Raw genomic sequence first — 50,863 nt, forward strand, 5'->3', positions numbered from 1 at the left:
AAAAGAACCAAACAGCCTTTTAATGGTTGCTTGATTCTATTCATTTACTCATTATCAACAGGATTTGACAAAGAGCCTAGAATACAAAAAGAAAGACTTCTATAGTCCATTATTTAAATAAGTGGTTTAATTCAAAATACAAGATGCTAAAATTCAAAAGTGAAATTTTAAAAATTAATATCTGTAGGCTAAATATTTAAGTTACTGATCTGACTTTGCTATATTTAAGTTAAAAGATAATAAAAGGAGGAATTTCATGAAAGTTACTTTTAAAGGAAAAGAAGTTGAATTAATTGGTACGCCACCTAAGGTTGGCGATAAAATGCCTAATTTTACAGTTTTAGCCAAAAATAAGCAAGAAGTTACTAAAGATAATTTGTTAGGTAAAAATACTTTAATCAGCGTTGTGCCAGACATCAACACTCCAGTTTGCAGTATTCAGACTAAGACTTTTAACAAAACAATGGATCAGTTTCCTGACGTTAACTTTTTAACTATTTCAACCAATACTAGCAAAGACCAACAAGCCTGGTGCGCAGCTGAAGGTGTTAAAAATATGCAGTTAGTGTCTGATGAAAAATTATCTTTTGGTAAAGCTACTGGCTTACTAATACCAGCATCTGGAATATTAGCACGCAGTGTTTGGATTCTTGATCCTAATGGTAAAATTATTTATCGTGAAGTTGTTGATGAGATTACACATGAGCCTGATTATAATACTGCTGTAAATGAGTTGAGAAAGTTGCTGTAAAATTAAAAAAGATTGCCTCAGTACATACACATATGCTAAGGTAACCTTTTTTCTTTAGTTCTTGTATTGTTCCATTCGTTGATTAAGCTCTTCCTTATCAAAATTATCTAAATTAATTGCTTCTCCACCCATTAACCAATCAATCATTTCAGGATCTACTTTATCTTTAGGCGTATCGTAATAATCTTGCAAAGACCATACGCCACCAATGTCATCAATTATTCCATAACCTTTTCCAGAAAGTATTTTTTGGATACTTAAGAGCTGTTTGATCAGTAGTGATATTCTTAATATCTACTTCAAATTCCCAGCTATCGCCATAATCATAGGTTAATAATAACTTATCACCTTTTTCAAAATATGAGACCTTAGCTTTTTCATAATCTATGCCTGTAGCCGAATTCCAATCTTCCGCTTCAGCGATACTTTTTGCATTTTCAAAGCGTTCCTGCGTCTTTTTATTCAGCAAATCAAACATATGCCCAAAATCAGCATTAAACATATCTAGCATGGCAACTTCTAATGTTTTTACGGATGTATTGCCACTAATAATAAATCTACGCCAAGTAGATGGTTTTAAAGACTTTAATTTTACTCTAATCTCATAGGTAGCTCGATTGCGAGTTTGATTTTCAAAAATTGTCTTTTTTCGTGTTTTCTGCTTTTTGTCATGATTCTCAAGATTTATTCGCAAGCCTTCTAAGACTCTAGACAAATCCTGAGGAGACAGGTCTAACTCTTCAAGTTCCAAAATCTTTTTCGGATTTGCTTCAATCGCCTCTATCATATCGTTTATCAAATCCTCATCTAGGCCTTGATTGGAGTATGAATTAATTTCTTCAACTACCCCGTCAATATTCACCTTATTTCTTTACTATCAGTTTTACGAATAAGACCTACTCCACTCAAAAATACATAGAAATTTTTCAAAGTATTTGTAATCCGCTCTATTCTTGCTGGCACATATTTAGCATATTGATCAATGAGTTTTTAACTATTTTCTTTAATTTCTGGTGTTAAGTTAGTACCATATCATATTTGAAGCATGTGGTTTTTCTTTATTAAAATAATTTCAGTTTAATTTTATCATGTCTATTCACAATTATTCATCCCAGAAGCAAAAAGATGAAGGCAATCATTGCCTTCATCTAAAATACACAAATTTTAGTCTTCTTTTAAAACCGGTACTGTCTTTTTATTTCTAACATGATATACAACTAAACCAATTGCTAGGCCTACTAGTGCTGGCACTAACCATGATAAGCCCATGCTAGCAAGTGGTAAATGACTTCTAAGTGAAGCCACTGCTAAACCAAATGAACTTTGACTAACCACACTTGGGAAAGCAACCACCATATCGCCTAAGGCTGGTACAATAGTAAACAAGATTACAAAGAAGTAAACTACGCCTGATTTATTAAATAATGGTGAACAAACTGATAACAAGATCAAAACCATTGATAAAGGATATAAGAACATTAACATCGGTGTTGACCACGAAATGATTTGATCCAAACCAAAATTAGCAGCTAAGAATGATGCCAAGCAGCTAAGCGCTAGCCAAACGTGGTAGCTTACCTTTGGAAAATGCTTATGAAAGTCTTGCGCAAAAGCAGCAACTAAACCAACAGCGGTAGTTAAACAAGTGACTGTCAATAAGAATGCAAGTAAAGCTTGACCAAAGACACCGCCATAAACATTAACGATTTGGTTAAAAGCTACTCCACCGTTATCAGAAACTGCGAAGCGTCCGAGTGACATTGCACCCATTAAGATCAATAACAAGTAGATAAAACCGATTGCTAAAACAGCCAAGACACCTGACTTGGCAACAACTTTTGAGACACTTTTAGCATCTTTTTGTCCCATGCCACGAACAGCTGTAACAACCGTGACCCCAAAGGCCAAACCTGCCAAAGCATCCATTGTGTTATAACCTTCTAAGAAGCCATTTACTAATGCTCCATGCTTATAAGCAGCAGTTACTGCCGCAGTTTGCGGATTACCCAAAGGACGAGCAAATGCTACAAGGAACACCAAAAATAATAGTGCTAAGAATAGTGGATTTAATACCTTACCAACGTTAGACAAGATATTGTTTTGATGATAAGAAAAAGCAAAAGCAGCTAAAAAGAATAAAGCTGAGAAAATAAGTAAAGCAGAACTTTGCATATTCTTAGGCATAAATGGCGCAATACCAACTGTGAAAGAAACAGTTGCGGTTCTTGGGGTACCAAACAATGGTCCGATTGTAGCATGGATTAAAACCATAAATACTACTGCAAATCCGGCACCCAGCGGCTTACCAATATCATATACTCCGTCTGCATGAGTAATTGCTACTGCTAATACAGATAATAACGGTAGTAAAACCCCAGTGATCAAAAAGCCAACTGCGGCTGTTCCCCAATTTGCTCCGGCTAGTTGTCCTAAATGTAATGGAAAGATTAAGTTACCGGCCCCAAAAAATAATCCAAACAGCAAGGAAGCAACAACGAGGTAATTTTTCCATGTAAGTTTTTTCGATGTATGATCTGTCATTTTTTCTCCTCCAAAACATCCCTGATAAACAAAAAAAGCCCCTCAGCTACAAATTGCAACTGAGGGACGCTTTGAGCGTGGTACCACCCTTTATTTATATCACTATTGCTAGCAATACCTTTCACGTACAGTCAATTACTTGACGATACGTAGGCACTATAATGGGTGCTCCCACTCCTTCTTACTTTAAGTTAAGAATTAGAACTCGAAAGTGATTTTCACTTAAACTTAGAATTTATCTCCTCACACCCAACGAGACTCGCTGCAAATTAAGTTTAAATTACTCTTCTTTCTCTTTGTTTTCAGATTTATTAAATTTACTAATAACTATTTTAATCAAAATATAATTATTGTCAACAATTTTTTTATTTATTTTTTAAATTTGTCTCTTTTCTTGCTTGTTCAATATTATGTTCGTTTAACTGCAAGATTTTTATTCGTTTTGTTAATGCTGCTTCTGTATATTCAGCAATCAAATCTTCAAAGATTTTAGCATTATTATCTCTTCTTGCTTTTGCTAAAACATCCATGTAACGATTGCGTAATTTTTCATCAGGAAAAACATTAACTACTGGATAGCCTACCTCAGTTAAAGCCAGATTCATTAATAATCTAGCTGTTCTGCCATTGCCATCTCTAAAAGGATGAATTGAAACAAACTTTAAATGTAAATCTGCCGCGTATTGAACTGGATGAAGCTTATCCTTGTTTTCGTTTGCCCAATCTACTAAGTCTCCCATCGCTGCTTCAATTTCAAATGGAGCTAAATACGGTTCAGTTTCTAAGCCATTTGGCCAAGCTTCTACTACCCGATAAACACCTGCCCAATCAGGATGTGTTTTAGCAATTGAAAGACGATTTAAATCACGAATAATACCTTGAGTCAGCGACTGATCTCTACCAGCGAGATCTATCATATAGTCATATGCTTCATTTAGATCAATCGCTGCTAGCACATCTTTGACTGCCTCACCATGCACTGTCATGCCCTTATTTAAAATAGAAGCAGTTTCATATTTATTTAGGGTACTTCCTTCAATAGCATTAGAGGACCAAACATGGTCAATTCGGATATCTTGTTCAAGTGCTTTAACTTGATCCTTATCTAAAGGACGGTACTCATTCATTTTATTAAGTAAGTCAGTTAATTTTTTACTCTCCATGTTTTCACCTCAAATCTGCTAAATTTTTTGTTAACATTTTACTTCATAATTAAAAAAAACGCCATTTTTTAAATTATAACGTTTGATTTATATTTCTATTTTAAAAAATCTCCTATTCAAACTGAGTCTGCCAATTAGGATCATTATTTGCCGCAAAGCACATAGCAATTTGTTTCTCAGTATTTCGACCAAGCGAAAGCTTCGGTAAATTATCTAATGCAAAATAATCACAGGCGTCAGTTTCATCGTTCGGCTTAAATTCTCCACTAATTTCTTTGCATAAGTAAAATATCTTCGTAATGCTAGTGGCCAAAATCGGTTTATTATGATGATTGCGATCTTGAACTGCAATAATTTTGACTGGTTTTACTACTCTACCTGCCTCTTCATATGCCTCTTTCACACAATTTTGTGCTGTAGTTTGGTCATAATCATTCCAGCCACCTGGCAAGGACCATTCCCGCGTCATTTTTTCACGAACAAGTAAAATCTTATTATCCTTAAAAATAGCTGCCCGCGTATCAAGCTTGGGTGTCTGATAGCCTTCATCGCCTAAAAAAAGTGTTTTAATTTGTTCTTTAGGCAATCCTGTCTTAGCTACCATCATTTCACCTGCGATTTTACGGATTGCTTCATAGCGTTCACGATCAAATATATCATGCCCATAATGCAGCCCTGCTTGAGCTAAACTTTGTAAATCTGTTGCCCATTTAGTAAATTGATCATCTAAACTCATGTTTATTACCTCTAATATAAAATTCTAAGAAAAATACTAAATTCCAAATTAAAAGGCAAATCGAAGTACCTATTTCAGATTTTATCACAAACCACGAATAACTTACTCCTAGTGCAAAAATTAGTAGCAAAGTTAACAAATCACGAATACTAAATCGACATTCACCCTTGTTATATACCTGATTTATAGCTAAAGAGAAATAATATAAGGCCATGAAAAAAATAATCAGGAAGAATAAAAAAGTCTTATTTATACCCTGCACCTGTAAATAGAGTATTGCTACTGTTGACAAAAGTATTGCTACTACAATTGCAACATGACTATACATTAAAATAAAGCCATTACTTATCTGATGATGATCAATTAATTTACCTGATAAGACTACATAGCTTGCAAACATTAAGACTAGAGATAAAAACAATGAAGCAGCATAAACTAACGGTGTCTTACTATTGAAATAACTTGTCAAATTAACAATAGCCTCACCAAAGGCAATAATTACGATTAAGCTTACTCTCTACCAAATGTGGGAAATTTACTCGTTCAGCTTTAAACATCCTTTTTAAAAACAACGGCAAAATAAAGCCAACTATATAACCACTTATACAAAAATAAATCCCAACAGGACAGCCGATGATTAATTCTACAATAATTAAGATAAATTCCAATCCTAAAATAATTAAAAAGGCTTGTTTATCATTACTATCTGCTTTTACAAATAGATACTGGCAAAATAAAATTAGGATCATAACAGCCATTGCAATATTAAAATAGTGAAAAGTAATTCGCCATTCAGTATTAATATTGTTAGCCAGATAAACTGCTACAAACATATTTAAAACTAAACCGCCAATATCTAAAAATTTATTTTTGCTATATCGGTTAAAATAGATAACTTGATAAAGCCAAACTTGCATTACTACGATTACAACCAACAAAAATTGAAGAAAAGTAACTAAAGAAATACTACCATTAACAGGATGATGAATCATTGTGGTAATTCGAGAAATTGCATATACAAAAATCAAGTCATAGAATAATTCAAACATTCCCACAGGCTTAGCGATTATTTTTTTCAAACTAGTCCCTCCTAATATTCGATTACTGTCTATCATGCTTTATATTTGTCTAAAAAACAAATTATGATATTAATCTGTAAGTATCAATTTTTAGCTTGATCGTAAAAAAATTATGCTAAAGTTACTATTGATTATTAAATTAATTTGATTCGGAGGAATAACTATGCCAAGAAATCTCAGAAAGCACAATTTTAATCAGTTCTCAGACCAAGAGAAAGATAAATTAAAAAATGTCAAGAAAGAATTAGCTGAGGCCCAAAAGAAAGAACCTGAAAGTCTACGTGAACACTTGCAAGCTTTTAATGATGGTGTAATGGCCATTATCATTACAATTATCGTCTTAGAAATTCAGCCTGCATTTCATGAAATTCATTATCAACAGTTCATTAGCAATATTGCTGTCTTTTTAATCACCTTTTTTATTGTGGCAGACTTCTGGTATGATCTACATTTATCTTTTTCATATTATATTTTCAAACCTTCAAAAGCGATTGCAATTCTTGATTTCTTTTTCCTAGCGGATTTATCGCTTTTACCAGTCATGACGAAATGGATCATGGCTGAAAATTCATCTTTTGCCGTTGCCAACTTTGGAATTGTCTTTTTGATTGCTAAAATCTTAGAATATCTAATTCAATATTTCGGTGCTAAAAACACTGCTCGCTATTCTCAAATCATGCGGATTATTATTAGTCGTTCCTTTATTAGAAAAATGACAGTTACTTTGTTTTTAAATGTAGTATTGATCATTCTGTCATTATTCAATGCCAAACTAGCAATGATTCTTTATCTAATAGTTCCAGTTATCTCATTCTTTTTTCCAGTTAAACGTAACAAAATTATGTAATTACTATTTAAAAGAAGCGGCAGTAGACTTTGCCGCTTCTTTTATTACTTTTCTTGTCCCTTACAGTGACTCTTGCAAACACATTCTTTACTATTTATCATTTTGCAGTGGCAAATGCCATCTTTATCTGCACAAGGACAATTTTTTTGACATTTCATTTTATCGTGACAAAATTCATTCTTCATGTTTATCACCTCTACAGCTCATTATGCCCATGATAATTGTACTTTCCAACCAATATATCTTACAATTTTACTTTTCCTAATAAAATTATTTTATAGAAACATCCAGCTAATTTGTTAATTTAATCTGCTGATCAGCTACCGATTTAATAAAGTAAGGATCATGCTCAATTAATAGCATTGCTGGTTTCACACTCTTAAGAAGCGTAATTAATTGATCCTGATTGAATACATCTAAATAATTTGCTGGCTCGTCCCATAAATATAAATTGGCAGGTTCTGTCAATGACTTGGCCAAAGCTACTCGTTTCTGTTGTCCCATACTCATTTTTTCAATTCTAGTTGCAAAATCAGCACGCGCAAATCCCATTTTTTTAAGATTACTCAATAAATCTTCATAAAACAAATGATATTTTCTAGCAAAATCTTTTAATAATCCGCTATACATTACAAATTCTTGTGGTAAATACGAGATTTTCAAATTTTCTATTAACTTATAATTACCTTCTGCAATTAGATTTTGAGAGATACCCAGCAAATACTTAATCAGTGTTGATTTTCCAGAACCATTTTTGCCTTCAATAGCAATAATTTCATGATTATTCAGAGACAAAGTCAAATTTTTAAATAGTTCTCTACTAGCTTTTAATTTCAAGCCGAGATCATTAAGCTGCAGAATCTCATGATGATAATCTGCTTGAAAATTCATAGTAAGAGACGGTACATCTTCAATATTCTTTAACATCCCTTCTTTTTCTGCAATTTTCTTATCCATACGATTACGCGCATTAATTGATTTCTTCATCATCTTTGCAGCCTGATGCCCAATCGCTCCTTTATTTAATCTAGTCCGACGATTGATGATATGTTGTGTTTTCATCCCTAATTTCTTACGTGCTTCTATTTTAGCCGCCCAATTATGAAATTGTACTTTTTCCTGATTCAATTTTTTTACTTGCCCTTCAAGCTTTTTATTTTTCTCACGATTAAAATCATCTCGCCTTTTTTTAGTTACCTCATAAGTCGAATAATTTCCTTGATACAAATGAATTACTGTGTTTTCAACCGCTAATATATGATCAGTTACCTGATCCAAAAAATCTCGATCATGACTGACCACAATATAGCCTTGATCATGCTTATTTAAGTACTCTGCCACTTGTTTACGACTTGCTTCATCTAAATGATTAGTTGGTTCATCAATTAAAGGAAAAGAATCTTGATCTATGAATGATAAAGCCAACAAAACTTTGGTTTGTTCACCACCACTCAAAGTGTTGAAAGGCTGCCATAATAAATTAGGATCTAAATTCATTCGAGTTAACTCTCGTTCCAATTTCCATTGTTCAAAGGTAACCTGATCTTGTAACTCATAAAAAGTAATGCTTTTAGCATTTTGAATTTTTACAGGATAATATGAAAATCTAACATTGGCTTGAATTTGACCAGCTCCACGATACTTACCTTGAAGTAGGTTTAAGAAAGTAGTTTTGCCTCTTCCATTTCGACCAATCAATCCTAATTTCCAATCAGTATCAAGATCTAAGTTCAGATTTTCAAAAATATATCTATTGCTGTCTTCATATTCAAAAGATAGCCTGCTAATCTTAAGATTACTCATTCAACCACCTCGCACAAAAAGAGCCTATACTTCTAGCAAGTATAGACTCTCTCCTTACGAAAACGAATTGTAATCATCGAAGGCCTGAGCTTTAATCTTGCTAAAAGTACATAGTCTCTCCATAACATAAATTACTATTTGGACTATGATGCTAATTACAAGATTAAAAGCGCAACCTAAACCCTTCTTCCATTGAATATATTATGCTGTAATAATAGCATTTGCTCTATTCTTTTACAATAGATATATTAAGTAACTCTATTTATTCCACAAAAAGTTAATTAACGCTTGATCAACTTGAGCATTTTCATGCAGTTTTGAATGTTGTGCATTTTTGCCATTAATCTTTTCAACTTTATAAGTACTGTTACCATCACCAATTAAATATTGCAGAGACAATGAAGAAATATTCTCTACGCGACCATCACTGCGATTTCCAATATCGCCAATAATATTTAGGACTTGAACATGCTTTTTCATATAAAGTTCTCTTACACCTGTCATCTGCTGATAAGTTGAGTTCATCTTATTAGGCTTTCCCTTGCTATTCAATTTCATCCCGCTAGGCTGCTTAATTGAATTAGGAATTCCATCAAAAGTTAAACCGCCAAAATGTCCTGCAATATCAACTTGCTTTTGGATTTGCGGCATTTTTTTATTATTTCCATTTCGCAGCATGTAATAAATAATTGAAATATTGCCTAAAGAATGACCAACCATATTGATCTTCTTAAACTTATACTTCTTTTGCAATGCCTGGATAACGTTTGTCGCATACGCAGCGTGTTTATTAAAATCGAGCTGACGATTATCTTCATAATTGACTTCACAGATTGGGTTCTTAGCATCTTTAGGCCACATGCCAACTAATGTAACCTTGCCCGTTTTCGATACTTCTGCACGAAGAACTGACTTAGTTACACCAACCTTCTTTGCAGCATCAACTATATGCTCTTCAGCTCTATAAGAGGAGCCACCACCATGGAAGAACAAAGTTGGCGTAGAATCAATTCTAACTTTTTTACTACTATTATTAGTTTTATTTTCGCATCCCGGTAAAATCAACATGATGCTTGCGATTATCAAGATAAATAAATTTTTCCTTTTCATATTATTAATCACTAACCTTGATGTATGACTTAATTACCTTGCGATCAACCATATCTTGATAAGCTTCATTAATTTGAGCTAAATCATATGTTTTAGTAAAGACTTTACCTGGATTAATCTCACCATCTAAAACAGCTTTAAGTAGAACTTCCTTATCATACGTAGTTACAGAAGCTGGCCCACCAGCAACACTTATATTCTCGTAAAAGATCAATCCAGGATTTAATTCTGCTCCATGAGGAAGTCTAACACGGCCAACGATCGCCCCAGGACGACCTACTTGGATAGCTTCTTCATTTGATAATTTACTCTAAGACTGCATCAGCTCCGCCGCGGGTAATATTAGTTAGATTTTGAATACCTCCTTCGTCACGTTCAACCACATTATCAGTTGCACCAAATTCACGCGCTAACTTTTCACGGTTTGAGTGGCGACTTGTAGAAACAATTTGCTTAGCTCCGCACAATTTAGCAGCAATAATTACCGATAATCCCACAGCACCATCACCTAAAACAATTACTGAATCGCCGGGCTTTACATTAGCTACACGAGCCGCATGATATCCGGTTGCCATCACATCAGCTAATGCCAAAAATGATTTAAGCATTTCTTCGCTGTAATCTTCAGGTTTTTCAGGAATTTTAATTAATGACCATTGTGCATGCTGAAAGCGAACATATTCAGCTTGATAGCCGACTGAAAAATTATCACCTAAATCATGACTCATGCATACACCATCAAATCCAGCTAAGCATGCACGGCAATGACCACAACCATGAGTAAATGGTGCAATGACGAAATCACCTTTCTTTACAGAAGTAATATCTTTTCCAGTTTCTTCAATAATTCCGATAATTTCGTGACCATCATTTTCATGACCTGTTCTTCTAAACCACGGTATGCCCCTAAATCTGAACCACAAACGCGAGTCCGAAGCACTTTGATGATGACATCGTCAGCTGTTTCAATTTTTGGTATTGGTTTATTAACAAGCTTCATTTCTCCAGCTTTAACAAATTCTGCATATTTCATAAATACAATCTCCTTACTTAATACTCTTACCTAATTTATAAGCCTTTTGGGCAAATTTTGCTAATTTTTGATCATTCCAAGAATCATCGGCATAAATTTCATCAATCATTTGTCAGCGCATATAGTCGCTCAATTTATGCATAAAGTAATAAAGCGATGATACTAAAACAACAATATCTGCATCTAATAATTTAGGCATTACTTCTTTTTCTACTAAATCATTATCTGTAATTCCAACTTCCATCCCTGGTACGTGTTCAAGTTGTAAAAAATGTGGCTGACTTTCACCTTGCTGCCCTGCATCATAACGGTAAACTTGGTTTCCAGCTTCCTTAATTCCTTTTTCAAAATTGTCTACTAATTTTTGAGAGGCGCCATTATAGTGAGGACTTCCTGTTAAAATTACTACTCGTACCATAAGTCATTCTTCTTTCACATTTTTAACTTCAATTTTCATAAATGATTATACGAAGAATAAATCCTCTTGGAAATTCACATTTTTTCATGCTAGGATAAATTAGATTTACTGTCACGAGGTATAAGAATGATTGAAAATTACTTACTGGAAGAATTAGTCACATTTGCTAAATATAGTACCAGCGCTAAAACCGCAGAAGTTCTTGGCTTGACTCAGCCTGCTGTGACACATTCTATGAAAAAATTAGAAGATGAACTTGGCGTAAAACTTTTTATTCGTAAACCTAACAAATTGTACTTGAGTGAAACGGGAAAATATACCGCTCGCGAAGCAAAGAAACTAATTAATAATAATTTAGACTTCACTAAAAAAGTTAAACAGTTTGACAAAGATCAGACTACCCTAGTCGTTGGTTTTAATGCTCCAGAACCAGGAATTGTCCTCCGATCTCTACATGATAAAAATATCCAGATTAAGAATAATTTGAAAACAACTTTGAAAAGTTACTAAGTGAACATCAACTAACTTGCGTTTTAATTAATTTTCCAATTGAAGACCGTGATATTACCTCAACTTATCTAGGCACAGAATCAATGTCGGTTAATCTTCAATCTGAATGCAAATTAAATAAAAATAAGGAACTATCCTTCAAGAAGCTTAAAGGCAAAACTATTTTAAGTCCTTCTCCAATTGGCTTTTGGACTAAGATCTATCATGATGAAATCCCAGATAGCAAGATCATTTTTCAAAATGAATCTACTGAATATAGTGAAATCCTACAATATTCAGTGTTTCCTTTCTTCACCACTAACTTAACCAGCTTAGATTCTCAATGGGGCTACAATTTACCTAATAATCGAACTGTTCGTCCTTTATCAGATAAAGTAGCTCATCAAAAGTTCTATGCAACTTATTTAAAGCAAAATAAAGATCGTGTTATGACTTTAATTGAAAAATCGCAAGATCAATGGAGCAAATAGGATCAGAATTAAAAAATTGTTGGCACCAATCCACCATCAAGCCTAAGCGCTTCACCTAAAAATGATGACGCATATGGACTAGCTACAAAGGTTACAAAGCGGCCAATTTCTTCTGGACGAATTAGTCTTTGAATTTGTGAAAGTGGACGGTGATTCTTCATAAAGTCACTTTCCCATTCTTCTTTTGGCAGATCAGAATCTTTGTACATGTCATTGATCATTGCTTCAACACTTTCAGTAAGAGTAGAGCCAGGTATAATTGTATTTACAGTCACGTGCGTACCCTTAGTAAGTTTTGACAAACTTTTAGCAATTGATAAATTCATTGTCTTAGTCAAACTGTATTGCGGCATTTTGCCTGATGGCATAATTGCTTCTTCACTAGCAATGAAATGATTCGCCCAAAGTCTTGATCAAACATCTTAGGTAAGTAGAACTTAGCTAAAGCGTTGCCAGAGTATACATTCACATATTATTGACCAAAATATCAATCTCTGGAAACTTTTCAAATAGCCCCTTACGCCGTTTGGCATCTTCAAGATCATATGGCGCACCTTGAGGAATAGTGTCGGGATAATTTTCTTTAATTTCAGCTACTACTTCATCAACAGTTTCTTTTTGACGACCATTAATGATTATTTGTTCCTTCTTTAGCTAGTTCAATTGCAATAGCTTTCCCAATTCCTTTAGTAGAACCAGTAACTAAAGCAAGTTTTCCTTCAAGATTCATTTTCATAATTCGTTACCTCGATACAATTAATTGTTTTTCTTGATAGCTATTATATATGCTTTTAAAAAGTAAGCAAGTTGCGATAGCTAAATAATTTTAATTAGCTAACTCACGATAACTACAGGCTTTTCAGCCACTTTTCACTTGGAACCGCTTAAATTAATTGTTGACAATTATCTAATTCAGCCTTATGATGAAATTGAATTAAATAAATGTTCTTCGAGGCAAGGTGAAATTCCTGACCGGCGGTAAAGTCCGCAAACCGTGCAAACGGTGGAACCCGATAATCGGTACCGATAGTATAGTCTAGATGATAGAAGAATGATAACCGGTAAGCAACGCTTGTTTGCGTTTGCCTTGATTATTTGACTTTGAATATCATTGTCGAACCTCGAGAAATACTCGAGGTTCTTTTTTTGTTCTACGAGGAAGTGATTTTAATGGAAAAAGACAATTTTTATATGAATTTAGCTTTAAAAGAAGCCAAAAAAGGTCGCTATCAAACATGGAAAAATCCTATGGTTGGTGCAGTTATTGTTAAAAACAATCATATTTTAGCCACTGGTTACCATCACCACTACGGACAAAATCATGCAGAACGCGATGCCATTTCAAAATTAACCCCAGAACAATTATTTAATTCAACTCTCTATGTTACCCTTGAACCTTGTAACCATTATGGTAAACAACCACCCTGCTCAGACCTAATTATCAAAAGTAGAATTAAGCGAGTAGTAATTGCTCAAGTGGATCCCCATAAATTAGTTACTGGGAAAGGAATTGCCAAATTAAAAAATGCTGGAATTCAAGTAACTACAGGTGTTTTAGCCGATGAAGCAAGTGAACTTAATAAGTTCTATAGCTATTTTTACCAGCATGATTTTCCTTGGGTCGCAGTTAAAGAAGCAACTAGTTTAGATAATAAAGTTGCAATCCATGGTCAACGAACTCCGATCACTAATCAAGCTGTGTATCAGCAAGTACATTCTGAACGCGCAGATTATCAAGCAGTTATGATTGGTTCTACAACTGCGATCATCGATAACCCGATTTTAGGAACTAATATCAAAAGTGACTACCCGCCAATTCGCATTATCATTGACCGTCGCGGACGGCTGTTAAATCATTTACACCTTAACTTATTAAGTGACACTAATTCCACCTGGATTTTTACTCAAAATGAACAAATGGCAGAAAATTGCTTTAATAATCCTAAAATTGAAGTTATTCATTTAGAAACAGAAAAGATCCAAGAAGTATTTAATTATTTGAGTAAAAAAGGAATCCAGTCAGTTTATGTAGAAGGTGGCCCTACTTTGGAAAAAGCAATTATGAATGAAATTTTTGTTAATGAAGTAATTAAATATACAGCGCCGATCTTTCTTGGAGATGAAGGCGTAACAGGTTTAGTACCAAACGAAACGGTTCATTTAACAAATATTAAACGAACAATCTTAGGAGATAACGAACGAATTGCAGGTGAATTAAAACATGTTTAGTGGTTTGGTTCGTGGGGATGCCCATATTAAAAAAATTGACAAACACAAGCGGACAATTAAGTTAACCGTTTCTTGCCCTGCAGATTTCACTAATGAACTAGTAATCGGTGACTCAATTGCAATTAATGGAACTTGTTTGACGGTTGAAAGTTTTACTGAGACTAGCTTTGTCGTAACCATGATGCCTCAGACTTATAAGAAAACTATTTTTAAGAGTTTACATAATGGTGATCAACTTAATATTGAGCGGTCATTAGAAGTCGGTCAGCGTCTAGAAGGTCATCTTGTTACAGGTCATATCGATGACTTGGCAACGGTTACTAAAAAAGTACGGAACGAAAATGCAATTGAAATTTGGTTTAAGTTTCCTGCTCGATTATCAACACAGATCGTACCTCAAGGTAGTATCGCTTTAAACGGCGTTTCATTAACAGTGATGGACGTTAAAGACAACAGTTTTTCGGTAGGTCTAATTCCACATACTCAAGCTGAAACTAATTTAGCAAACTTACAGATAAATGATGAAGTAAATTTGGAAACCGACATTATTGGAAAATACGTCGCTCAAAATTTAGAAAAGAGAAATTAAAATGGATGTTAAAAAAATTCAAGATGCAATTCAATGGATGAAAAATGGTGGTTTAGTGATTGTTGCTGATGATGAAGATCGTGAATCTGAAGGTGACATGATCGGCTTAGGGTCTAAAGTTACTCCTGAAAATGTTAACTTTATGACCAAACATGCTCGCGGCTTACTTTGCACCCCTGTAAGTAAAACAATTGCTAAACGTTTAAATTTCTACCAAATGGAAGAAAATAATACTGATCCATACGGTACTGCTTTTACAATCAGTGTTGATTACAAAACTACCACTACAGGTATTTCTGCTTATGATCGTGCAGCAACTATCAAGGCAATTGCTGATCCTAATTCCAAACCAGAAGATTTCTTTAGACCAGGCCACTGTTTTCCATTAGTTGCTAAAGATGATCAAATCAAGAATCGTAATGGTCACACAGAAGCTTCTATTGCTTTAGCTCATCTTGCTGGTGAACCAGAAGTTGCATATATTTGTGAAGTTATGAAAGCTGATGGACATATGGCTCGTCGTCCTCAACTGAAAGAAATTGCTAAAGAATATCACTTACCATTTTTAACAATTGCAGAACTACAAGAATACATTAATAGTCCTGTGAGTAAACGCTCAGAATTTGTAAATCTTCCTACTAAATATGGTAATTTTAAAATTAAGGCTTACGCTAATGAAAATTTGGTTCTTATCAAAGGAGAGATTGATCCCCAAAAGCCAGTTCTAGTACGTCTTCACTCCGAATGTCTCACTGGTGACACATTCGGCTCACTGCGTTGCGATTGTGGCGATCAACTGCACATGGCAATGAAGCAAATTGCTAAAAATGGTAACGGCTTAATTCTTTACTTACGCCAAGAAGGACGTGGAATTGGACTAATCAATAAATTAAAAGCTTATGGTTTACAAGATCATGGCTACGACACTTACGAAGCAAATGAGATGCTGGGCTTTAAGCCAGATGAACGAGACTACGCAACTGCGGTCAAGATTTTAAAAGATTTAGGAATTAATCATATTAATTTACTTACTAATAATCCTGATAAAATTGATCAATTAAAAAATAACGGCATCACTATTGAACAAAGAATTCCTTTAGAAATTCCTGCTAATAAGATAAATCATGATTATTTAGAAACTAAACGAGACAAGTTCCATCATTTTTTAGAAGCACTATAATTAGGAGCATATAAATGAATATTTACGAAGGAAATTTTAAAAACAATAATTATCGCATCGCAATTGTGGCATCTAAGTTTAACGAAATCGTTACCCATCATTTAGTTGACGGCGCTGTTGCCACCTTAAAGCAATTTGGAGTGCTTGAGGATCAGATTGATATTTATTGGGTCCCAGGTGCTTTTGAAATTGGTTTTACCGCTAAAAAGCTTGTTATTCAAAATAACTATGATGGTATCATGACCTTAGGGGCTGTTATTAAAGGTGAAACTGACCATTACAGTATGATTATTCAAAATGTTACCAATGCAATTATGCAAATGAATCTTGAAGCAAAAGTCCCTGTCACTTTTGGTATTTTGACTACTGAAAATATCGAACAAGCCTTACAAAGAGCTGGCTTGAAAGCAGGCAACGAGGGGGCTTTAACTGCTCAAAGCTTACTTGAAATGATTTCACTTAACAAACAGATAAAATAGATAGCTAGAAAGAAATCAGAAATTAAGAAATTCTACTAAATCTTGGTATTTAACAAACCTTGATTTAATAGGATTTTTCTTTTAAGTAAAAACTTTGTTATTAGCCCCAAATAAACTTTTTTCAAATATTTTCAATAAGTGTATTACTTACCAAAATACGCAGCTAAAACTTCCTTACTTTCACCTTGCAAAATATCAGTAACTAAAACTGCACCAAAAGGATCATTTCTATGTCTGACAGCTAATCTAGATAATTCAATAGCTCGCTTCATAAATTTTTCGTCGTTATTCATAATTTTCCTCCGCCAATTTTTGATATAATTTCGTATTAAAAATTGGTGTTAGTCCTTTAACTACCGGTAATTACACCAGCAATCTTTGGAAGGATATTTCAGTTAAATATCCTAATTTAGTTTTTCAATTTATTGCTCTCCCTGCAGCAGGCGGATTTAAATGCTTTGACCAAGCACGCGCTATTTTAAATAAAAAAATCCTAAAATCATAATTGAGAATATATCTGGCTTTGATATTACTACTCTAAATGAATGTGTAAAAAATAATTGGCTACTTTGCAGTGCAGAAGATTGACAAACCGCCCATCCCATGTTAAAGTCAAAATCAGTCAACTGGGATTGCACGATTTCCTTTGGCATTGTGTATGGAAAACAACATTCCAAACAAGTTGATAACATTATCGACTTCATCAAAAGACAGACCGACTAAATTAGTCGATCTGTCTTTTTGATTATCTCAAGTTCACTTTAATTCCGGTCATCGTTAAAGCCAAAAATAGTTAAAAATTGCAAAAATAGGTTAACGAAATCTAGATATAACTGCAATGCACCAAGGACGGCTAAGCCATTAGTGGAAACTTGATCACCAAATTGCAAATAAATATTTTTCATTCTTTGGGCATCCCAAGCAGTTAAAACTATAAAAATAATCACTGCAATAAATGAGAAAATGTAACTAACCATTGGGTTCTTTAGGAACAAATTAACTAGCATCGCCACAATCAAACCGATTAATGCAGCTGAAGCATACGAACCCCATCTGCTTAAATCCTTTTTGGTTACCGTCCCGATAATTGCCATTACCACAAATACGCTAGCTGAAGCAATGAAGGCGGAAGCGATATCTTGTCCTGTATAAGCTCCTGCAATGAAGGCAAAAGTAATTCCATAAATAATTGCCGTAATTATCAGTAAAATAAAGCTAGCTACTGGATTTCGAGTAGCTCTAAAGTTAATAACAAAAGTTAATGCAATTGGCAATAATAATAGCAGCCACATCGTCCATGGGTGACTAACCATTAAGGCAACCATTTGCTTAGCAAAAACGGTCATCGTAAGATAGGCACTCAAGGCTGAAACAAAGACAGCCAATGCCATATAGCCATAAATTTTACTTAAAAAGACATTTAACCCAGATGCATCAACTATATGACGGCGACCTAGATTTTGATCAAACTCATCCATTTGTATTTCCTCCAATCTGTTAATTTTCTTTGGTTACCTTTAATGTAACACTTACCGAGATTAAAGAGAAATATGACGGTTCGAGATTTTTTGTTACTGCTCTTTTTTTCTTTATCCATCCAAAAAATTTCTGATATTCCACAACCCTAACATTATGTTCTTTAGCATACTTCTTAAAATTATCAGTCGGCTCTTTCACGAAAAAGTACAAATACGTCTTTCTCACTTTAGGCAATAACGCAGCTCTAATAATTAATGTATCAATCATTTCATGATTCAGCTTATCTGCATTTCTCCACTTGCATTCCCCGACTATCGCCTCAGAATCATCATGATTGCTAGCTATCACGTCAATTTCTTCTTGGCGATGCTTAATCGGATTATTGCTCCACCAGCTAGAAATCCTCTTAGGATAAAATGGAAGATCGTCTTGCTGCCATAACCAATCTCTTGAAGTCTGTTCAAATACAGGACCAAGAAAGCGGGGTAACTCATCCATAATACCAAGCAAAACTCCCTTAGTTCTTTCAAGTGCAATCTGATCCTGTGCTTCCGCAATAAATTTGAACCAGAACTTGAACATATTATCCTTGAAAACATAAATAGCTTTCCTAGCATTATTTTCAAAAATCGGCTGTTTGCGCTCAATGATCTCTAGATCAATCAAGTTGTTAAGATATGCACTAATACTGCTACCATTACTCATTCCAATTGCTTGACTAATCTGCGAGCTTCTATTTTTACCATGAGCCAAAGCATTTAAAATCGAAAAATAAGTTACTGGCTTACGCAATTCCTCTTGCAAAAGCACATTAGGCTCATCTTGCAACGGTGCATTTTGATTCAAGAACATTTGTTGAATATTATCTGCTACACTCAAATTTTGATCAACGAAGCTCAAATACTGCAGAATACCATCAGTAATCCCATAATAAGCTAACAAATCATCGCTATTAACTTTAGATAACATCTTTTTAGTATTAAAGATATCAAATGGACGAATTCTGAATTGCCCAGTCTTTCTACCATAAAGTGGACTCTTATATCCTAAAACCTGATGCTCCATAAATGACATGGAAGAGCCGCAGAGAATGAACATAATATTGTTTTTTTTAAAAAAGATGATCAATCGCATATTGCAAGACTGAGCTGATCTCACTGGCTGACTCTGCAAAATAAGGATACTCATCCATCACGAAGATCATTTTGTATTTTGCTTGTCAACTAAAATAATTAAAAAATAAATAGAGCTTCAAAATTGAGGCTCTATTCTAACTTATTAAATATTTAATTACTTAGCTTTTCTTTCTAAAAGCGGCCAAACCAAATATTCCAGCAATTGCTGCAAGTACTGCGCCAAGAGTTGCTAACCCCGCTTGCTTTTCGCCAGTTTGTGGCAAAGTATTCTTTTGTGCCGTTGCCTTTTGAGTTTCAACTTTTTTGGTAGTTCTCACAGTTGCTTTTGGACTAACTAATCTAGTTGGCAGTTCTTTCTTAACGAAATGATGAGCAACAGCTTTTTCACCCTTTGGGGTAATAGTTTCACTTTTCACTTCATTATTTACCCCTCTGTGTGATTTATTGGTTTCTTTTGGATTATTTGTCTTTTCACCTTTTGGCATAACATTATTCGTCTTATCTGTATTTTCCGGCTGCGGAGTAATGTTATTATTTTCTGTCGGCGTAGTTGGTTGAGTTGGTTGAACTGGAGTTGATGGCGTCACTGGTTGACTCGGAGTTGGTGGAGTAGCCGGTACATCTGGGCTACCGGGTTGTGGTTGCTGAACTGGAAGAATATTTACAAGATAACTATTTTCGATATTCATATCCTTTTCATGCGAACCGTTTAATCTATAAGAAACCGTTACAATATATTTGCCAGCTGGAGTTTGACCATTAATTCCCTTGATCACATTTCCATTCTCATTGGTAATCTTTACTAATTGAACATCTTGCACATTAGCTGGCACATTCTCTAATAGATAGCCATTATAAACGCTCTTGGGATTTTGAACATTAAAGACGTCTGTGACACCTTGATGATAATTCCAATCTTGGGCTTCCTGTGACCCTTGATCAAAAGTTTCATCTTTAGTAGCAATAATTTGGTGTACTTCAACGTAAAAGATCCGTTTATTTTGCTCTTCTTTGCTCAGTCCATGAATCACTAATAAATTATTATCACTAATTGTGTTGTAGCTATAAACCGGCATCAGGGTAGTTAAATCTTTCGCTTGCGGATCTACTGAATAGCCATATTTATCAATCACCGCTTGAATCTTTGATAATTTAATATCATAATCGCCACCTACATAAAGCGTTTGGTCACTAGGATCAAGAATATTGCCAGAATTAGTAATCTCAACTACTTCGCCTATTTTTGGCAACTGACCATCAAGTTGAGGTAAATCAATAGTATTATAACTGCCATCTTGATTTCTAGTTACTAAACGAATTGGATCATTTTTCACCTCATCTACAGTCCAAAGTTTCTTCGGCTCCGCGTAGGTCCTGACATAAATGCTTTGATCATTGTAAGACTTTAAATCAATTTCATTAAATTGATCTCCAGTTGGATCAATTACCAACGGAACATTCATCTGAGCAGTAGTCTGAGCCGGAAGAATTCCTCTAAAGCCAATCTGCCTTACGTTGTTAATTGCACTAGCACCAAAATCCTTCATCATTTCTTCATATGTGTACCAAGTGCCATTTTGCGCTAAGTAATAAACTGGCAAAGCATTATTTTCTATTACTTGACCATTTTGAATAAAAACTACGTTAGCTGCTTTAGCACTACTAATTTGTAAACCCATTTTTTGCGAAGATTCATACCACGCATTGATCATTAAGTCTGCTTCATCGTTAGGATGCGGATTAGTGTCATTGGCACTATTACCAATCATTTGATCATTTGAAGTAGTATTCTTAAGGGTTAAATGTGCTTCGACATCCTGGGCATTTTTATCAACTAAAATAGCATTATTATTTTTGCCCGCATCTGCAGCGGAAACTGCTTGAGTTTGACCGTTATTTTTATTCTTAGCTGTAATGGAATAATCGTATTCAACTGAACCATTATTTGGCACATTGGTTATTATAGCGTTTTTACCCTGACCATTTACTTTTGGTCCACTGGTTGTATTATTCTTTCCCGGAACAATTGCCTGATTAGTTTCATTTTCAGTCTTTAATTGCGAATATACAGTTTTCATTTCTGCTTTAATTACCTGTTGATGCTCATCTTTAGATTGTTCAACAAACGAAGCTTTTTGATCAGGTTGCTGTTGGTGATTAATATTTTCAACTTGCTCTGATTTCACTGCTTGACTGTTAGTCGTAGCAGCATCAACCCGAGCGCCACTAAAGCCAAAAAAGGTTAATCCTATTAACACCGACACAGCTCCAACAGTTATTTTTCTAATTGAATATGTTTGCCTCTCATTGAGTTTATTTTTGTCCAACACCTTTATCGCCTCTGTGCATAAAATGTTACTTCTTTGTTCAGCTTCATAATAACATCCGCTGCATGTGACTTCAAACGTTACGAACTGTATAATATCAATGATTTAAATGGCTATTTCATTATAGTTCAATAATAAAAAGCACTTAGTAATAATGACTATTCGTCATTACTAAGTGCACCCTAATTTATATAAAACATTAATTATAACTAATCAATATTTTATACACTATTTTTTGCTTTCAATTGCTTTCTTTACAGCTTCGCTAATTGCTCGACTAGTAGCAGAAGCCCCAGTTCCTGCATCAACATCGGCAGAATTTTTAACTACAATCCTTTCTGGTATTTCTTTCAAAGCTTTTTTACCAACATCTTCTCTTTCATGGCTTTGAACTACTTCGATATTTTTAATCTTATTATCATCAGTCACCTTTGCTGCTTGTTCGCCGGCAATTTTACCAAAGATTAAACACTCAGCTAAATTGCCACCGCTTTGATATTGGTTGGCATTAATGCCACCTAGTTCACCAGAACCATATAAATGTGGAATCGGCTCAGATCCAATCTTTTCATATTGCTTTTGGTCGAAAATAATATACGGCTTTTCATGAGTACGTGGCACACGCCAAATACCATGATCGAAAATATGACCATGACGATTTGGACCAGCTTCATTAAAGTATCTTTTACCATCATCTACAACCATAAAAACACTACCATGGTTTAAACTTGGCCAACCTAGAATTAACTTGGATCTTTCGCCTTCTGGTGTATCGAATGACAAACCGTACAGCAATCCTAAAGATTCATAATTATCCATATGCCACATTTGGGCACCAACTTCTTGAGCCATGGAAATACCATTCCTTATTGTAAATAGTGCCTGATGGTGTTAACTTGGGCGCAGCTAGATAGTTTGGGATCATTTCTTTGTTATTTTCAAAACCATCTGTAGTTAAAATGACGCCCTTTCTAGCTAAGACATTAATTTTTTGTCCTAGCTTTTCAATTTGTGCGCCTTTTATTACCTTCGATACCGGGCCTTGAATTAAATGAATCGCACGGGCCTCATGTCCTGCTAGTTCAGGATATTCTTGACAAACACAGCCCGATAGACCTAGGAATTTTAGTAAAGTTGTTAATAAAACTAACTGGCTTAACGCCTAAATATTTTTCGACATAATGCCGCATATTGCACATTCCATGTACATATGTATCAACCATATCTTCAGGTAAATTCATAGGATGTGTCAAGCCAAGATAATATTTTTTAAGCTTATCGTAATCAATTCCTGTACTAAGTAATTGTGCAGAATACCTAGTATTATTGCCTTCATGACCATAAGGAGCCACGTCTACAACTAATACTTTTGCATCATTATCAGCGGCAAATCTAGCAGCTGTTGCTCCTGCACCACCAAAGCCTAATACAATAACATCATAATTAGCTTGCCAGTCAATTTTAGGCACTTTGACATGAGTGTATTTTGATTCGTCCATAATACTCTCCTTAGATCAAATTTTTACCAAACAAAAAGCATGGCTCAAGCCATGCTTTTACTTATTTAATTGTATCTACTTATTTTTGAACTTTTTCAATGATCATTCTGATGATATTCAATACAAACATCCAAGCAATGTTATAAATCCAAATCTCACAGATCATCCACAATGAAATTCTTGGCACGAACCAGCCAAAGTAACAAGCACATGCCGCAAAAATTTGAGTAATTACAATTGCCCAGAATAGAATTGGAGCTGGGAATGGTCTCTCAAAGAACCACTTAGTTTGACGAGTAACAAACAATAGTAAGTGCCCACCAGCAACTAATTGCAAGAACATAATCGTCTGCAATTGTGAAAAGCCGCCAACTTGGAAAATACTAATTGAACCAGGATTCTTAACTGACATATATCCTACAACTAACAGCAACATTGATTGAATTACTGCGAATACGCCTAAAATTGATGAAGTTGTCAAAATCTTCTTCATCTGCCATCTAATTGGCTTCTTAGAAACATAAGTATGGTCATATGCAATAGTCATAATTGGCAAATCATCAAGTAGTGACATAACCACGATCATAATTGCTGTTAATGGTTGGAAGTTCAATAAAATTGATGACAAAACAACCAAGAACATGATATTCATGGTCAAAGCAACACGATAAATTGTGTAACTAGTAATTCTCGCAAAGATCTTTCTTGCTTCGGTAATCGCAGTTTGAATAACTGATAAACCTGGTGAAGTCAAAATCAAAGCAGCCGCACTTCTGGCAGCATCAGTAGCACCCGCAACCGCTGTACCACAGTCAGCTTGCTTTAGAGCAGGGGCATCGTTAACACCATCACCAGTCATCGCTACAATATGACCTTGCTTTTGTAAAGTTTTAACAATTGCATATTTATGTTCTGGGAATACTCTAGCAAAGCCATCAGCTTGCGCAATCAACTTTTCCAAATCGGCGGGAACATGATCAGGATCAAGATTCTTTGGAAAGACTTTAGTAGCATTATAAATATTAGTACCCATGCCTAACTTTTTGGCAGTTTCAATCGCAATTGCGGTATCATCACCAGTAATCATCTTGACACTGATACCTTCACGCTTACAGTCATCAATTGTCTTCTTGGAATCGTCTCGTGGTGGATCGAACATCGACAATACACCGAGAATTGTCCAAGTTTTGCCTTGATCTTTACTTTCAGCTACACCTAAGGCACGATACCCTCTTTTTGCTAAAGCATCAGTAGTATCGAGAACTTTCTTTTGGACGTCTGGATCACTGCTTAATTTAGCTACAACTTGTGGAGCACCCTTAATAGCCCATAATTCTTCTTTAGTATTCTTATTAATTAGATGAGCTTCGATTCGCTTAGATACTGGATCAAATGGAATAAACTTTTCCATTGTCCAGTCAGCTAAAACACTCTGATCTTTCAAAGCTTTAATAACTGCGTTGTCAATCGGGTCATTGTCTTCTTTTCTTGAAGCTAAAGCACCAATTTTAATTACATCTTGGGCATCTTTAGCATTAATTAAAGTTGTATCACCCAAGGTTAATTGATTCTTGGTTAAAGTACCAGTCTTATCACTACATAAGATATCTACCCCAGCCATTTCTTCAATTGAAGCTAGTCTAGAAACAATCGCCTTTTTCTTAGATAGATTTAACGCACCAAGTGCCAACGTAATTGAAAAGACGGTTGGCATGGCCACAGGAATAGAAGCAACCAGCAAAACCAGGACGAACTGCAAAATGTTTAAAGCAGTCTTGATGCCGAAAGTATGAGCTACCAAGTCATTGTATACTCTGAAGGCAACCATAATTACCGCTAAAATTACGGCAACGATAATCAAGAAATTACCAATCTTAAACATTGCCTCTTGAGCATGACTTTTACCACCAGCTGAAGCAACCAACTTAGCAGTTTTACCAAAGAAGGTATTAGAGCCAGTGGCAATAACAACACCTGTCATCTCACCTTTTTTAACAATACTGCCGGAGTATGCTTCATCACCAATTTTTTTAGTTACTGGCAAACTTTCACCAGTTAAGGCAGCTTGATCAATTGAAGCATAGTCCCCACTAACAAAGCGTAAATCTGCCGGTACAATTTGACCAAGACGGATTTTAACAATGTCACCTGGAACCAATTTACTTGCATCAATCGTTTCAAATTTGCCATCACGTAAAACTGTAGCAGTTGGAGCCAAGCCCTTCTTCAAAGCTGCTAACGCATTTGACGCCTTACGAGATTGCCAAAATTCAATACAAGCATTGAACAACAGCAAAACAATAATAATGAAAAAATCATCCCAGTGACCAATAATCGCAGAAATAATTGCGGCCGCTTCAATCATATAAGCAATTGGACCAGTAAAGTCCTTCAAAAACTTTAACCACATTGGTTCCTGCTTAGCCGTGATGGCATTCGGTCCGTACTTTTGCAAACGAGCTTGAGCCTCTTGGGAAGTCAATCCTTTTTGCGGGTCAACTTTTAGTTTTTTTACCACATCTTGAATATCATCTTTTTCAAGATCCGTCTTCTCTTGTTTACTCATTATCCTGACCTCTCTACTTTTTAAATACTTTAATCTAGTCTTAGTATAAAGCAATTTCAGTATAATGTTCAAGCAAACGCCTTATGAGTTTGGCATTATACAATAGAAAAATAATTACCAAAATATAGTTATTTTATTTTTAAGCGATTAACAATATTGTAAAAGCGACTTTGATTCCTTCTCTCTTCATCAAAAAACATCCCTCAAAGTGAAGGATGTTTTTTAAATGCTTTACTTGTTATCTATATTTAACATCGTTCTAGTAGTAAATCCTACAAAGTCATGTCCAAATACAGTTCCACTATCACCATATTCACCTGCATCAGTTACATACAAGTAATAGTTAGTGCCTTTAACATGGAAGTATAATTGTGGATCTGACAATGAATTATCAATTTTGTAACCATCAAGCTGTACCTTTTGTCCGGCACGATAAATCTTTTTGGTTTGCTTAAAACTGGAATTATAAGCATATGTATCATCAGTCATCGTTGCCGTAACCGTGCCATTATCAAACAACATATGACCATCAGTATAACCGACATTAGCAGCCTTGACATACTTGTTTTTACCAATAGCAAAATATGGTTGACCACCAATGGCGGTTGTTTTGAGGGTCATTGTACTTTCATTTGCTTCACCATCTTTGGGATAGAAAACAAATTTTGAATTGCGAGTTGCTTTTACGGTTGAACCCTCATGGTTAATAGTTTGGCCGTTCAACAATTTACCTTGACTTCTAACTCGTTGACCCTCTCTATTGTAAACATAAGTGTTGGTAATCAAGGTTAGAGTTCCTTTGCCATTTAATTCTGCTAATTGACTTCCCTTCAGATAATTACCGTTGCCAATATTGTAGAGCGTCATTGGCGCATAATAATAAGGAACATTAATTACAATTTTAGCGCCTTTTTTATATGTCGCTCTCTTTCCATTCCAGTAAGAAAGCTGTTTACCATTTTGATTCATAATCGTGGTATTGCGGGCTAAAGTGATGATAGTTGTTACGCCTTTGGTCAGAGAACCACCTAATGCTTTACTATCAAGATAGCCACCTTTACCTAAGGAAATTGCTCGTTTTCCATTAATAATTCGTTGACTACCTAAACCTACATCAAAATAAGTCTTCTTAGCGCCTTTAACGTATCTAGCTTGACCATAGAACTTAATTGTTTTACCAGAGGTCAACTTCTTAAATGAAGTAAATTTACCATTTCGAGTATAAACTCTGAATTGATAATCATTGCTCTTTTTAGGAAGAGCTAAAGTACCGATTTTAGATTGATTGGTTGCTGCTTGTGCTGGCAAAGATGAAGCAGCCAATGGTACCACTGGACTAATAGTCATCAATGCTGCGACCGAAAACAACATTATTTTCTTCTTATTCATATAATTACTCTTTCCTGTAAAAATTCTTTAAATGATGTTTCACTAATGATATTAGTCTATTACATGTCAAAAGGTTATTATGATGCTTTGATTTATCCAATTCTTATGTTAATCATGTAATTACCCATTGCTCTGCATGACCATGAAGCTGAGTATAGCCTTCATAGGGTTCAAGATAGTTTGGTTTAATATGACAAATACGCGATTTCACATCACCACGATGGATCACCCGACCATCCTTTAGCTGATATTTTTCATTCAGAAATTGTTTTTTGTTAACAGTACGTGGATTTATATTTTTCGCTGTATTTCTGGCATCTGCAATGAAACTGATCTCTGCTAAAGCCACTTTAAAACTTTGCTCAAACAACTGTAGACTAATCATCATAGCATTTTTTAATTTTTGATCTAAGCAATAAAAAGCATAGATTTCTTCAAAGGTAGTCTTTCTTTTAGTCTTAATGAAATCATCATTAGTTTCTTCAATAAAATGATCAAGATATTGCCAAACAATTTCATGATAACCATATTCTGAAGTTACATGACCAAAAAATTTTTCATTATCAATAATCAACCCCCATTTCACGTAAAAAATCGATTCTAAGGTCGGAAAAATCATTCATCATATTAATGTTATCTTTCTATCAATATACTTTTGTTCAATCAATCTGCTAGTAACATCCTGGTGCTGCCAATTCTTATTAATCTATTTAACCGTATTATCACCAGATAAAGTACTAAGTGTCAAACTACTGCCATTCAGCTCTTTACCGATCTGTGCGTGACTTGCTCTTCCGCCAAAGATTAAATTATCACCACTCACAGTCTGCAAATCACATTGGTCTACTTCAATATTTTTAGCTAAGTTATCGCCCGAAGTAGTCATAGCCTTTAACTCGGTTAGAATTTGACTATCTTGAATAGTACAATCTCCACTTACCAAATTAATCTTGCCATGATCTACCAACACTTTTTCTAATTTAATATCTCCAGAAGTTTCGGTCATAGCTACCTCATCTGCCTTTACTTTCTGCAAGCTTAAATCTCCGCTAACAGAAGTAAATATTAATGTCTCTAATCCAACTTGCTTAATTACTGCATCCCCACTTGTTATTTTGATTGTAGTATTGGTTAATTTCTGATTAATCGGAATCGTAACCTTTAACATGCCCACATCATCACGGCCCACAATATTAATTTGTATGCCAGCCTTTTCCCAGAATTTACCATTCTTGCGCTCAACCTTAGGTTCTTTTAGCTCAAGTACTTTGCCTACATTAGTTACAATCGGCTTCTTATCTTCTGGTCCATGGTAATGCACTTCAAAGTGGTCACCACCTACTAAGGCAAAATCCATATCAACTAAATCTACACTTAATTGATCAAAATTATCATTGCTTAATACTTCATCAATTGTTTTTACTTTACCACTAGCTTTTTTACTGAAAAACATATTTTGCTCCTCCAAATTTTTTCTCTTAATCATTTTTATTTTTCTTTAAGTTTACTATCATATTACTATTTTTCAATCTAAAATTACTAAGTGGTCGAAAAATGTTTCCAACATGCAAAAATGCATCCCCACAACAGTAGAAATGCATTCTTATCATTTATTCATCGATCTTTGGTGCTTCACCAATTTGTGCTTGCATCATCCAGATTCTTTTATCAATCGCAGTATGGCAGGAAGTCAAAATATCATTTGAACCATAATCGCCTTCCTCATCACTAGCCTTGATCCCTTCTTCATAAAGATGTTCCAGATAGCGATAACCAGCAATAATTGTAGCAAATCGTTCTCTCGTTGAAACGCCCCATTCACCAGGATGAGCTTCAATCTTAGTATGTTCAAGCACCTCTTGCAAACTAGAATAAGGCGAGCCATCAATTGTAATTAATCTTTCAGCAACTAAATCCCGTTGCTCATCAAGTTCGTCCATTACTTCATCTAGGTATGGGTGCAACTTTAAAAACTCTGCTCCACGCATATACCAATGCTGTTGACGTACAACCATTATTAATTGAGTGATATCAGCCACAGCTTGATTTAAGATTTCTTTTGTTTTTGCATATTTCATAAACTTACCTCTTTCACCGAATTGCTCTGTAACCTAAATTATAGCTGATGAAAGTGGTTACAACAAATTATCTGCTCTGCCTATTTTACGCGCTCTTCATTAAAAGAATAGCTTACTCATAATAATCATGAAGACCAATAAACACGTTGAACTAATTGCGGCAGCACCAAAGACTGAACCACCACGCTTGAAAATCACCTTGAAGTTAACTGAAATTCCTAAAGCAGCCATTGCCATCCCTAAAAAGACATATGCTGCTTGAACTAAAGCATCTAAAGTTTGAGCAGATAAAGGCAAAAATGTACCAATAACACTGGTTAAAATAAATCCACCTAAAAACCATGGAATCGGTAATTTCTTTGGTGCTCTTTTATGTTCCATTGCACTCTCAACTGCCAAGCGTTTTTGATACCAATAGCCTACAATTAAAGCAACTGGAGCTAACAGCAAAACGCGAGATAATTTCATAATCAAAGCACTATCTAAACTAATCTCACCAAATGCACTACCGGCTGCAACAGCATGGGCAATTTCGTGTAAAGAACCACCTGCAACTACGCCAAATTGCGTATCAGTTAGGCCTAATAAAGGCTTTAACATAATTTCAAGCAACGTAAACACTGTTCCCATTACACAAACAACTGCAACAGCCAAAACTTCGTTTTCTCTTTTTCTTTCTTCATTTGTAGTTTCAATCTGAGGTGAGACACCCATCACGGCCGCTGCCCCACAAATACCACAACCACAAGCTGCAAGAATAGCTAATTCATCTTCAGCCCCAAATTTACGACTCAGCCAATAAGTAAGCACAATTGTCCCACTAACTGCAAAAGCTGCAACCAAGATGGTTTTAACACCAGCGTCAGCCAACTTCGTTAAATTAAGGCGAAAACCCAACAAGATAATCCCCAATCTTAAAAACTTGTTGGAAATGAATCCCATTCCGCTTTTTGCTTCAGCCTGTACGCTTTGAGGTGTTATTTGCAATGCAATCCCTAATAACAAAGCAATTACTAACGCCCCAATTAAATTTACGTATGGTAATTTAGCCAAAAAAATTCCTGCTACAGAACAGAATAAAGTCATTACTGCAGCTAACCAAAATGATTTAGTTTTAATTATGTTTGTCAACAAAAATCCCTCCGTATGTGATCTATTTAATTTGACAAACACAACTCCCTTAATGATGATATAACTAAGTTTACTATTATTTTCTATCTTTGACAAGACATTTTGTTAATTAATTCACATTTTATAACTTAGCAAAATTATTTTGGCATTATTTCAATAATAGGTTATAATATTTTCGTTACGGAGTGTTGGCAGAGTGGTAATGCACCGGACTCGAAATCCGGCGAACCAAGTTTCCCTTGGCGCGCAGGTTCAAATCCTGTACACTCCTTTTGTCAATATGTGGAAAATCAAGCTGTAAAGCTTGATTTTTTTACGTTAATGAGTAGTTCACAACCAAGTCAAATAATTCAAAAATAATATTAATTTTGTCTAAAGATTGCGATTATTTTTATTTTTCCGGTTAAAATAGACTTACTTATAAAAGTAATTGGGGATTTTCTTATTAATGAATAATTATTTTGTGTTGCTGCTTTCTGCGGCAATTTTACTATGGCTTATTTTTAGTGTAAAAAATTCACGTCGGTTTAACATCTTTGATCACTGGTTGCACCATCAACTAGTTAAACACCATGATGGTTATAACTGGCAAGTGATCGCCTTCATCAATGATCCCAAATTAATGGTAGTTTGGGATGTATTATTAGCAGGTCTGCTTTTAAATGAGGAGCGCAATTTAACCGCACTATGGGTATTAGGGACGTTAGCCTTTGCGGATATTTCGGGAATTATTTTAAAGAAATTAATCCGCCGGCAGCGACCAATTAAGCATTCTGACTTAGAAGATGGTTACAGTTTCCCTAGCGGTCACGTACTGGGAGCAACTACTATGGGCTTAATTGTCTTACAATTGTTTGCCAAAGACTTGGGGATTGGTTTTGTTATTGTAGTCATCACACTATGGGCAATGGTAATTTTCTCCCGCTTAAGTTTAAAGGCTCACTACCCCTCTGACGTACTGGGAGCAACCAGTTTAGCAATTGTGTGTTTCAGTATTTCACAACAACTATTTTTAGCTATTTAAAAAGATGATGTTCAAAGTCGAACACCATCTTTATTTTTTATTCATGAAAGCCAATCATAATGCCGCCCTCTTCAGCGTAAAAACTACACAAACCATGCATTGGCCGAATAGTAACTTGGGCAGCAGGATATTCTGCTAAAATCTTTTCTTTAATTATCGTCGCATCTTTTTCATTTTCGCAGTGATCAATAATGACCTCACCGCCGTGATAATTATCTTCTTTCATATATTTAATAAGCTCACGAATGGCTTTTTTCATTCCGCGTGCTTTAGTTAACAGTTCTAGTTTTCCTTCCTTACTTGCGGTACCAATTAAATTGATTTTGAGCAAACCGGCAATTTTCGCTACCGTTGAAGAAACACGACCGTTTAAAGATAAATTATGTAGTGATTGTAAAACAAAGAGCAAATGAGTTTGCATTCTAAATTTGGCAATTCCTTCTTCTAGATCGACAAATCGCATTTCTCCTTGAAGCATTTTTTCAATACCATGAACAATAATTGCCAATTCAGGGCCAGCGCTTCTTGAATCAACTACAATAATTTTGCTTAAGGGATGCTTTTCTTCATACATTGCCTTAGCTTGCAATGCTGAAGAAAAAGTACCACTCATACTGCTAGTCATAGTAATGATAATGGCTTTTTCTACTCCTTCAAGTGCATCAAGCCATGCTTGAATACTGGGACAAGTTGTTTTTCCTGCAACATCATTTTTATTCATATTGGACAAAAATTCAGCTAGATTCAAATTTTGATTATCAAGGTAATCCTTGCCGCCAAACGAAATTGTCAATGGCACTACTTCTAAGTTGCGTGCCGGATCGTCAACCATATTAGAACTTGAGTCAACAATTAATTTTATCTTTTCCATTTTTTAATCCTTTATAATATTGTTTAATTAATACATATATTATAGCGCCTCAATATAGATTCTTTTAGCCCACTTTACTAATTTTTAAAATGTAAACCGCTTTCATATGTTTACACAGTCACAAAGTTAGGCTAAAATTTGTGTTGTAAAGCGGAGCAAAAATTGTTCCGTATGGTATGTAAATTTTTGTGCATGCCATAATTTTTGAGGAGGTTTATTAATGCTCAAATCAGTTATTGAAAATGTACACGCACTCGAAATTTTCGACTCTCGTGGTAACCCAACTGTTGAAGTTCACGTTACTCTTTCAAACGGTGTCGTAGGTAAGGCTGAAGTTCCATCAGGTGCTTCAACTGGTGAAAACGAAGCTGTTGAATTACGTGACGGTGGTTCACGTCTTGGTGGTAAGGGTGTTTCAAAGGCTGTTAACAATGTTAACACTGAAATCAACGATGCTCTTAAGGGTATGGACCCATACAACCAACCAATGATCGACAAGACCATGATCGACTTAGACGGTACTCCAAACAAGGGTCGTCTTGGTGCCAACGCTATCTTAGGTGTATCAATGGCTACTGCAGTTGCAGCTGCTAACGATGCTCACCTTCCATTGTACAGATACCTTGGCGGTACTGATCTTGAAATGCCACAAACTTTCCACAACGTTATCAACGGTGGTGAACACGCTGACAACGGTATTGACATTCAAGAATTCATGATCACTCCAGTTGCTAAGACTTCATTCCGTGACGGTTTTGAAAAGATCGTCAACGTATACCACACCTTGAAGAAGGTTCTTGAAGACATGGGTTACGAAACTGGTTTAGGTGACGAAGGTGGTTTCGCTCCTAACATGAAGAACTCAGAAGAAGCTTTGAAGGCTCTTCACGAATCAATCATCAAGGCTGGTTACAAGCCAGGTGAAGACATCGCTATCGCATGTGACTGTGCTGCTTCATACTTCTACAACAAGGAAGACGGTAAGTACCACCTTGAAGGTAAGGTTCTTACTGATGAAGAATTAGCAGATTACTACGACAAGCTTTTGGACGAATTCCCAGAATTAATTTCTATGGAAGACCCATACGACGAAAACGATGTTGAAGGTATGGTTAAGTTCACTAAGAGCCACAAGGACCGTATCCAAATCGTTCTTGACGACTTCATTTGTACTAACCCTGCACTTTTGACTAAGGCTATCAAGGAAGGTGCTGGTAACGCTTCACTTATCAAGTTGAACCAAATCGGTACTGTTACTGAAACCCTTGAAACTATCCGTCTTTCACGTAAGAACGGCTACAACACTATGATTTCTCACCGTTCAGGTGAAACTGGTGACACCTTCATCGCTGACTTAGCTGTTGCCGTTAACGGTGGTCAACTTAAGACCGGTGCTCCAGCTCGTTCAGAACGTGTTGAAAAGTACAACCGCTTACTTGAAATCGAAGAAGAACTTGGCGAAGGCGAACGTCTTGCATTCTTCCCAGACGATGTTGACCACGATTAATTTCGAGTTAACCGAGTATAATTTCAAAAAAAGCATGAGAATTAATTTTCTCATGCTTTTTTGTTGCGCTTTTACATATTTATTTTATCAATTTGCTAAAAGCCTTATTTAAAGTGCGATCCTTAACTACTTTTACCATAATTGGATTTTCGTTTTTAGATTGATCAAGCAAGATAATTGGATTTTTATCCTTCAAACAGAACAAGTAAGTATTATGCCACGATTTAAAATCATCATTAGCAATGGCAAGCACATTATAGTCATATTCTGTTTTGCCAATTGGACTGTAGCCGATCTCAATCGTTTTTTTATTTAGAATAAATCGATTAGTAGTCAATACTTTGGGGTAAGTTGCACCCTTTTTAGTCTTTAAACTCTTTTTTCCATCATAGAATTGATAAGTTTGCCCTGACTTTTTACCCCAGTTATTAACTTTCCTTTTTAGTTTAACAGTTTTAGCGGCATCCCAGATTCTAGTTGCTTTTTCTTTATCTTTCCTCTTATCTGGCTTAGCCTTCTGTTTAGGCTTAACTTGTTTTTTGTCTAAAAATTGCTTTTTTACTGGTTTTGTTTTCTTTTTAGCAACTGTTGTTTTCTTAGTTTTTTTTACTTCACCAATAGTTACTGCATCTTTACCGAAATGAACTTGACTACAACCAGTTAAAGTCGTTGCTAAGATAACTGCAGTGAGTCCTATTAAAATTTTTCTATTCATAATTGCTCCATTTATTATTTCTTATAATATTATTGCATAAAATAGTCTCATTAAACTTTATTTAGGCAAAAAAATAGAGCTAATTTTCCAATTAGCTCGCGGTCTTTTAATAAATGGTGACTTGATAACGATTGGAACGATCTGTTTCTTCTGTTTTTTCAGCAATCTTTCCAACTGGCACTATAACACTCGTTTGAAAGGCAGGATCAATGCCTAATTCTTTTTGCAATTCACCGGCATCATTTAACCTAACTGCACCGCCCATGACATAAACTGAACCTAATCCTAAGTCTGTTGCTGCCAGCATAATATTTTCTGCTGCACAAGATGCGTCTCGTTCACCAAACATGCTATCTTTTTTGGTATTAATTACAAACAATACCGGTGCATTGTAGCAAGCATTATCAGTTTTTTTTCGATCTTATTGCGTAATCCTTCATCCTTAACCACAACTAGATTCATCACATCTGTTTGATGCATTCCACAAGGTGCAGTTTGAAAAGCGACAATCAAGTTCTTAAGATCATCATCTGAAATACTTTCTTTACTAAAATTTCTAACTGCTCTTCAATTAGTAAAAATTGAATTTACCATATATGCCTCCGCATTTACTTTACATGCTTATTTTAGCATGTAATCTTTTATTAACAACGCTTTCATAAATATTTATGATGTTCTTAAAAAGTATAGATTTTTATGAGGTGAATAAATAATGGATTTAGCAGCAATTGATATTGGCGGTACAACAATCAAAATCGCAACTTGGAAAGACGGTAAATTACAGGATAAACATGCCGTTAATACGCCAAAGGATTTAAATAGTTTTTACGATATTTTGACTGCAGAAGTTAATAAAATTAAACAAAATACCAAAATAAAAGGTGTGGCAATCTCTTCACCAGGTGCAGTTGACCAAAAAAATAGCATTATTGGTGGTTCTTCTGCCCTACCTTACATTCATAATTTTAAAATTGTTGACGAATTAGAAAAACGCTTTGAGCTGCCTGTTGCTATTGAAAATGACGCTAATTCCGCTGCTTTAGGTGAATTAGCCGCGGGAGCTGGTGAAGGCTGTGATTCAATGGCCTTCTTTGTTATTGGCACAGGAATTGGAGGAGCTTTAATTATTAATCAAAAAATTTGGCATGGCGCTCACCTATTTGGAGGAGAATTTGGCTACATGTTAATGGGCGATAATACTTTAAGTGAACTTGCCTCACCAGTCGCAATGGCAAACCGCTACAATGAAAGAACTGATAAAAAACTTGACGGTAAAACTGTCTTCGAATTAGCCGATCAAGATGACCCTGTTGCTAGTGATGTGCGTTCTACTTTGATTCATGCACTTGCCGTTGCAATTTACAATATTCAACATAGTTTTGATCCAGAAAAAATTATCCTTGGTGGTGGTATTTCCAATAACCCTGAATTAATTCCACTTTTAAATAAAGAAATTAATCGCATCGAAGCAGATTTAGATTTGCAAGCCTTAACACCAGAAATCGCTCTTTGTTCGCTTAAAAGCGATGCAAATTTGCGCGGCGCAGTTGCTAATTTTGAACAAAAGCACTAAAAAATCGCCTAGTGAAAGCGTTATTTTATAAAAATTTAATCATTCTAAAAGCCCATTCGCTTGGGCTTTTTCTTTCATCTCTAACAAAAGTATAGATTTTTAATAATTTAGATATTTATTTTTAAAATTAATCTGTTATACTTATTTATGTAAATGATGAAAGTGCTTACAGATGGAGAGAAAAAATAGATGACTGAAAAGCGCAAATTACCATCTACATTCTTCTGGGGTAATTCAGTTTCTAGTATGCAAACTGAAGGTGCCTGGAATGAAGATGGCAAAGGTCTCTCCGTTTATGATGTTCGCCCTGCTACTGACAAGACAACTGATTGGCATGTAGCAATTGATGAATATCATAGATACGATGAAGACCTCGACTTAATGAAAGACATGCATATGAATATGTACCGAATTCAAATTTCATGGTCACGTGTTTGTCCTGATGGCGACGGCGACTTCAACGAAAAGGGTATCGACTTTTACGATCGTTTAATCAATGCGATGCTTAAACATGGCATTGAGCCAATGATTTGTCTTTACCATTTCGACATGCCACTGAACTTAGCTAAGAAATACAATGGCTTTATGTCACGGCATGTAGTTGACGCGTTCGTTCGCTTTGGTAAAAAGATGATCGACCATTTCGGTGATCGAGTAAAATATTGGATTGTTTTCAATGAACATAACCTTTACTTCCAGGATGAAGTTTTCAATATTTCAGGTTATGAACATGGTGATAAGTGCTTAGATGATATGTACACTATCTTCCACCATACGATGATGTGTCACATTCAATTAGCTAATTACATCCACGAAAATTATTCTGATGTAAAAATTGGCGGTATGCTTGCCTACCAACAAATTTATCCAGCTACCAGCAAACCTGAAGATATTTGGGATGCCAAACAAGTTCAAGAATTTTTAAACTTCAATATTTATGATGCCGATACTGGTCGTGGTTACTCACCAGAGGTAATGCAATATGCCAAGAACCATCATATCAGCATGGATATCACTGAAGAAGACAAAGAAATTATGAAAAAAGCTAAAGCTGACTTCCTTGCCTTCTCCTACTACTCATCTTGGGTTTTATCTAGTGACAAGATTCCTGAAGGTGAAGCACCTAACCGTTATCTTAATGAAGGCGGCGTTGAAGCCAAATACGTTAAGGCAAACGACTGGGGTTGGGCAATTGATCCGTTAGGATTTAGGAATGCAATTACAACAATGTACAACTACTACCGCATCCCTATCTTCCCAATTGAAAACGGCATCGGTCTTAAAGAAACATGGGACGGTGAGCATATGATCGAAGATGATGAGCGAATTGCTTACCACCGCGACCATATCAGGGCTATGAAGGATGCAATTTTTGATGATGGTGCTGAAGTTTTAGGATATCTCGGCTGGGGCTTGATTGATATTCCTAGCTCACATGCTGATATGGAAAAGCGCTACGGTGCTGTCTACGTTAATCGATCAAATCATGATTTAAAAGATTTAAAGCGTGTACCTAAGAAATCATTTTATTGGTTCCAAAAGGTACTTAGTGATAATGGAGATGAATTATAATGGCTGATCAAAAACAATCTGGGTTCAGTAATTTTGTGAACAGCAAAATTCTGCCACCTATTATGAAATTCGTTAATACTAAAGCTATTGTTGCTTTACAGAATGGTATGATTTATACTTTGCCATTCATTATTGTTGGTTCTATTTTCTTAATTTTATCCAACATTCCTATTCCAGCAGTTGCCAATGCAATTAATGCTTCTGGTTGGGGAACAATTTTCAACCAAGCTTACACCACAACTTTTAACGTTATGGCACTTTGGGGATCAATTGGTATTGCTTATATTTATGTTAAAAATGAAGGCTATGAACCATTAGCTGGTGGGCTTACTGCATGTGCTTCCTTCTTAATGCTTCAAACTTTGGCAATTGACAACCCATTAAAAGCTGCTTTAACTTCCGGTATCAATAACGGTCAAATGAGCGGCAAGGTTGTTGCTGAAAACATTGATAAGTTGCCTCAAGCTTTACAAACATTCTTGGAAGCTCCTGTAACTGGTGTTATCAACATTACTTGGCTTGGTGGTGACGGTATGATTGCTGCCATTATCATAGGTTTAATTGTCGGTTGGGCTTACTCAGCAATGATGAAAGCTGGTTGGACTATTAAGCTTCCTAAGCAAGTTCCACCTGCAGTATCTAATCAATTTACTGCTATGATTCCAGCTGGTGTAATTTTAACTGCTACTATGCTTATCTTTGGCGCATTCAATAACTTTGCACACACTGACTTCTTACAATGGGTATACAGCACCATTCAATCACCATTACAAGGTGTATCAGATTCATTCGGTGGTGCAGTTGTTATCGCCTTCTTAGTACCATTCTTCTGGTTCTTCGGTGTTCACGGTGGTTTAATTGTTGGTTCTATTGCTGGTTCACTTCTTCAAGCAAACTCATTTGACAACGCTGAATTATACAGAGCTGGTAAATTAACTATTGCTAACGGTGCTCACGTTGTAACTAACGAATTTTACAACAACTTTATCAATTTAACTGGTTCTGGTATTACTATTGGTTTAGTTATCTTCATTTTAATCGCTGCCAAATCAGCACAAATGAAGTCATTAGGTAAGTTGGAATTAGTACCTGGTATCTTTAACATTAACGAACCATTCCTCTTCGGTATGCCTATCGTTATGAACCCGTTCCTTGCAATTCCATTCTTCTTGACTCCAATTGTTGTAGCTATCTCTACTTACTGCGTAATCAGGTTTGGTATTGTTCCACCATTAAACGGTATGGCTGCACCTTGGACTACTCCAGCTGTTATTTCTGGATTCCTAATCGGAGGTTGGAAGATGGCAATTTGGCAGGCATGTACTCTAGTAATTTCTACTTTGATTTACTGGCCATTTGCTAAGAAGTATGACAATATTTTGCTTAAACGTGAACAAGCAAACGAGACTAAATAATAAAAGAGGTATTTAAAATTGAATAACGAAGAAAAAATTGCAAATGAATTTGATCGTGATGGTCATCATTATAAAATTGGTGTCAAAGCCGATGGACAAGTATCTGTATACTTAGATAATGAAGCCAAAGCTCATCATGGATACCACTTCCCAGGTGTTATCCAAATCCCTAAAGGAATTGAAATCGATGGTCAAATGGTTTTACGACTCCCTATTGACTGTGATGATGCAATTGATCAAGGTATTAAAGAATTGAAATAATTTATAAAAAGAGACGTTGTTAAGCTATAAAAATAGTAAAATAATGTCTCTTTTTTACTAAAGTATAGACTTTTGCTATACAATAAAGATATAAATCTAATATAGAAATCAGATGAAAAACATGGCAAAGGCAAAATACTTAGAAGTAGCAGATGAATTAAGAAAAAGGATTGACCAAGGCATCTATAACAAGCAAGAACCTCTTCCCGACCAAGAGACGTTCGCCCATGAATTTAATGTCAGTCGTTTAACCGTCAAAAAAGCTTTCGATGGTCTTGAACGACAGGGGTTAGTTTATAAGCAATCTGGTCTAGGCACTTTCGTTGCCGGAGATATTCCAATCAAGAAAAAGACTGATGCTCCAGCTAATGCATTCATTGGTTTAAGAAATCAACTAGGCAAAGATGCCGTTAAGAGTCAAATTGTTCATTTCTCTGTAGAGTTTCCTGATGAACAAATGCAAAGAAATCTTGAAATCAAGAAAACAGAACCCGTTTACAATATTCTGCGATTGAGACTTTATAATGATAAGCCTCTTATCCTTGAACATACATACATGCCTGTTAAATTGGTTCCTGATCTTGATGAGAGCATCTTGCATAAATCAATTTATGATTACATCCATAAGAATCTTAATTTAAAATTTGGACACGCTTATCGTAAGATTCGTGCTAATAAAGCAGACGAATATGATCAAAAATATTTAAATGCCAAAAAAGATGATCCTATTCTTGAATTAGAACAGATTATTTGGCTTACTAATGGTCAACCTGTCGAATATTCTGTCAGCAAGAATCGTTACGATACCCGTGATTATGTATTATTAGATAATAATCGTTTTTAGAGGTAATATATGTCATTTACAAAAGAATTTTCTTGGGGCGGCGCTACTGCTGCCAACCAATATGAAGGTGGATATGATGAAGGCGGTAAAGGATTAAATGCCGTTGACGTTTTAACTAATGGTTCAGCAACTGAACCCCGTAAGGTTACTTGGAAAAAGCCAAATGGCGAAACAGGTGCTACTCCCTTAGTCTGGGGTAAAGAATTTAGCTTGCCAGAAGGTGCAGTTCCTGCCTTACTTGATGGTTACTATTACCCAAGTCACCAAGGCACTGATTTTTACCATCATTACAAAGAAGACATTAAATATATGGCAGACATGGGCTTTGGCGTTTTCCGTCTGTCAATGAACTGGTCTAGAATCTTACCAAATGGCGATGACGAAAAGCCTAACGAAGAAGGTTTGGCATTTTACGATAAAGTTTTCGATGAATGTGCTAAATATGGCATTCAACCATTAGTAACTTTATCTCACTATGAAACTCCACTCTCTTTAATCACTCGCTTCGGTGGTTGGAAAGATCGTCGATTAATTGATGCCTTTGTTCATTACTCAGATATCGTAATGAACCACTACAAAGGCAAAGTTAGATACTGGCTTACTTTTAATGAAATTAATGCGATGGATATGGCACCGTACATGGGTGGTGGCCTCATCGATGGCAGTGAACAAAATCGTGCTCAAGGCGCTCACAATCAATTTGTGGCTAGCGCTAAAGTAGTCAAGTTGGCTCACGAGATCGATCCAAACAATCGCGTTGGCCAAATGTTAGCCTACTCTGCTTACTATCCATATACTTGTGATCCTAAAGATCAAATTAAGGTAATGGAAGTAAAACAAGATATGCTCTTTTACAGTGATGTTCAAACTGGTGGTCATTACCCAGAATATCGTTTAAAGAAATATGAACGCGATGGTATTAAGCTTGATGATGCACCAGAGGATTATGAATTAATTGCTAAGTACCCTGCCGACTTCTTAAGCTTTTCTTGCTATACTTCAAATGTCTTAACTACTCACGAAGCAGAAGCCAAGGCATCAGGCAATGTTAGTGCAGGTGGCGTTAAGAACCCTTATCTTGAAAGCAATGCTTGGGGGTGGGCAACTGACCCAGATGTCTTAAGAATCGCTCTCAACGATCTCTGGGACCGCTACCACAAACCTTTATGGGTAGTCGAAAATGGCTTAGGCTCTGCCGATACTTTAGAAAAAGATGGCAAGGTCCACGACGATTACCGTATCAAGTACTTGCGTAGTCAGATTAAATCTATGAGGGATGCCGTTACCCTTGATGGCGTTGACTTAATGGGCTACACTACTTGGTCAGCAATTGACTTAGTATCAAACGGTACTGGCGAAATGAAGAAACGCTATGGCTTCGTCTATGTTGATCGTGATGACCGCGGTAATGGTTCACTTAAGCGTTATCCTAAGGATTCATTCTACTGGTATAAGAAGGTTATTGCCTCAAACGGTGAAGATTTAGACTAATTTTTAATAGCTAAATAGAGCCTAACTTATTCAAAAAGCTAGACTCTATTTTTTTAAATAAATATAATAAGATATAAGTAATATAGAAATAGAGAGAAGAGAAAAAATTGATAACTACTTCCAAACAATTCAGTTTTAAAGCAAAAGATTTCTTTGATTATCTCGAATTACAATTGATTCCTGCTATCAAGAAATCTAGAGGAAATAACATGCCTGTGAAGTTAACTAAGGGTACTAAGTATGAAATGGATAATACTAAAGTTGAAATCACAGAATACGAGCGTGGCAAGGTTTATGCGGCTCACTTCACTACTCCTCGCCTTGAACTTCAGATTAAGTATGTAACTGAAAATAATGATGAAGGTGTATTAATTACCTTTAGTGAAGATATACTTAGCTTTGACCGTGAAAAACATGGTAAGTTGCAAACTTTGTTCTATAATTGGCAATTAAAGATGGGTGCTAAGAAAGAATTAAAACGTATGGGTGACAACGTTTATGCCAATACAGCTGCTTAGAATCATGCTCTCAGCATCAAAAAGGCCGTAGTTTATTAGAACTACGGCTTTTTTGGTCGATCAATGTTGATATTGCTTAAATTGAGTATCAATACTAATTAAGTAAATAATATGTTTCTGCTTCATACATATTACTCTTCCTTTTTATGCAATCTAAATACCCAATAATACTCGTCAACATCCTTTCTCCTACCACTCTTTTCAAATTTGTTGTTTAATACAACTTTCACCTTGTCAATTGGCATCGTTTCTAAGCCAATCTCTCTAGGATACGAAAGAACTGTATTAATATCATCTTGAGAAAGGCGCCAAATCTTATTGACTAGTTCAGCTCTAATAGACTATCAATATGCTTACCACGTTTAGAAAGATTGAATTCGTCCTCAGGCGTCATAAAGAAAGAATTAAATGAAGATCGTTGATCGTCATATTTGATAATTTGAATTTTCAAATTATTTTCTTAAATTCTTTTATTTTTGATTTTAAAGGACATTTTATGCTTCCTTTACAAAAACATCTTTAAAATAATTCTTAACAATAATTTGGGTAGTAATTCCATTAATTGGGGTTTGTCGCCATGGCTTTTCTTGATGTGTTTGCCTCATCAAATCTGTTGCCGATCGTGGACTATAGTAATCATAAATAGTATTGACGATATCTCGAATTTCTGGATCTTGTTGAATTAATCTATAGTCAGCTCTTGCCTGGTTATCAATATTATCAACTATTGATCTCTTTCCTCTATATTTATCGTGTACTGACTTAATAACCGGACCATATTTCCAAGCAATCATTGGTTCATCAAATAAAGGCTTTTCTCTTAGAACGAGACTAGCTGCTGCATATAATACAAAATTTTCATTGCCTTCATTTGCGTTAAAGGTTCTACGTTAATATAATTTTCGTCAGTATCTTTTAACTGTGCATAATTTTTTACTCTCATCCAATTAACTAATTGTAAAGCTTTCATTGAAATTTCCTTACACATATTCTCCACTTTTATCATTATAACTGATCAAATTCTACAAATCATATTTTTAATACTTTCACTTCTATACTTAATTACGCAAAAAAATATCAAATTCTCTTTCAATTTATAGGCTTAATACTTTCTTTAGAAATCAAAAAACGTTGCCTAATTAGACAGCGTTTTTTATCGTTCAAAGTTTAATTATATTAGTTCTTAGCAGCATCTGCTTTTTCTTGCTTAAGCAATACATTATCGTAGTGCTTAATAAATGGGTACCAAACAATGAATGCAACAATGGCACAAACAATAGAAAGAACCGCACCTTGCCAACTAACAGTAGCAAGGTAACCACTCAAACCAACTGGAGTTGGCCATGGTTGTTGTACGATAATCTTAGGTACGATGTGAGTAGTTACAGCAATGTAACCAACAATACCTGAAGCAAGTGGTGCACAGATAAATGGTACCAACAAATTAATGTTATAAACAATTGGCAAACCGAAAAGAATAGGTTCATTAATGTTAAAGATAGCTGGAACTAATTCTACCTTACCAATTTCTTTTAATTGAGCAGAACGAGAACCAAATGCTAACCAAATAGCCATACCCAACGTAGCACCTGAACCACCGATGATAACAAATGAGTTTAATGGGTCACCAGCAAAGAAGTGTGAAGCACCCTTTACGTTGGCAGCCATGTTAGCCAAAACAATTGGAGTATAGAATGAACTCATGATAGTAGCACCATGAATACCGAACCACCATAAAAAGTGGATCAAGAAAATAATGATAAGAAAACCCCACCAAGTATCAGCGATATAGCTAATAAATGAAAATGGAATGTAGAGAACTTGGAAAATATCAGTTCCAAGAGTTACTAAAATCAACTCAATAACTGCAATTACTACAGCTACACAGAAGCCTGGGATTAAGGCACTGAATGAGTTAGCAACACCAGCTGGAACTGATGCTGGCATCTTAATTCTCCAATTGTGCTTTACCGTGTAGCGGTAAATTTGAACAGTTAACCATGCAACTACCAAACCGGTGAAAATACCAACTGAAGCAATTCTAGTAATACCACCAGTTGAAGCTTCATAACCACCTGCAACCATCTTAGCCTTGGTAAGAATAGTTAAGAATTGAATTGAACCATTCTTCCAGATAAGTTCTGGCACAGTAATGAAGAAAGCCATTAAGAACATCAGTAAGGCATTCATTGGAACTAAATCCAATTTTTCTTCTTGACGATAAATATTAGTATATGAATATGCAAAAGTACCAGCAAAGATTAATGCCAAGATGCCCATAGTAGAATTGTAAACAACTTGAAATAAATTGCTAAAACGCCCTAAAGTATTTGCATAAAATTCAGCAAATCCAGGAATTGGAAATGCTTGAGGCAATACAGTTAAAATTAAGAATATTGCTCCGATAATAGAAAACGAAATAACGCTATAACCAGCGTCCATGATTGCTCTAACAAAACGAGATGAAGCAAACTTCCCGGCTTTTGCTGCCATCTTATCTTTGAAAGAAGCTGAACTTGAATCAGCCATGATATTTTCCCCCCCTCAGTAGATCTTAAACATTCATTAAGTTTGAACAATTTTATTATAACTAAAGCATTTTCTTATGTAAACGCTTTTTATTTGCATATGATATACTTTTAGCAACAAAAATATTTACTTTTACCCATAATATTGGGATTTGAAACCAAATTAAAAAACTTGTGATTTTTAATTTTCACAATTTTTTTGTCTGATTTTTAGTTATTGCTGATGCTTCTTAAAAGTCTCAATTACACGATGATAGCGATCCTTATTATGAATAATTTGTCTGATTCTAAACTCACATAAAATAGCCAAAGCAATGCCAATTAAAAGAAATCCGATCATGAAATACAAAATATCATTGTTAATGACAAATGGAAAAACCAGCTTTTTAATTGGTGTAATTAAACTAATTATAAGTAATATATTAACTGCCATTTGTACATACAGATATACTCTAGTGACCGGGATATCACGTTTACGATTATGCATCTTGGACAGTTGCTCAAAACTAGCTACAGCAGCATAAATTCCCATAATTAGCGCCACTAAAATACCTATTCTAAAACCATAGTAAGAACTAATAATGAACCACATTAAATTACTAAACAAGAATATGCTTACAATATATCTAATCATTAGATAACGACTAAAATACATGTATTTAATACTTTCCCGCTGTTTTGTCTTAGCTACCTCAGCCTTTTGTCTTTGGACTTCTTCTTTATTCATATTTTTTACTCCAAACTAAAATAAAGTAATTAAGCCTATTCTATCACATAAAAAATAGCCCCTGCGATGCAGGAGCCATTTTTAACATTAGCGATTACTTATCTTCTTTTTTAAGAGCGCCAGACGTATATAGCTTTTCATAAAGATCCACCATTTCTCCAGCCAAATCTCTAAAAGTAATAGCATTCATCAAGTGATCTTGTGAGTGTACTACTAATAAAGTAACATGCATGTGATCACCTTGTGCTTCCTTAGTAAGCATATTGGTTTGAGAATTGTGAGCTTCAAGAAGTGACTTATCACTTTCCTTTAGCTTTTCACGTGCGCCTTCAATATCGCCTTTCTTTGCAAGACGAATTGCCTCAAATGCTAGACTTTTAGCGTTACCACCATTAGCAATAAGACCCATAGCAGCCATTAATGTTTCTTGTTCCTTTTGCTCTGGAGTTTGCTTTTCTTCTGCCATATATTCTGTCTCCTTCAATCTGTTAATTTAAATTAGCCCTTAATCATCTTTTCGGCTTGAGCTAAAACGTTCTTACCGTTCATCATGCCGTAGTCTTGCATGTTAATAACGTCCAAAGGAATGTCCTTACCGTCTTTACCTCTACCTTTTACTTTGTTTTCGAAGTCACCCTTCATGTAACTTACTTGAGGCCCAAGAAGAACACAGTCAATTTCTTTTTGAGACATCTTATCATCAGCTTCTGAAGCTGGGCAAGCAAAGATTTCAGCATCAATGCCTTGTTCTTTAGCAGCTTCTTGCATCTTAGTTACCAAAAGTGAAGTACTCATACCAGCACTACAATTTAACATAATAGTTTGTTCAGCCATAATAAAATTCCTCCTGAATTTTTAGTTATTGTTTAATTAGCGATTATTGATCTACACCAATTATTATAAAGCGCTTTCATAGTTTTGTAAATAAAAAATTATACATACACGGAAGTATTTTTCGTATTCATATAATCCTTTTTATTAAAAGATATATACTTTTGCTTTTGTCAGTAAACATTATGCACCTTTTTGTAAGCATTTTCAAATATAATTTTAACGTATGTAAATAGTTTTGCTTTACATGTGAGAACAATTTGATCAAAATAAATTATTTTTAGGAAACGCTTTCAATAAACGGACAAATATTGTTAAAATGTTTATGTAACCTATTTCTTTACAATAAGAAAGGAGGCAAAATCTTGAGTCGCTATCAGGACATTGCTAATGATATAGAAAAATGTATTATTGAGAAAAAATATGTCAACAAATTACCAGAACAATTCGAACTAGCTCAAAAATATCAAACTAGTCGGGTAACAATTGTTCATGCTTTAAAAATTCTACAAAATAAGAAATTAATTCGGACTGTCAAGGGACACGGAACTTTTATTACCAGTAAGTCAATCCCTGATACCTTTCTTAACTCTGATGCTACTGAACATACTGGGTTCACGCGCCACGTTAACAACGCCCTTGCAATAACCAGCAACGTTATTGCCTTTAATATTCGTAAACCTAGCGTTGAAGAACGCAAAGCACTTTGCTTAAATAGAAACGATGAAGTTTATGACATTATCAGACAAAGAATTTTAAACGGTAAACCAGCAAAATTAGAATATACAGTCATGCCCGTTAGCCGCATCCCTGGCATCACTTTGGACATCTTACATAAGTCAATTTATTCTTATATTCAAAATGATCTAGGACTTAAAATCGGCCGCGCAGATCGGATTATTACCGCAGAAAAGTCCGATGCTTATGACATGAAATATTTAGAGTGCAAAAATGACGATCCGGTTTTGTGTATTCAGCAAAAAGCATTTCTGGAAGATGGTCGTCCTTTTGAAATTTCTGAGTCACGCAATCGTTATGATCGCGGTGATTTAACAGTTAACGGCAAATGAAATGAGACTTGATTAAAAAATTAGTTATGGCAAAATTACTGTTGTAAGCGTTTTCTAGTGTATACAAGAAAGTGAGGAAAAATTTAATGTATTCCGCAAAAATGCCAAAAAACTTTTTATGGGGCGGCGCTGTTGCTGCCCACCAACTTGAAGGTGCATGGAAAGAAGGCGGCAAAGGTACCTCTGTTGCCGATGTAATGACAGTAGGTTCTGCAACTAAGCCGCGTGAAATTACCGATGGCGTCCTTGAAGGCAAGAACTACCCTAACCACTCTGCCATTGACTTCTATCATCACTACAAAGAAGATATTAAATTAATGGCCGAAATGGGCTTTAAGGCTTTCAGAACTTCAATTGCCTGGACGAGAATCTTTCCTAATGGTGATGAAACAGAACCTAACGAAGAAGGTTTAAAGTTTTACGATGCCCTGTTTGATACCTGCCATCAATATGGCATTGAACCTGTAATTACCCTCTCCCACTTTGAAATGCCATTTAACTTAGCTAAAAACTATGGCGGCTTTACTAATCGTAAGGTAATCGACTTCTTCGTTCGCTTTGCTGAAATCTGCTTCAAACGCTATAAGAACAAAGTTAAGTATTGGATGACTTTCAATGAAATTGATAATCAATCAGCCTTCAATAATGATTTCTTAATGGCCACTAACTCAGGCATTTTATTCAAAGACGGCATGACTGACAAGGACAAAGAAGCTGCAATGTATCAAGCCGGTCACTATGAGTTAGTTGCTTCAGCCCTAGCAGTTAAAATTGGTCACAAGATCAACCCTAATTTCCAAATCGGTTGTATGATCAATTACTCACCTGTTCGTCCCCTCACTCCATCAAGTGATGATGTTTTATTAGCTGACAAGTGGGAACAACGCCGCGACTGGTTCTCAGATGTCCACGTCTTTGGTGAATATCCAAATGCCGTTGAAGCATACATCGAAAGAAACGGCTACCGTCCCGACATTACTGATGAAGATAGAATCGTCTTAAAAGAAGGTACAGTTGACTACGTCGGCTTTTCATATTATCAAACTACTACTGTTTCAAGTGAAAAAGTTAAACCTGATGATTTGACCGACTTAGCTAAAGCTATTACTAAGAATCCAACTTTGAAGCGTAGTGATTGGGGCTGGGAAATTGATCCGGAAGGTTTGAGAATTGCCCTGAACCAATTGCAAGATCGCTACCACAAGCCATTATTTATCGTAGAAAATGGTCTTGGTGCTTACGATAAGGTTGAAGCTGATGGCTCAATTCATGATGACTACCGCATTGACTACTTAAGAAATCACATTTCGGAAATGGAAAAAGCCGTTGAACTTGATGGCGTTGACTTAATGGGTTACTTGCCATGGGGCTGCATTGACTTAGTTTCTGCTGGTACTGGTCAAATGGACAAGCGTTACGGCTTTATCTATGTTGATAAAAATGATGCTGGTGAAGGTACCTTAGCTCGCTCACGCAAGGATTCCTTCTTCTGGTACAAGAGGGTTATTAAATCTAACGGCCAAGATCTTAATTAATAAAATATATAGAAAAATGATGCACTCCTAATAGAATGCATCATTTTTTGTCAGGGAATTCATTATATTTTATTAGTTTTTCGATGCCAACAATGGATCAAAAGACTAATCAATAATCCTAAAATCGTTGGAACGATCCATGACAGCCCAATATTGGCAAATGGCAAATATTGCAACCGAAATTGGCTTACTGCTTGATAAAATTGCGTTCCCGCAATCGGCGCTGGTAAGTGCGTAATTAAATCAAAAGTAGCCGGTACTAATGTCAAAGCCATTGTTACTTTATATACTACTTTATCTCCTTTAAATAAAGGCGAGAAAATCGACAAAATGATCAACACAATTGCCAATGGATATAAAAACATTAATACAGGCCGTGACCAATTAATAATCTTGTCCAAGCCTAAATTTGCCGTAGCAAACGAACCAATACAAGCAATTGTTAACCAACCTTTATAACTAAATTTAGAATAGTGAGCTGAAAAATCTAAGGCAAAAGCAGACAGGATACCTACCGCCGTAGTTAAACAAGCTAAAAATACTAAGACAGCTAATAAAGCTTGTCCGAAAACGCCAGCATAATAATTAACAATTTTAGATAATAAAATTCCGCCATCACTAGCTATTTTGAAATGACCTAATGACATAGCTCCCACAGCAATTAAGAGCGTATAGATTATTCCAATACCGATAACAGCCATCAGCCCAGCTTTGGCTGTTATTTTAGCCACCTTTTTTTCATTATTAACTAATTGTTTAACTGCAGCAACAACTGTTACCCCAAAGGCTAAACCAGCTAAGGCATCCATAGTGTTATACCCTTCAAGAAAGCCTTTAACTATTGCCCTATGTAAATATTCTTTGCTTACAGGCACAGTATTAAGATCTCCCAAAGGATGCGCAAAGGCAATTACAAAAACTAAGAAAAGCAAAATCAAGAAAATTGGATTCAAAATTTTACCTAGAGAAGATAAAATGTCGCTTTCATTATATGCAATCATGAAGACAATAATGAAAAAAATCGTAGTAAAGACCTGTAATCCTATACTTTGTAGTTGCTTAGGCAATAAGGGGGCAATTCCTACAGTATAGGAAACTGTGGCATTTCTTGGAGCAGCAAATAGAGGCCCCATTGTCAATTGAATTAGCGTCATAAAAGACAAGGCAAAAATCTTTCCGATAGATAATCCAATTTGATAAACTCCATTACTTCGTGTAATTGCAACAGCTAATAGTGATAACAAAGGCAAAACTACCCCAGTAATTGAGAAGCCGATTGCTGCTGAGCCCCAATTTTTACCAGCAAGCTGGCCTAGATGGAGAGGAAAAATTAAGTTTCCCGCACCAAAAAATAATGCAAAAATCATCGAGGCAACGATTAAATATTGCTTTTTACTTAATGTTTTTTCTTTTGTCTCGTTCAATTTAATCCCCAAAATTTAAATACTTACTGCCCTCATTAATACTCAATTCAGCTAAATGGTTATGATTTTCTGTAATAAAATCACTAACCCATTCAGGATTCGTTTTAGAATAATCTCTTAAGGCCCAACCAATCGCCTTATTGATAAAAAATTCCTTGCTATCCAGATTATTTTTGATAATTTGACTCAGCAAAACAGTGTTCATCTTATTTTTACGTAATAATTGATGTTCAATTGCTACCCGTCTCACCCAGAAATCAGGATCTTGCGACCATTTAAGCATTAAATCATCTACGCGCTGATCTTGCAAGCCTAAATAACCATAAACTTTGATTAATGTGATTAACAAGTGATAATGTCTTAACTGTTAACTTAGGAAAATGTCCTAATTGTAGTAAGTATGACATAATTTCC

45 protein-coding genes, 1 tRNA gene, 7 pseudogenes, 1 riboswitch and 1 other annotated feature are annotated in these 50,863 nt (G+C 35.4%); of the genes and pseudogenes, 20 read left to right on the plus strand and 33 right to left on the minus strand.

Annotated features, from left to right (window positions below):
• Positions 1–256 precede the first annotated feature (256 nt).
• Positions 257–751, plus strand: coding sequence for a thiol peroxidase (gene tpx, locus Q0Y84_RS05365; protein WP_297951512.1), 495 nt, complete (start codon positions 257–259; stop codon positions 749–751).
• 54 nt (positions 752–805) lie between these two features.
• Here the strand turns inward: tpx and Q0Y84_RS05370 are convergent, their stop codons facing one another.
• The 6 genes and pseudogenes from Q0Y84_RS05370 to Q0Y84_RS05395 all read right to left on the minus strand — a co-directional run bounded on the left by Q0Y84_RS05370 (position 806) and on the right by Q0Y84_RS05395 (position 6,270).
• Positions 806–943 carry a hypothetical protein gene (locus tag Q0Y84_RS05370; protein WP_297951514.1) on the minus strand — a complete coding sequence of 46 codons (138 nt, stop codon included), beginning with the start codon at positions 941–943 and terminating at the stop codon, positions 806–808.
• A gap of 22 nt (positions 944–965) precedes the next feature.
• Positions 966–1,613 carry a hypothetical protein gene (locus Q0Y84_RS05375; RefSeq protein WP_297951515.1) on the minus strand — a complete coding sequence of 216 codons (648 nt, stop codon included), beginning with the start codon at positions 1,611–1,613 and terminating at the stop codon, positions 966–968.
• Positions 1,614–1,915: 302 nt separating this feature from the next.
• A complete protein-coding gene (gene brnQ, locus Q0Y84_RS05380) occupies positions 1,916–3,292 on the minus strand; it encodes a branched-chain amino acid transport system II carrier protein (RefSeq protein ID WP_297951516.1) in 1,377 nt (458 codons plus the stop codon).
• Between the two features lie 59 nt (positions 3,293–3,351).
• Positions 3,352–3,598: a binding site (T-box leader), on the minus strand.
• 59 nt (positions 3,599–3,657) lie between these two features.
• Positions 3,658–4,455: a Fic family protein gene (locus Q0Y84_RS05385; RefSeq protein ID WP_297951517.1), complete on the minus strand. Its 798-nt coding sequence runs from the start codon at positions 4,453–4,455 to the stop codon at positions 3,658–3,660.
• Between the two features lie 112 nt (positions 4,456–4,567).
• Positions 4,568–5,191, minus strand: a complete 624-nt coding sequence (locus Q0Y84_RS05390) for an NUDIX hydrolase (protein ID WP_297951518.1) — start codon at positions 5,189–5,191, stop codon at positions 4,568–4,570.
• Positions 5,178–6,270: pseudogene (locus tag Q0Y84_RS05395) on the minus strand (low temperature requirement protein A). Before Q0Y84_RS05395 ends, Q0Y84_RS05390 begins: the two are co-directional and overlap by 14 nt.
• 163 nt (positions 6,271–6,433) lie before the next feature.
• Between Q0Y84_RS05395 and Q0Y84_RS05400 the strand changes: the two are divergent.
• On the plus strand, positions 6,434–7,117 hold the full coding sequence (locus Q0Y84_RS05400; protein ID WP_297951519.1) for a TMEM175 family protein: 684 nt from the start codon (positions 6,434–6,436) through the stop codon (positions 7,115–7,117).
• 291 nt (positions 7,118–7,408) lie between these two features.
• Here Q0Y84_RS05400 and abc-f read toward each other — a convergent pair whose 3' ends face one another.
• From abc-f to Q0Y84_RS05420, 4 genes and pseudogenes are all read right to left on the minus strand, one after another.
• Positions 7,409–8,920: a ribosomal protection-like ABC-F family protein gene (abc-f, locus tag Q0Y84_RS05405; protein ID WP_297951520.1), complete on the minus strand. Its 1,512-nt coding sequence runs from the start codon at positions 8,918–8,920 to the stop codon at positions 7,409–7,411.
• A 258-nt stretch (positions 8,921–9,178) separates the two neighbouring features.
• Positions 9,179–10,030, minus strand: coding sequence for an alpha/beta hydrolase (locus Q0Y84_RS05410; protein ID WP_297951521.1), 852 nt, complete (start codon positions 10,028–10,030; stop codon positions 9,179–9,181).
• A 4-nt stretch (positions 10,031–10,034) separates the two neighbouring features.
• Positions 10,035–11,063, minus strand: a pseudogene (locus Q0Y84_RS05415) (alcohol dehydrogenase catalytic domain-containing protein).
• A gap of 13 nt (positions 11,064–11,076) precedes the next feature.
• A pseudogene (locus tag Q0Y84_RS05420) lies at positions 11,077–11,481 on the minus strand (flavodoxin family protein).
• A gap of 126 nt (positions 11,482–11,607) precedes the next feature.
• Between Q0Y84_RS05420 and Q0Y84_RS05425 the strand changes: the two are divergent.
• On the plus strand, positions 11,608–11,991 hold the full coding sequence (locus Q0Y84_RS05425) for a LysR family transcriptional regulator (RefSeq protein WP_297951522.1): 384 nt from the start codon (positions 11,608–11,610) through the stop codon (positions 11,989–11,991).
• A gap of 83 nt (positions 11,992–12,074) precedes the next feature.
• Complete coding sequence (locus Q0Y84_RS05430) at positions 12,075–12,461, plus strand: transcriptional regulator (RefSeq protein ID WP_297951523.1); 387 nt, start codon at positions 12,075–12,077, stop codon at positions 12,459–12,461.
• 8 nt (positions 12,462–12,469) lie between these two features.
• On the opposite strand, the pseudogene Q0Y84_RS05435 reads toward Q0Y84_RS05430, so the two are convergent.
• A pseudogene (locus Q0Y84_RS05435) lies at positions 12,470–13,197 on the minus strand (SDR family oxidoreductase).
• Between the two features lie 205 nt (positions 13,198–13,402).
• Positions 13,403–13,517: riboswitch (FMN riboswitch) on the plus strand.
• A gap of 114 nt (positions 13,518–13,631) precedes the next feature.
• Here Q0Y84_RS05435 and ribD point away from each other — a divergent pair.
• Genes ribD through ribH form a run of 4 tightly spaced genes read left to right on the plus strand, consistent with a single transcriptional unit; the run spans position 13,632 to position 16,938 of the window.
• Positions 13,632–14,690: a bifunctional diaminohydroxyphosphoribosylaminopyrimidine deaminase/5-amino-6-(5-phosphoribosylamino)uracil reductase RibD gene (gene ribD, locus Q0Y84_RS05440; protein WP_297951524.1), complete on the plus strand. Its 1,059-nt coding sequence runs from the start codon at positions 13,632–13,634 to the stop codon at positions 14,688–14,690.
• Complete coding sequence (locus tag Q0Y84_RS05445) at positions 14,683–15,279, plus strand: riboflavin synthase (RefSeq protein WP_297951525.1); 597 nt, start codon at positions 14,683–14,685, stop codon at positions 15,277–15,279. Before ribD ends, Q0Y84_RS05445 begins: the two co-directional genes overlap by 8 nt.
• Position 15,280: 1 nt before the next feature.
• Entirely contained in the window at positions 15,281–16,459 is a 1,179-nt protein-coding gene (gene ribA, locus Q0Y84_RS05450; RefSeq protein WP_297951526.1) for a GTP cyclohydrolase II, read from the plus strand.
• Positions 16,460–16,473: 14 nt separating this feature from the next.
• A complete protein-coding gene (ribH, locus tag Q0Y84_RS05455) occupies positions 16,474–16,938 on the plus strand; it encodes a 6,7-dimethyl-8-ribityllumazine synthase (RefSeq protein ID WP_297951527.1) in 465 nt (154 codons plus the stop codon).
• Between the two features lie 143 nt (positions 16,939–17,081).
• Here ribH and Q0Y84_RS05460 read toward each other — a convergent pair whose 3' ends face one another.
• From Q0Y84_RS05460 to Q0Y84_RS05510, 11 genes and pseudogenes are all read right to left on the minus strand, one after another.
• A complete protein-coding gene (locus Q0Y84_RS05460; protein WP_297951528.1) occupies positions 17,082–17,231 on the minus strand; it encodes a hypothetical protein in 150 nt (49 codons plus the stop codon).
• A gap of 468 nt (positions 17,232–17,699) precedes the next feature.
• Entirely contained in the window at positions 17,700–18,416 is a 717-nt protein-coding gene (locus Q0Y84_RS05465; protein WP_297951529.1) for a Bax inhibitor-1/YccA family protein, read from the minus strand.
• A gap of 19 nt (positions 18,417–18,435) precedes the next feature.
• Positions 18,436–19,491, minus strand: a complete 1,056-nt coding sequence (locus Q0Y84_RS05470) for an ATP-binding protein (RefSeq protein ID WP_297951530.1) — start codon at positions 19,489–19,491, stop codon at positions 18,436–18,438.
• Between the two features lie 220 nt (positions 19,492–19,711).
• Positions 19,712–21,883 (minus strand): YSIRK-type signal peptide-containing protein, encoded by a 2,172-nt coding sequence (locus Q0Y84_RS05475; protein WP_297951531.1) that lies wholly within the window; start codon positions 21,881–21,883, stop codon positions 19,712–19,714.
• 225 nt (positions 21,884–22,108) lie between these two features.
• Positions 22,109–23,379, minus strand: a pseudogene (locus Q0Y84_RS05480) (FMN-binding protein).
• A 79-nt stretch (positions 23,380–23,458) separates the two neighbouring features.
• The gene (locus tag Q0Y84_RS05485) at positions 23,459–25,945 is read right to left on the minus strand and encodes a plasma-membrane proton-efflux P-type ATPase (RefSeq protein ID WP_297951532.1); all 2,487 of its coding nucleotides are present in this window, start codon (positions 25,943–25,945) and stop codon (positions 23,459–23,461) included.
• A gap of 231 nt (positions 25,946–26,176) precedes the next feature.
• Entirely contained in the window at positions 26,177–27,334 is a 1,158-nt protein-coding gene (locus tag Q0Y84_RS05490) for an SLAP domain-containing protein (protein ID WP_297951533.1), read from the minus strand.
• A 112-nt stretch (positions 27,335–27,446) separates the two neighbouring features.
• Positions 27,447–27,908: an Abi family protein gene (locus Q0Y84_RS05495; protein ID WP_297951534.1), complete on the minus strand. Its 462-nt coding sequence runs from the start codon at positions 27,906–27,908 to the stop codon at positions 27,447–27,449.
• 132 nt (positions 27,909–28,040) lie between these two features.
• On the minus strand, positions 28,041–28,787 hold the full coding sequence (locus Q0Y84_RS05500; RefSeq protein WP_297951535.1) for a DUF4097 family beta strand repeat-containing protein: 747 nt from the start codon (positions 28,785–28,787) through the stop codon (positions 28,041–28,043).
• A 157-nt stretch (positions 28,788–28,944) separates the two neighbouring features.
• Complete coding sequence (locus tag Q0Y84_RS05505; protein ID WP_297951536.1) at positions 28,945–29,412, minus strand: DNA starvation/stationary phase protection protein; 468 nt, start codon at positions 29,410–29,412, stop codon at positions 28,945–28,947.
• A gap of 99 nt (positions 29,413–29,511) precedes the next feature.
• Entirely contained in the window at positions 29,512–30,543 is a 1,032-nt protein-coding gene (locus tag Q0Y84_RS05510; protein WP_297951537.1) for a putative sulfate exporter family transporter, read from the minus strand.
• A gap of 182 nt (positions 30,544–30,725) precedes the next feature.
• Here Q0Y84_RS05510 and Q0Y84_RS05515 point away from each other — a divergent pair.
• Both Q0Y84_RS05515 and Q0Y84_RS05520 read left to right on the plus strand, forming a co-directional pair.
• Positions 30,726–30,814: transfer RNA gene (locus Q0Y84_RS05515), tRNA-Ser, on the plus strand.
• A gap of 177 nt (positions 30,815–30,991) precedes the next feature.
• Positions 30,992–31,567, plus strand: a complete 576-nt coding sequence (locus tag Q0Y84_RS05520; protein ID WP_297951538.1) for a phosphatase PAP2 family protein — start codon at positions 30,992–30,994, stop codon at positions 31,565–31,567.
• A 37-nt stretch (positions 31,568–31,604) separates the two neighbouring features.
• Here the strand turns inward: Q0Y84_RS05520 and Q0Y84_RS05525 are convergent, their stop codons facing one another.
• Positions 31,605–32,438, minus strand: coding sequence for a DegV family protein (locus tag Q0Y84_RS05525; RefSeq protein WP_297951540.1), 834 nt, complete (start codon positions 32,436–32,438; stop codon positions 31,605–31,607).
• A gap of 220 nt (positions 32,439–32,658) precedes the next feature.
• Between Q0Y84_RS05525 and eno the strand changes: the two genes are divergently transcribed.
• Positions 32,659–33,945 (plus strand): phosphopyruvate hydratase, encoded by a 1,287-nt coding sequence (gene eno / locus Q0Y84_RS05530; RefSeq protein ID WP_198567756.1) that lies wholly within the window; start codon positions 32,659–32,661, stop codon positions 33,943–33,945.
• A 79-nt stretch (positions 33,946–34,024) separates the two neighbouring features.
• Here eno and Q0Y84_RS05535 read toward each other — a convergent pair whose 3' ends face one another.
• The gene (locus Q0Y84_RS05535) at positions 34,025–34,660 is read right to left on the minus strand and encodes a DUF4767 domain-containing protein (protein WP_297951541.1); all 636 of its coding nucleotides are present in this window, start codon (positions 34,658–34,660) and stop codon (positions 34,025–34,027) included.
• 106 nt (positions 34,661–34,766) lie between these two features.
• Positions 34,767–35,173 (minus strand): annotated as a pseudogene (locus tag Q0Y84_RS05540) (nitroreductase family protein).
• Between the two features lie 199 nt (positions 35,174–35,372).
• Here Q0Y84_RS05540 and Q0Y84_RS05545 point away from each other — a divergent pair.
• The 7 genes from Q0Y84_RS05545 (at position 35,373) to Q0Y84_RS05575 (ending at position 42,334) form a co-directional block, all read left to right on the plus strand.
• Positions 35,373–36,233: an ROK family protein gene (locus tag Q0Y84_RS05545; protein ID WP_297951542.1), complete on the plus strand. Its 861-nt coding sequence runs from the start codon at positions 35,373–35,375 to the stop codon at positions 36,231–36,233.
• Between the two features lie 189 nt (positions 36,234–36,422).
• A complete protein-coding gene (locus Q0Y84_RS05550) occupies positions 36,423–37,805 on the plus strand; it encodes a glycoside hydrolase family 1 protein (protein WP_297951543.1) in 1,383 nt (460 codons plus the stop codon).
• Positions 37,805–39,220 (plus strand): PTS sugar transporter subunit IIC, encoded by a 1,416-nt coding sequence (locus tag Q0Y84_RS05555; RefSeq protein ID WP_297951544.1) that lies wholly within the window; start codon positions 37,805–37,807, stop codon positions 39,218–39,220. The genes Q0Y84_RS05550 and Q0Y84_RS05555 overlap by 1 nt, the downstream gene beginning before the upstream one ends.
• Positions 39,221–39,238: 18 nt before the next feature.
• Positions 39,239–39,481 (plus strand): hypothetical protein, encoded by a 243-nt coding sequence (locus Q0Y84_RS05560; protein WP_297951545.1) that lies wholly within the window; start codon positions 39,239–39,241, stop codon positions 39,479–39,481.
• Between the two features lie 121 nt (positions 39,482–39,602).
• Complete coding sequence (locus Q0Y84_RS05565; protein ID WP_232804858.1) at positions 39,603–40,325, plus strand: GntR family transcriptional regulator; 723 nt, start codon at positions 39,603–39,605, stop codon at positions 40,323–40,325.
• A 9-nt stretch (positions 40,326–40,334) separates the two neighbouring features.
• Positions 40,335–41,816: a family 1 glycosylhydrolase gene (locus Q0Y84_RS05570; RefSeq protein WP_297951546.1), complete on the plus strand. Its 1,482-nt coding sequence runs from the start codon at positions 40,335–40,337 to the stop codon at positions 41,814–41,816.
• A 107-nt stretch (positions 41,817–41,923) separates the two neighbouring features.
• Positions 41,924–42,334 carry a DUF3284 domain-containing protein gene (locus Q0Y84_RS05575; protein ID WP_297951547.1) on the plus strand — a complete coding sequence of 137 codons (411 nt, stop codon included), beginning with the start codon at positions 41,924–41,926 and terminating at the stop codon, positions 42,332–42,334.
• 494 nt (positions 42,335–42,828) lie between these two features.
• On the opposite strand, the gene Q0Y84_RS05580 is transcribed toward Q0Y84_RS05575, so the two are convergent.
• The 6 genes from Q0Y84_RS05580 to Q0Y84_RS05605 all read right to left on the minus strand — a co-directional run bounded on the left by Q0Y84_RS05580 (position 42,829) and on the right by Q0Y84_RS05605 (position 46,423).
• A complete protein-coding gene (locus Q0Y84_RS05580) occupies positions 42,829–43,128 on the minus strand; it encodes a type II toxin-antitoxin system antitoxin SocA domain-containing protein (RefSeq protein WP_297951548.1) in 300 nt (99 codons plus the stop codon).
• Positions 43,129–43,154: 26 nt separating this feature from the next.
• Entirely contained in the window at positions 43,155–43,304 is a 150-nt protein-coding gene (locus tag Q0Y84_RS05585) for a hypothetical protein (protein WP_297951549.1), read from the minus strand.
• 206 nt (positions 43,305–43,510) lie between these two features.
• Positions 43,511–44,863: a PTS cellobiose transporter subunit IIC gene (gene celB, locus Q0Y84_RS05590; protein ID WP_297951550.1), complete on the minus strand. Its 1,353-nt coding sequence runs from the start codon at positions 44,861–44,863 to the stop codon at positions 43,511–43,513.
• Positions 44,864–45,076: 213 nt separating this feature from the next.
• On the minus strand, positions 45,077–45,589 hold the full coding sequence (locus tag Q0Y84_RS05595; RefSeq protein WP_297951551.1) for a PTS cellobiose transporter subunit IIA: 513 nt from the start codon (positions 45,587–45,589) through the stop codon (positions 45,077–45,079).
• Between the two features lie 94 nt (positions 45,590–45,683).
• Positions 45,684–46,055 (minus strand): PTS lactose/cellobiose transporter subunit IIA, encoded by a 372-nt coding sequence (locus tag Q0Y84_RS05600; protein ID WP_297951552.1) that lies wholly within the window; start codon positions 46,053–46,055, stop codon positions 45,684–45,686.
• 32 nt (positions 46,056–46,087) lie between these two features.
• On the minus strand, positions 46,088–46,423 hold the full coding sequence (locus tag Q0Y84_RS05605) for a PTS sugar transporter subunit IIB (RefSeq protein ID WP_297951553.1): 336 nt from the start codon (positions 46,421–46,423) through the stop codon (positions 46,088–46,090).
• Positions 46,424–46,785: 362 nt separating this feature from the next.
• Between Q0Y84_RS05605 and Q0Y84_RS05610 the strand changes: the two genes are divergently transcribed.
• A complete protein-coding gene (locus Q0Y84_RS05610; protein WP_297951554.1) occupies positions 46,786–47,490 on the plus strand; it encodes a GntR family transcriptional regulator in 705 nt (234 codons plus the stop codon).
• An 86-nt stretch (positions 47,491–47,576) separates the two neighbouring features.
• Positions 47,577–49,025 (plus strand): 6-phospho-beta-glucosidase, encoded by a 1,449-nt coding sequence (locus tag Q0Y84_RS05615; RefSeq protein WP_297951555.1) that lies wholly within the window; start codon positions 47,577–47,579, stop codon positions 49,023–49,025.
• A 62-nt stretch (positions 49,026–49,087) separates the two neighbouring features.
• Here Q0Y84_RS05615 and brnQ (Q0Y84_RS05620) read toward each other — a convergent pair whose 3' ends face one another.
• Positions 49,088–50,449: a branched-chain amino acid transport system II carrier protein gene (gene brnQ, locus Q0Y84_RS05620; protein WP_297951556.1), complete on the minus strand. Its 1,362-nt coding sequence runs from the start codon at positions 50,447–50,449 to the stop codon at positions 49,088–49,090.
• A gap of 1 nt (position 50,450) precedes the next feature.
• A pseudogene (locus Q0Y84_RS05625) lies at positions 50,451–50,789 on the minus strand (DNA alkylation repair protein); the annotation flags it as partial.
• Positions 50,790–50,863 lie beyond the last annotated feature (74 nt).

Source organism: uncultured Lactobacillus sp., assembly GCF_947367125.1.
Lineage (GTDB): Bacteria > Bacillota > Bacilli > Lactobacillales > Lactobacillaceae > Lactobacillus.

What these genes read in the sequence shown, in the direction of transcription:
- tpx (WP_297951512.1), top strand. Translation starts at nt 257, where the DNA reads ATGAAAGTTACTTTTAAAGGAAAAGAAGTTGAATTAATTGGTACGCCA.
- brnQ (WP_297951516.1), bottom strand. Translation starts at nt 3,292, where the DNA reads ATGACAGATCATACATCGAAAAAACTTACATGGAAAAATTACCTCGTT.
- Q0Y84_RS05385 (WP_297951517.1), bottom strand. Translation starts at nt 4,455, where the DNA reads ATGGAGAGTAAAAAATTAACTGACTTACTTAATAAAATGAATGAGTAC.
- Q0Y84_RS05390 (WP_297951518.1), bottom strand. Translation starts at nt 5,191, where the DNA reads ATGAGTTTAGATGATCAATTTACTAAATGGGCAACAGATTTACAAAGT.
- Q0Y84_RS05400 (WP_297951519.1), top strand. Translation starts at nt 6,434, where the DNA reads ATGCCAAGAAATCTCAGAAAGCACAATTTTAATCAGTTCTCAGACCAA.
- abc-f (WP_297951520.1), bottom strand. Translation starts at nt 8,920, where the DNA reads ATGAGTAATCTTAAGATTAGCAGGCTATCTTTTGAATATGAAGACAGC.
- Q0Y84_RS05410 (WP_297951521.1), bottom strand. Translation starts at nt 10,030, where the DNA reads ATGAAAAGGAAAAATTTATTTATCTTGATAATCGCAAGCATCATGTTG.
- Q0Y84_RS05425 (WP_297951522.1), top strand. Translation starts at nt 11,608, where the DNA reads ATGATTGAAAATTACTTACTGGAAGAATTAGTCACATTTGCTAAATAT.
- Q0Y84_RS05430 (WP_297951523.1), top strand. Translation starts at nt 12,075, where the DNA reads ATGTCGGTTAATCTTCAATCTGAATGCAAATTAAATAAAAATAAGGAA.
- ribD (WP_297951524.1), top strand. Translation starts at nt 13,632, where the DNA reads ATGGAAAAAGACAATTTTTATATGAATTTAGCTTTAAAAGAAGCCAAA.
- Q0Y84_RS05445 (WP_297951525.1), top strand. Translation starts at nt 14,683, where the DNA reads ATGTTTAGTGGTTTGGTTCGTGGGGATGCCCATATTAAAAAAATTGAC.
- ribA (WP_297951526.1), top strand. Translation starts at nt 15,281, where the DNA reads ATGGATGTTAAAAAAATTCAAGATGCAATTCAATGGATGAAAAATGGT.
- ribH (WP_297951527.1), top strand. Translation starts at nt 16,474, where the DNA reads ATGAATATTTACGAAGGAAATTTTAAAAACAATAATTATCGCATCGCA.
- Q0Y84_RS05460 (WP_297951528.1), bottom strand. Translation starts at nt 17,231, where the DNA reads ATGAATAACGACGAAAAATTTATGAAGCGAGCTATTGAATTATCTAGA.
- Q0Y84_RS05465 (WP_297951529.1), bottom strand. Translation starts at nt 18,416, where the DNA reads ATGGATGAGTTTGATCAAAATCTAGGTCGCCGTCATATAGTTGATGCA.
- Q0Y84_RS05470 (WP_297951530.1), bottom strand. Translation starts at nt 19,491, where the DNA reads ATGTCATTTATGGAGCATCAGGTTTTAGGATATAAGAGTCCACTTTAT.
- Q0Y84_RS05485 (WP_297951532.1), bottom strand. Translation starts at nt 25,945, where the DNA reads ATGAGTAAACAAGAGAAGACGGATCTTGAAAAAGATGATATTCAAGAT.
- Q0Y84_RS05490 (WP_297951533.1), bottom strand. Translation starts at nt 27,334, where the DNA reads ATGAATAAGAAGAAAATAATGTTGTTTTCGGTCGCAGCATTGATGACT.
- Q0Y84_RS05500 (WP_297951535.1), bottom strand. Translation starts at nt 28,787, where the DNA reads ATGTTTTTCAGTAAAAAAGCTAGTGGTAAAGTAAAAACAATTGATGAA.
- Q0Y84_RS05505 (WP_297951536.1), bottom strand. Translation starts at nt 29,412, where the DNA reads ATGAAATATGCAAAAACAAAAGAAATCTTAAATCAAGCTGTGGCTGAT.
- Q0Y84_RS05520 (WP_297951538.1), top strand. Translation starts at nt 30,992, where the DNA reads ATGAATAATTATTTTGTGTTGCTGCTTTCTGCGGCAATTTTACTATGG.
- Q0Y84_RS05525 (WP_297951540.1), bottom strand. Translation starts at nt 32,438, where the DNA reads ATGGAAAAGATAAAATTAATTGTTGACTCAAGTTCTAATATGGTTGAC.
- eno (WP_198567756.1), top strand. Translation starts at nt 32,659, where the DNA reads ATGCTCAAATCAGTTATTGAAAATGTACACGCACTCGAAATTTTCGAC.
- Q0Y84_RS05535 (WP_297951541.1), bottom strand. Translation starts at nt 34,660, where the DNA reads ATGAATAGAAAAATTTTAATAGGACTCACTGCAGTTATCTTAGCAACG.
- Q0Y84_RS05545 (WP_297951542.1), top strand. Translation starts at nt 35,373, where the DNA reads ATGGATTTAGCAGCAATTGATATTGGCGGTACAACAATCAAAATCGCA.
- Q0Y84_RS05550 (WP_297951543.1), top strand. Translation starts at nt 36,423, where the DNA reads ATGACTGAAAAGCGCAAATTACCATCTACATTCTTCTGGGGTAATTCA.
- Q0Y84_RS05555 (WP_297951544.1), top strand. Translation starts at nt 37,805, where the DNA reads ATGGCTGATCAAAAACAATCTGGGTTCAGTAATTTTGTGAACAGCAAA.
- Q0Y84_RS05565 (WP_232804858.1), top strand. Translation starts at nt 39,603, where the DNA reads ATGGCAAAGGCAAAATACTTAGAAGTAGCAGATGAATTAAGAAAAAGG.
- Q0Y84_RS05570 (WP_297951546.1), top strand. Translation starts at nt 40,335, where the DNA reads ATGTCATTTACAAAAGAATTTTCTTGGGGCGGCGCTACTGCTGCCAAC.
- Q0Y84_RS05580 (WP_297951548.1), bottom strand. Translation starts at nt 43,128, where the DNA reads ATGATTGCTTGGAAATATGGTCCGGTTATTAAGTCAGTACACGATAAA.
- Q0Y84_RS05585 (WP_297951549.1), bottom strand. Translation starts at nt 43,304, where the DNA reads ATGAAAGCTTTACAATTAGTTAATTGGATGAGAGTAAAAAATTATGCA.
- celB (WP_297951550.1), bottom strand. Translation starts at nt 44,863, where the DNA reads ATGGCTGATTCAAGTTCAGCTTCTTTCAAAGATAAGATGGCAGCAAAA.
- Q0Y84_RS05595 (WP_297951551.1), bottom strand. Translation starts at nt 45,589, where the DNA reads ATGAATAAAGAAGAAGTCCAAAGACAAAAGGCTGAGGTAGCTAAGACA.
- Q0Y84_RS05600 (WP_297951552.1), bottom strand. Translation starts at nt 46,055, where the DNA reads ATGGCAGAAGAAAAGCAAACTCCAGAGCAAAAGGAACAAGAAACATTA.
- Q0Y84_RS05605 (WP_297951553.1), bottom strand. Translation starts at nt 46,423, where the DNA reads ATGGCTGAACAAACTATTATGTTAAATTGTAGTGCTGGTATGAGTACT.
- Q0Y84_RS05615 (WP_297951555.1), top strand. Translation starts at nt 47,577, where the DNA reads ATGTATTCCGCAAAAATGCCAAAAAACTTTTTATGGGGCGGCGCTGTT.